Source organism: Deinococcus ficus (assembly GCF_003444775.1).
Classification (GTDB): domain Bacteria; phylum Deinococcota; class Deinococci; order Deinococcales; family Deinococcaceae; genus Deinococcus; species Deinococcus ficus.
On the sequence record NZ_CP021081.1, the window covers coordinates 2,660,153 to 2,717,167 of the forward strand.

The following is a 57,015-nucleotide window of genomic DNA, read 5'->3' on the forward strand; positions in this document are numbered from 1 at the left end:
CCTTCGTGCACCGCCACGCCGTGCTGCACGACCAGAACGCCCAGGACCCCCTGAACGAGGAGTACATGAGCCTCGCGCACCTGCGCGACGGCCAGGGCCGCGTGGAGGTCATCGACTCCACCCTGTCCGAGGAGGCCGTGATGGCCTTCGAGTACGGGTACTCCACCAGCGACCCCAAGAGCCTGGTGCTGTGGGAAGCGCAGTTCGGGGACTTCGCCAACGGCGCGCAGGCGGTCGTGGACCAGTTCCTGGCCGCCGGGGAGAGCAAGTGGCAGCGCCTCTCGGGCCTCACGCTGCTGCTCCCGCACGGCTACGAGGGCGCCGGCCCGGAACACTCCAGCGCCCGCCTGGAGCGGTACCTGCAGCTGTGCGCGCAGAAGAACATGCAGGTCGTGGTGCCCAGCAGCGCCGCGCAGATGTTCCACCTGCTGCGCCGCCAGATGCTGCGCCCCTACCGCAAGCCCCTGATCGTCATGACGCCCAAGAGCCTGCTGCGCAACAAGCTCGCCATGAGCCCGCTGGAGGAACTCAGCGCCGGGCGCTTCTACGAGGTCATCGGTGACCAGGACGTGCAGCAGGCCCGCCGGGTCGTGATCAGCAGCGGCAAACTCCACTGGGACCTCACCGAGGCCCGCAACGCCGACAGGGAAGGCTACGCCGGCACCGCCCTGATCCGCCTGGAGCAGCTCTACCCCTTCCCCACCCAGGCGCTGAAGGCCGAACTGATGAAGCACCCGGGCGCGCAGATCGTGTGGGCCCAGGAAGAACCCGAGAACCAGGGCGCGTGGCTGATGATCCGCGAGGACCTCGAGCGCGCCCTGCAGCCCGGGCAGACGCTTACGCACGCCAGCCGCGCCCGCAGCGCCAGCACCGCCGCCGGGTACACCAGCGTGCACCTGATCGAGCAGGCCGCCGTGATCGCCGCCGCGCTCGGCGAGAAGATCAGCCGCACGGTGATCGCCGAGCAGGCCGAGGTGACCGCCGGAGCCCAGCAGGAAGGCTGAACGACCAGCACAAAAAGGGGACCGGGGGACTGCCCCGGTCCCCGCTTCCTTGACGGCCTACTCCTCGTCGGCCTGACGGATGATCACACCCTCCGGCGGGCGGATCAGCAGGCGGTCGATGCGGGGGCCGTCCATGTCCAGCACCTCCAGGTGCCAGCCGCCCGCCTCCAGCTGCGCACCGACGGTCGGGAAGTCCCCCACCACGCGCAGCACGTACCCGGCGACCGTGCTGAAGTCCTCGTGGTCCAGCACCGGCAGCGGCAGCACCGGGCGCAGGTCGTGCATCGCCATGCCGCCGTCCACCAAGTAGGAGCCGTCGTCGCGGCGGACCAGGGCGCCAGCGTCTTCCGGGTCCACCTCCACGCCCGCCAGCGCGGAGAGCAGTTCGGTCAGGCTGAGCACGCCGGTGAAGTCCCCGTACTCGTCCACGACGACCGCCAGCCGGGTGTGCCCCTCGCGTTCCATGCGGTTCAGGACGTCCTCGGCCCAGGCGGTTTCCGGCACGAACAGCGCCGGGCGCATCAGGTCCGCGAGGTGCGCGCCGGTGCGCAGCGCGGTCAGCAGGTCGTGCACGCTGAGTTCCCCGATCACCGGGCCCTGGCCCAGGTCGTCCCGGACGGCGTAGGCGTCGTCCCCGCACTCCAGGGCCAGGTCGGTGGCCTCGGCGGGCGTGAGGCCCAGGTGCAGGGTGACGGCGTCCACGCGCGGGGTCATCAGGTCCCGCACGCGGCGGTCGTTGAAGCGCAGCACGCTGTCGATGCGTTCCTGCTCGCCTTCTTCCAGGCTGCCGCTCTGCGCGGCCTGCTTCACGATGGCCTTGACGTCCTCCTCGGTGATCACCTCGGGCGCCTCGCCTTTCACGCCGATCAGGGCCAGCAGCGCCCGGGAAGTCAGGTCCAGCAGCCACACCAGCGGCCGGGTCAGGCGGCTCACCACCGCGAAGAACGGCGCCACCCGCGTGGCGAGGCCCTCCGGGTCGCGCAGCGCGATGTTTTTCGGCGCCAGTTCACCCAGCACCAGCGACAGGAACGTCACCAGCAGCACCACGGCCACGTTCGCGGCGGTGGAGGACGCCTCCCCGAACAGCGGGCGCATCACGGGCTCCAGGTAGCGGGTCAGGCTGCCGCCGGCGAACACCGCGCTGATCGTGCCGATCAGGGTGATGCCGATCTGCACGGTCGCCAGGAACGGCCCGGGCCGCTCGCTGAGGCGCACCGCGGCCGCCGCACCCCCGTCCCCGCGCGCGGCGGCCGCTTCCAGCCGCGAGCGCCGCGCGGACACCACGCCCAGTTCCGACGCGGAGAAAAAGCCGTTGATGATCAGCAGCACGACCAGGATGCCGAATTCCAGCCAGGGGTTGCCCACGTCCCGCAGTGTACGGGCCGCGGGGGCGCGCGCCCCGCCGGATGAAAAAAAGATCGGGATGCGCCCGGGCGGGCGCGTCACGCAGGCAGTCACAAGGCCCGCAGCACGGAAGGGGCCGGGCCGTCAAGGTAGACTGTCTCAGTTATGGCGGAAATCAAGGTCCCTGTGTTCAGCGAATCGGTCAGCGAAGGCACCCTGCTGTCCTGGCACAAGAAAGTCGGCGACAGCGTCAAGCGCGGCGAGGTGCTCGCGGAGATCGAGACGGACAAGGTGGTGCTGGAAGTCACCGCCCTGCAAGACGGCGTGCTGCAGAGCATTGCCAAGCAGGAAGGCGACACTGTCCTGTCCGAGGAACTGCTCGGCGTGGTCGGCGACGCCGGCAGCGCCCCCACCCCGGCCGCGCCGGCGCCCACCGCCGAGGCCAGCGCGCCCACCCCGGCCCCCGAGGCGAGCACGCCGGCCCAGGCGCCCGCCGCCGAGCGCCGCGAGGAACTCTCCCCCGCCGTGCGCAAGATCGTGGCCGAAAAGGGCCTGAACCCGGCCGACCTGCCTGCCAGCGGCCCCCGCGGCAACATCACCAAGGCCGACGCCCTGAACGCCCAGGCGCCCGCCCCGGCCAGCGCACCCGCGGTCCAGGCCGTCACCCCGGCCGCCAGCATCCCCAGCGGCCCCCGCACGGAGCAGCGCGTTCCCATGACCCGCATCCGCGCGCGCATCGCCGAACGCCTCAAGGAAGTCCAGAACACCGCCGCGCTGCTCACCACCTTCAACGAGGTGAACATGCAGCCCGCCATGGACCTGCGCAAGAAGTACCAGGACCAGTTCGTGGCGAAACACGGCGTGAAACTCGGCTTCATGAGCCTGTTCGTGCGCGCCGCCACCGAGGCCCTCAAGGCCTTCCCGGTCGTGAACGCCAGCGTGGACGGCAAGGACATCATCTACCACGGCTTCTACGACATCGGCATCGCGGTCGCCAGTGACCGCGGCCTGGTCGTGCCGATCCTGCGCGACACCGACACCATGAGCCTCGCCGGCATCGAGAAGGAGATCGCCGGGTACGCCCAGAAGGCCAAGGGCGGCAAGCTCACCCTGGAGGACATGAGCGGCGGGACGTTCAGCATCACCAACGGCGGCACCTTCGGGTCCATGATGAGCACCCCCATCATCAACGCGCCCCAGAGCGCCATCCTGGGCATGCACAACATCATCGAACGGCCCATCGCGCAGAACGGGCAGGTCGTGATCGCGCCCATGATGTACATCGCCCTGAGCTACGACCACCGCATCATCGACGGCAAGGAAGCCGTGCAGTTCCTGGTCATGATCAAGAACCTGCTCGAAGACCCCGCCCGCATGCTGCTGGAACTCTAAGCAGACCCTTCCCCACGGATGACGGCCCCGGTGCCGTCATCTTTTTTGTTGCTCCGGTCAAATGAGGCAGCCGTCACGTTTGACGGCCTGTATCGTCTCGTCCGGAGGCTGTACCCCGATGAAAACACTGCTGCCTGTCACGCTCCTCACCCTGTTCAGCGCCGCCCAGGCGCAGCAGGACGCCCTCTACTCCGACTACGCCCGAGCCGCCGTGAAGATGCAGTCGCCCGCCCAGAGCCTGGAAAGCCTGCGCCTGATCACCGACAATATGGCCGGCACTACCGACCCCGCCCGCAGCGCCGCCAAGGGCCTGATCTGCGCCACGTACGTGAAGGCCTTCCTGGCCGCGCACCCTGACTACAGCCCGAAACGGGTGGACATCGGGGAGTTCTACGGCACCCTGGCCGAGTTCCAGAAGACCTGCGAGGACACCTCGCGTGCGGCCCTGGCCCGGCTCCCGAAAGGCGAGGCGGCGCAGCGGATCATGGCGGACATCAGCGTCAGCGGCCTGATGACCGAATACGGCGACCAGGACGGCAGCAACGAGGACAAGATCGCCGAGATCGACGACAGCATCTACAGCGGTGGCGCCGCCGAGTCGTTCATCGTCCGGCTCGCGCAGTTCCAGCTGCTGCTGGACGGCTCCCCCGAGTACCGCAAGGCCCGCATCGACGTCGGCTCCCGCAAGCTCGGCACCGGGGAATGGATCCTGAACGAAACCCGCGCCATGGCGCAGGAGACCGTTGAGGTCTTTGCCAAGGTCGCCGCGAACAAGCGGCAGCAGGCCAACGCCGCGAATCAGGGGCGCGCGGACGAGATCGTCATGCGCTTCACCGAGATCTACGAGGGCATGCTGAAGAACTACGCGGCGGCCGAGGCCGACTTCAAGAACGGTGACTATCAGGACGCCTGGGACAACTACCAGGCGGTGAGCTCCGGGCTGTCCATCCTGGTGTTCAAGCAGGACGATTACCTGGGCCTGGGCATCAACAACCGCCCGATCCAGGTGGCCGGCAAGACCATGACCTTCGAGGCGGCTGTGCGCGCCGCCTACGCACTTACGGACGCCGCCCGCAAGAAGATGCCGCTGGCCGTGAGCGCCAAGGCCAACCAGCGCGACGCCATCCGCGCCGCCTGGGCCAAGGCCACCGCCGCCACCCTGAAAGGTGACCGCCTGAAGGTGTACAAGCTGGTGGGCGTGCCCAACAACTTCACGCCCAACTACACGCTGGGCGGCACTCTGGCGTCCGTGCAGGCAGACGTGAACCTGCTCGCCAAGGCCTCCGCCTGGCATTACCGGATGTACTTCAACAACAATTCCGGCCGGTACGAGTGCCTGATCACGCACACCTTCAACGGGAACAAGCGGACCGCCACGCGCATCACCGCGGAGCCCGCGTACACCGGCTTTATCCTGGACTGCCAGCAGCGCTACAGCATCAAGTAACGCCCGGCCCCCACAGCGCCGCCCCAGATGCACCGGGGCGGCGCTTCTGTTGGGCGCTGCTACGCCGTGAGGAACGGGGCCGGGCGTCCGGGGTGGCCTAGCATGCGGTGATGTCCAGCGCCACGCCCACCCCCGGCCGGTCCTCGCCTCCGCGGCTGTCGCGGCTGGTCACGGGGGGCGGGCACCGGGTGTACACGCTGAACGTGCAGGCGTTCGTGGGGCTGCGCGTGAACGTGTTCGTGCTGCTCACGGGGCCGGCGGAGCGGCCGGATTACTGCGCGTTGATCGACTGCGGCAGTCCGCAGCCGGTGAGCACCGCCAGCCTGAACGCCCTGCACCTGCTGCGGGCGCAGTACGGGGAGCAGTGCGGGTGGGAGACGCTGGACCGGATCGTGGTGACGCACGCGCACCCGGATCACGCGGGTGGGCTGCCGCATGTGAGGTCGCTGTCACGCGCGCCGGTCGCTGCGCACGAGTGGGGGGTGCCCATCCTGGAGGACCCGCACGCCTTCCGGGAGGAGACGCGCGGTCCGCTGCGGGCGTACGCGGCGTGGCTGGGCGTGCCGGAGGGCAGCGAGTACGCGGCGCGGCTGGAGAACCGCGCGAACAACCTGATGCTGCCGTCCGGCGTGCCGGTGCGGACCACGCTGCGGCACGGGGACCTGCTGGACGGTCTGTTACAGGTGTGGCACACGCCGGGGCACGCGGGCAGTCAGGTGTGCCTGCAGTTTGACGACGTGCTGCTCAGCGCCGATCACCTGCTGCCGCGCAACTCGCCGCCGCTGCTGCCGGCGTGGCTGCACCGCGGCGGGGGTCTGCACACGTACCTGAAGTCCCTGAACGTGATCGAGGGCCTGAGCGGCGTGCGGGTCGCGCTGGGCGGGCATGATGAGCCGATGCCGGCCTGGCGGGCGCGGATCGCGGAACTGCGCGCCCGCTATGAGACCAAGCTGGAGAACGTCCTGGCCGCGGCGGACGAGCCGAGCAGCGTGTACGACCTGACGCACCGGGTCGCGCGGGTCAATCCCCGGCAGGCGCTGCTGCTGCTGGACCAGACGGCCGCGCTGTGCGAGGAACTCGTGCGCCGCGGCGCGCTGCGGGAAATGCCCGGGGCGGGCGGCGAGGCGACCTTCCAGCGGGTGTGACCGGGCGCGCGGCCCTGTCAGCCTGCGGAAAGACGGCCGGCCGTACGCTGCGGGCATGAGTGCCATCACCACACGTCAGCTGGAGGGCCGGTTCGGGGGCGTGACCGACGGCCTGGACCTGCGCGCCACCTGGGACGGGGAGCGGCTGAGCGCCCGGATCGGCGGGTACACCAGCGGGCAGGACCTGACCCTCGCCATCGGGCATGGGCAGTTGGAGGGCCGCCTGGGGTCCTTCACCGCCGGGCAGGACGTGCGGGTGCGCCTCACCGCGACGCAGTTGGACGTGCGCGTGGGCGGCTTCACGGATGGGGTGGACACCCGCCTGACGTACGGCGAGCAGGGCGGCGAGGGCCGGTACGGGTCGTTCACGGACGGGGACGACCTGCAGTTCCGGCATTACGCCGGCGAGGTCCGCGGTCGCTGCGGGTCGTTCACGCGGGGCGTGGACTTCCGGCTGGAGCTGGGCGACGTGCCCCTGCCGCTGGCCCTGGTGCTGGTCACCTGCGCCTTCCATCTGGAACGCGCCCGTCTGCACCGCCGCTGAAGGGTCTGCCCCCGCGGTCCGGGCGGGACGCGGGGGCGCAGCGGGGAAGGGAGGCGGGTTACACGTCCTCGCTGCCGGTGTCCATGCGGACCACGCGCGGGCGGAACTCGGCGACGATGTCGATCAGGTCGTCCTGCCGGGCCATGACGTCCTGAATGCGCTTGTACGCCTGCGGGGCCTCGTCGATGCCGCCGCCGATCAGGGTGATGCCCTTGTCCTTCAGGTAGGCCTGCACGTCTTTTTTCGCCAGGGTGTTCGCGGCGGCCTTGCGGCCGAGCTGCCGGCCGGCGCCGTGGCTGGCGCTGTCGAGCGCCTGGGCGTTCCCGCGGCCGCGGACCACGTACCCGGGGTCGGCCATGCTGCCGGGGATCAGGCCCAGGCGGCCGGCCTCGGCAGGCGTGGCGCCCTTGCGGTGCACGATGAGTTCCTCGCCGTTCACGCGCTGTTTCCAGGCGAGGTTGTGGCTGTTGCTGACCTGCGCGCCGGGCGTGACGTTCAGCGCGCGGGCGAGGCGGCGGTGGATCAGGTCGTGGTTCGCCAGGGCGTAACGCCCGGCGAGGTTCATGGCCTGCCAGTACGCCTGGCCCTCGTGGGAGTCCAGGGGCAGCCACGCGAGCTTCTGCGCGGCGCGGTCCAGGGTCGGCCAGCGTTTCTGCGCCAGGGCCGTGAAGTGCCCGGCCACCTGCGCGCCGAAGCCGCGTGAGCCGCTGTGCGACAGCACGGCCAGGTACGTGCCGGCCTCCAGGTCCAGGTCCGGCTGGTGCAGGGTCAGGGTGCCGAACTCCACGAAGTGGTTCCCGCTGCCGGACGTGCCGATCTGCTCGGTGGCCTTGGGGTGCAGGTGTTTGAGGAGAGGCTGCTCCTTCCAGGTGTCCTCGTGCAGGACGGCGTGATCCAGCCGGTCGCGTTTCTCGAAGGCGACGCCCGCGCCGAAGCGGGTGTGCTTCATCAGCAGGGCCCTGGCCTCGTCGGTTCCCAGTTCGTCGGGGTGTACGGGCAGCACCGAGAGCATCATACTGCACCCGATGTCCACGCCCACGCCGTAGGGAATCACGGCGTTCTCGGTGGCGAGCACCCCGCCGATGGGCAGGCCGTACCCGACGTGCGCGTCGGGCATGAGGGCCCCGGCGCGGGAGACGGGCAGGCGCATGGCGACGTCCATCTGCGCGTGCGCGCCCGGGTCGATCAGGTCCTCGCCCCACACGCGGTACGGCAGGGCCGAGGGGCGCAGGTCGGCGGCCTGCTGGGCGCGTTTCACGCCCTGCTGCGTGGAGAGTTCGGCGGCCAGGTCGGCGTACACGCCGCCGCGCAGGTAGGCGGCCGGGTCGGCCTGCACCGCCTGGAGTTCCTGGAGGATCTCGGCGCTGCTCACGCCGGCGTCCTCGCGGGTGTGGGCGGCTTCCAGGGCGAGTTTGATGGCTTTTTTCTCGAAGCCGAGTTTGCTGATGTGTTTTCCGTTCATGGGGGTCCAGGGAAGGTGTGGAGGGGGAGCCCGGCCCGGGGCGGGTCCACGGGCCCGCCGGGGCGCTCACCGGGCCAGGGGCCGGCCGGGGGCGTCGGTGTGGTCGTCTGAACTGGAATCTCGCATGTGCACCTCCGGGTGACTACGGGGGGAAGTTTCACGCAGGACTCAGCGGGCGGGAATCGGCCATCTGGACGGGCCGGAGGTAAGTGCACTGGCCGTCCGGCCCGGGCGTCCAGGTATGGGGGCCGGGGCGGCGCCCCGACAGCACCGGGAGGACCGGCATTGACACGCTGCTGAAACACCGCCCGTACGGTTCACGGCGAGATGAGACGAATGAACGCCGCCGACCTGCCTGCCGCCCCCGCGCCGCGCCCCTGCCGGGCGGGCCGGCGGGCCGCCCTGCTCACCGCCGCCGCGCTGCTGGGCGGCCCTGCGGGCGCCGTGAGTATCGACGGGCGCCTGGGGAACCCGGGCACGGTCACGCAGGCGCTGGGGGGCAGCGACCTCCTGGTGCTCCTGGCGAGCTTCTCGGACGGCCGCATCGTGGGCACCAGCCCGCTGACGGGCGGGCTGTTCAGCCTGTCCATCCCGAACGATTTCGCGCCGCGCCTGAGCCCCATGAACCTGTGCGCGGGCGTGAAGGCCACACCCAGCGAGCCGCGCACGTACACCGCCGAAACGCTCCTGGTATATCAGGCGCGGCGGAACGTGGTGGCGACCATGACGCAGGCGGACAGCGCCACTGACCCCACCCGCCGCACCCAGTGGGTCTACAGTGACCGCGCCGCCCGCATTCAGGGCCGCTGCACCGGCCTGAACACCCGCTACAGCCTGACGCTGCGCCAGGGCTGGAACCCGGTCATGACGGTCAGCCACAGCGGGGATTTCCAGGTCACGAACGCCACGCCCGGCCTGCCGTACTGGGTGCAGGAGACCTTCACCAGCAACGCCCGCACGGTGTTCGGCACGCTGTTCGACGGCCGCTAGGCCCGTTCGTTCCGGCGGGCGTGCAGCGCCGCGCGGGCTTCCTCCGCCTCGATCCAGGCAATCGTCTCGTGCGTGCGTTCCAGGGTGTCCTCGCCGCCCTTCCCGGCCAGCAGGACCGTGTCGCCCGGCCGCGCGGAGTGGATGGCGTGCCGCAGCGCGTCGCGGCGGTCCGGCAGACTCACGAAGTTCGAGCGGCCCGCCTCCCGCGCCCCGCGCTCCATCTCCCGCAGGATGTCCTCCAGCGGCGTGTCGCGGTGGTCCTCCTCGGTGAACACCGCGTGGTCCGCGAGGCGGGTGGCGACCTCGCCCAGCGGGGCGCGTTTGCCCGGGTCGCGCGGCCCGCCGGCCGAGCCCAGCACCACCCACAGCTGCCCGGCCGTGGTGGCCCGCAGGGTGCCCAGCGCCTTTTCCAGGCTGGGAGGCGTGTGCGCGAAGTCCACGATCACCCGAACGCCGCTGTGCGGCGCCTCCTCGGGGACCAGTTCCATGCGTCCCGGCACGCCCCGGAAAGACGCCAGGCCCGCGGCGAGCTGCTCCGGCGTGGCGCCCAGCTCAGCGGCGGCGGCCATGGCGGCCAGCGCGTTCGCCACGTTGAAACGCCCGATCATCGGCAGGGCCGCGTCAAACTCCCCCAGCGGTGAGCGGACGTGGAAGTGCAGGCCGGTGCTGCGTTCCTCGATGTCCCCGGCCTGCCAGTCGGCAGCGCGGCCCTCGATGCTGTAGGTGGCCTCGCGGGGCGCCACGCCACGCAGCTGCCCGGTCCAGGGGTCGTCGGCGTTCAGCACCGCGAAGGGCGCGCGCTCCACCAGTTTCTTCTTGTCCGCGAAGTAGTTCTCCACGGTGCCGTGGAAGTCCAGGTGCTCGCTGGTCAGGTGCGTCCACACCGCCACGTCCCACTCCACCGCCCGGACGCGGTGCAGCGCCAGGGCGTGACTGCTGGCTTCCAGCACCACCGCCTGCCCGCCCGCCCGCACCAGTTCCCGCAGCGTGTCCTGCACCTGCGGCGCTTCCGGGGTGGTGAAGTGCGCCGGAAAGTGCCGCAACTCGCCGTCCGGCAGTTCGTAGCCCACGGTGGACAGCAGACCGGTGGGCAGCCCGGCGGCGCGCAGCAGGTGCCGGGTGATCCAGCTGGTGGTGGTCTTGCCGTCCGTGCCGGTCACGCCCACCACCTTCAGGGCGCGGCTGGGGTGGCCGTGCAGGGCGGCGGCGGCGTCCGCCAGGGCCGCGCGGGCGTCCGGGACCGTCAGGTACGGCAGCGCGCAGGTCTCGCCGGCCGGGAGGCCCTCGCCGATCACGGCCACCGCGCCCGCCGCCTGCGCCTGAGGAATGAAGCGGTGCCCGTCGACTTTCGCGCCGCGGATCGCCACGAACGCGTCCCCGGGCTGCACCCAGGCGGCGTTGTGGGTCACGCCGGTCACCTCCGCGGCGGAGGGTGGGGGGGCGGCATTCAGGGCGGCGGCCAGGTCGGGCAACTGCATGGGCAGCAGCGTATCCCGCCTGGGTCCGGCCGGCGTGAGGGGGCCCGCCCGGCCTCAGCGCAGCAGGGGCAGGCCGAAGCCGTGGGCCTGCACGCGGTCACACACCCAGCGGAAGGCCTGCGGATCGGCCACGAAGTCCAGCAGGTCGCCGTTCACGCGGATGACGGGGCTGTCGTCGTAACTGCTGACCCACTGGTCGTACAGGCGGTTCAGGCCGCCCAGGTACGCCTCGGGGATGTCCTGTTCGTACGCGCGGCCGCGCAGGGCGATGCGGTGCTTCAGGGTGGGCAGCGACGCATCGATGTGAATGAGGAGGTCCGGAACGCGCAGGGCCGGCAGCACGCCCTGGTACAGGCCCCAGTAGGTGTCCCAGTCGCGCCGTTCCATGTTGCCCTGCTGGTAGAGGTTGCGCGCGAAGATGTTGGCGTCCTCGAACACGGTGCGGTCCTGAATGACGTAGCGGGCGCCGGTGACGGTGTGCAGGTGCTGCTCCAGCCGCCGGGACAGGAAGTAGATCTGGCTGTGGAAGCTGTAGCGGCGCATGTCGGCGTAGAAGTCTTCCAGGTAGGGGTTGTCGGCGTACGGCTCGTACACGGGCCGCAGTCCGTAGCGTTCGCTGAGCATGCGGGTCAGGGTGCTTTTGCCGCTGCCGATGTTGCCGGAAATGGCGAGGTACATGGGATTACCTGCTTGTGCTGCGCGGCCGGCCGGGCCGGGAGGGGGGCGGGGTCAGTCGGCGGCCTGGGTGGCGTGCAGGGCGGCGCGGACCTGTTCCAGGATGGCGCTCTCGTCTTCCGGGCTGGCCACGAAGTCGTACTGCCCGGCCTCGATGGTCAGGAGCGGCCCGGGGTAGGTGCGGAAATACTCGTCGTAGCGGGCGGTCAGGTCGGCGAGGTAGTCGGCCTTCATGTCGTGCTCGAAGGGCCGGCCGCGTTTGGCGACGCGGCGCAGCAGTTCGTCGGTGTCGGTGCGCAGGTACACCACGAGGTCCGGGGTGGGCAGCCGCGGGGAGAGGTGCGCGTACAGGTCCTGGTACAGGCTGAACTCGGCGTCCTTGAGGTTCATGGCCGCGAAGATGAAGTCCTTGTCGAACAGGTAGTCGCTGACGACGTTCCCGGTAAACAGCCCCGGCTGCGCCAGCGCCGAGAGCTGCTTGAAACGGGAGAGCAGGAAGAACACCTGCACCTGGAAGGCGTACGCGTCCGGGTTCTCGTAGAAGTGGGCCAGAAAGGGGTTTTCCTCGACGATTTCCAGGTTCAGTTCCGCGCTGTAGCGGTCGGCGAGGCGCCCAGCGAGACTCGTTTTGCCGACACCGATAGGACCTTCCACGACCACATACATGACTGCCCCCGAGTGTACCCTCCCCCCGCTGCCGGCGGATGGGGAGACCCGGGACGCCCGCTGGGGGGGTTCCCGGGCCGGGGGCAGGGCCTTACTGCAGGGTGCGCTTGAGCAGGGTGACCTTCACGGTCACAGCCTTCTTGTTCCGCCAGAGTTTCAGGGTGACGGTCTGCCCGGGGCGTTTGGCGGCCACGAGGCGGATCACGTCGAAGGAGTTGCGCACGCCCTGGCCGTCCACGGCGACGATCACGTCCCCGAGCGCCTGGAACTGCCCGCGGCTGTTGCGCAGGCTGCCGCGCAGGCCGGCGCGGGCGGCGGCGCTGCCGGCGGGCACCTCGTCCACCAGGGCGCCGCTGCTGCTGGTCAGGCCGGCGAGGCTGCGCAGGGCGGGGTCCAGGCTGTCCAGGTCCACCAGGGTGGCGCCCAGGCTGCCGCGCTGCGGCACGCCGATCTTCTCCAGGTCGTCCAGGCTCTGCTTGACGAGGTCGCCGGGAATGGCGATGCCGATCACGCCGGGCACGAAGCCGTTCGGGGCGGCGTTCGCGTCGGCGACGCCCACGACCAGCCCGCGGGAGTCGAGGAGGGGTCCGCCGCTGTTGCCCTGCTGGATGCTGGCGGTGGTGAGGAAGTAGCTGCTGATCTCCTGCCCGAGGCCGTCGTCGCGGGGCACGTCGCGGCCGCTGGTCGCGGCGCTGTACACGCCGGACGCGATGAAGTTCTGGAATTTCAGCGGCGTGCCGATGGTGATGAGTTTCTGCCCGGGAATCAGGCGGGCGCTCTGCCCGAAGGTCAGGGTGCGGGGGGCGCTGACGCCGGTGACGCGCAGGATGGCGATGTCGATGCCGGGGTCCACGCCCTCGAGTTTGGCGTTCACGCGCCGGCCGTCGTAGAGGGTTACGCTCAGGGATTCCTGGTCGCGGACGACGTGGTAGTTCGTGACGATCAGGTTCTTCTTGTAGAAAAAGCCCGTACCGGTCTCGACCGGGTCGTCCCCCTGCTGCAGCACTTCCTTGCGCAGCCGGGCGTCCACGCGCACGACCGCCTGCATGGCGGTGCGGGTGACTTCCACGGTGTTCACCTCGTCGTTGGTGACGAGGGGGCTGGCGGCGGTGACGCGGCCGGTGACGTACGCGCCGCCCACGGCGGCCGTGACCAGCAGCGCGGCCCCGAGGGCGCGGCGGAGCGGCCCGCCGCGGCCGGTGCGGGCGCTGCCCTGGGGGCCGGCGGAGGTCACTCGCTGCCCTTGCTGCCGGTGTCCTTGGGGCGGCTGTCGGTGACGTAGAAGCCGCTGCCCTTGAAGGCGATGCCGGGCCGGGCGAGGATCTTCTTGATGGCCACGCCGGTTTCCGGGTGGTGGGTGTGAGGGTCGTCGCGCATGCTCTGGGTGAGTTCGTAGATTTCGCCGGTGATCAGGTTCTTGTACAGGTACTTGGGCATAGGGAGAACTCCAGGGCCCCGGGCGGTGACCCGGGTGGGTCGTGCCGGGGGCGTGGTCGTGGCCGCGGGGCCGGGCCGGTGGAGTGGGCCAGGAGCGCGGCTTTCTTGCGGGTCATGGTATCGCAGGCGTTTCGTGAGGAAGGTGGGGAAGGTCTATGTGCGGTGGGTGCCGGCGTGCCCGCCCCACACCCGGTGCGTCCAGCATATCGGGCCGCTTTGGGGTTGGTCTAGACAGTAGATTGGCGGCATGGCTCACGACCTTTCCGACGCCGGGTTCGGTACCCGTGCCGTGCACGCCGGCCACGCCCTGGACCCCCAGACCGGCGCGCACGCCGTCCCCATCTACGCCACGTCCACCTTCGGGTACTTCAACGCCGAGCGCGGCGCCCGGCTGTTCGGCCTGGAAGAGTCCGGGTACTTCTACTCCCGCCTGAGCAACCCCACCGTGCACGCCTTCGAGCAGAAGGTCGCGGCGCTGGAAGGCGCGGGCGCGGCCGTGGCGTTCGGGAGCGGCATGGGCGCGGCCAGCGCCATCTGCCTGAGCTTCCTGAAGGCCGGGGACGAGGTGGCGTTCGTCGGGCCGCTGTACGGCGGCACCGAGGGCCTGCTGCGGGAAGTCATGAGCGGCTTCGGCGTGACCACCGTGGAGGCCGCCGACCTCGACGAACTGCGGCGCGTGGTGAACGAAAAAACGCGGCTGGTGTGGCTGGAAACGCCCACCAACCCCACCCTGCGGATCGTGGACCTGCAGGCCGCCGCCGGGATCGCGCACGCGGCAGGCGCGCTGGTGGTCGTGGACAACACCTTCAGCACGCCGTACCTGACCCGCCCGCTGGACCTGGGCGCGGACCTCGTGATGCACTCCGCCACCAAATACCTCAGCGGGCACGGGGACGTGGTCGCCGGCGTGGTCGCGTGCAGCGAGGAGCACAGCGCGCCGCTGCGCCTGCACGGCCTGCGGCACGGCGGCGCGGTGCTGGGGCCCTTCGAGGCGTACCTGCTGATCCGCGGCATGAAAACCCTGCCGCTGCGCATGGACGCCCACTGCAAAGGCGCCCACGCCCTGGCGCTGGCGGTGCAGGACCACCCGGCCGTACAGGCCATCTACTACCCGGGTCTGCCCGGGCACGCCGGGCACGACGTGGCCGCCCGGCAGATGAACGGGAAGTTCGGTGGGCTGGTCAGCCTGGACCTGGGCAGCCGCGAGGCGGCCTTCGCGTTCCTGAACGCCCTGACGCTGTTCACGCAGGCGGTCAGCCTGGGCGACGTGGAGAGCCTGTCCAGCCACCCCGCCAGCACCACCCACCAGCTGCTCGGCGAGGAAACGCTGGCCCGCCAGGGCATCACCCCGGGCCTGGTGCGCCTGTCGGTGGGCGTGGAGGACGCCGAGGACCTGATCGCGGACGTGAGGCAGGCCCTGGACGCCGCGCGCGCCTGAGCGGCCCCCTGACCTGGCCCGGAGGACCGCGGTTCTCCGGGCCTCTTCACGCCGGGTTCACCTGATGAGGCAGTCACTCACCTGAGCATGGAAGCTGCTATGCTCCGCCGTGAACCTCTGGTGTCAGGTTCACACAAACAGGGCAGCGCAAGGTCTGCCCGCGACCACCCACCGGAGGGCGCGGACAGAAGACGAGGTGGAAGTGAGCGAGATTCTGCGGATGCTTCCAGGCCCGGCACGGGCCTACCCGACCTGCCACGGCAGGTGAAGCGCGGCGATAACCCCCACGGCGACGTGGGCATAAGGCCGCGCAGTGACCGTCAAATCCATTCAGGCACCGCGTTCCACACGGCGATATGCTGTGCGGACCAGACGTTCACGCCGCCCGCCCGGACAGCCCGTCCGGGGCGCGCCTACACGTCGCAGGAGTCACTATGTGCGGAATTGTTGGGTACATCGGTCCGAAACAGGCGCAGGAGGTCCTCATCTCCGGCCTGAGCAAGCTCGAATACCGCGGGTACGACAGCGCCGGCGTCGCCATCGGCGACGGCGCCTGCATCACCGTGAAGAAAAAAGCCGGGAAGCTCGCCAACCTCAGCGGCGAACTCGCAGCGCAGCCGCTCGCCGGCACCATGGGCATCGGGCACACCCGCTGGGCCACCCACGGCCTGCCGAACGACACCAACAGCCACCCCCACGCCACCGAGGACGGCCAGATCGTCATCGTCCACAACGGCATCATCGAGAACTACCTCAGCCTCAAAGAAGGCCTGATGGGCCGCGGCCACACCTTCAAAAGCGAAACCGACAGCGAGGTCCTCGCCCACCTGATCGAGGAAGCCTACCAGGGCGACCTGGAAGGCGCCGTGCGCACGGCCCTCTCGCAGGTGCGCGGCGCGTACGGCATCGTCGTCACGCACGTCAACCACCGCGAGATCGTCGCCGCCCGCACCGTCAGCCCCCTCGTGATGGGCGTCGGCGAGGGCGAGATGTTCCTCGCCAGCGACGTGCCCGCCCTGCTCGCCTACACCCGCAAGATGGTCTTCCTGCACGACGGCGACATGGTCGTACTGAACGACGACGGCTACCGCGTCACCGACCTCGCCGGCACCGCACTCCAGCGCCCCGTCGAAACCATCGAATGGGACGCCGAAGCCGCCGAGAAGGGCGGGTTCGACACGTACATGCTCAAGGAAGTCTACGAGCAGCCCCAGGCCCTCACGAACACCCTGATAGGCCGCCTGCACGACGAAACCGGCGAGGTCAATCTCGACATCAACCTCGACCCCGCCAGCTTCAAACGCATCAGCATCATCGCCTGCGGCACTGCCTTCTACGCCGGGCTCGTCGGCGAGTACCTGATCGAACAGCTCGCCCGCATCCCCGTGGAATGCGACGTCGCCAGCGAGTACCGCTACCGCGACCCCCTCGTCAGCGAGAACACCCTCGCCATCGTCGTCTCCCAGTCCGGCGAGACCATCGACACCCTCGAAGCGCTGCGCGAAGCGAAAAAAGGCGGCGCGAAAACCCTCGGCGTGATCAACGCCAAGGGCAGCAGCATGACCCGCGAACTCGACGACACCCTCTACATCCACGCCGGCCCCGAAATCGGCGTGGCCAGCACCAAGGCGTACACGTCCATGGTCAGCGCCTTCCTGCTGCTCGCCCTGTGGCTCGGCCGCGCCCGCGGCACCATCAGCGGCGAGGAAGGCGCCGAACTGCTGCACGCCACCCGCGAACTGCCCCGCCTCGTCGAGGAAGCCCTGGCGGAAGCGCGCGTCGAGCAGATCAAACGCGTCGCCGAGAAATACCACCAGGCCCGCGACTACCTGTTCCTGGGCCGCGGCGTGAACAGCCCCACCGCCTACGAAGGCGCCCTGAAACTCAAGGAAATCAGCTACATCCACGCCGAAGCGTACGCGGCCGGCGAGATGAAACACGGCCCCATCGCCCTGATCGACAGCAACCTGCCCGTCGTGGTCGTCGCCACCGAAAGCCGCCTGCTGGAAAAAACCATCAGCAACGTCCAGGAAGTCCGCGCCCGCGGCGGCAAGGTCATCCTGATCCTCTCCGACGGCGACACCGAAAACGCCCAGCACGCCGACGACGTCATCTACGTCCCCCGCGCCCACGAGATGGTCTCCCCCGTCGTGAACGCCGTCGCCATGCAGCTCCTCGCCTACTTCACCGCCACCGCCCTCGGCAAGGACGTGGACAAACCCCGCAACCTCGCCAAGAGCGTCACCGTCGAATAACAGCAGGAATCAGCGAAACCGCCCGAGTCAGAGAACTCGGGCGGTTTCGGCTTGATGAACTTCCTTCGGTGGGTCCTCAGCGGCCCCGGGCAACGAGCGTGAGGTCCTTCGAGTTCACGAAGGCGCGCAGCAAGCTGTCCTCGATCCGCCCCGTGTTGACGTTGCCGTCCGTGGTCGTGGCCGTCACCCTCACCTTCAGGAGCTTCCCGCCGATGGGTTGGGAATCCCACAGCACCTCCACGGTGTGCCCGGTCGCGGCATTCACGGAACGCCAGTGCGCGCGCATATGCATGGGGGCGTCTTTCTCGCCAATCCGGGTCATGCTGTCCGCCCCGTCAGGAAAGCTGAACCGTTCGTAGCCGGCGGGGAGTCCCGTGTCGAAGCTCTGAAAGATCATCAGCACGGAAATCAGGGAGAACCCCCGGATCCCCGTCATCTGTTCAGGGGCCAGTGTGGAATTTGACAGCGCCGCGTTTGGCGAGATCTCAACGATCACTTCGTTCGGGGCGGGTTTGGGGCCGGTGTAGGTGGGGGCGCAGGCGCTGAGGAGCAGGGCGGTGCTCAGGAGGGCTTTCTTCACGCGGCAAGCGTACGCCCCCCGGCGGTGACCGGGGGGCGCAGTTGACCTGGGGGCCTCAGCCTTAGAGGCTGATCAGGAAGGGGTCTTCCAGGCTTTCGCAGATGAAGCGCAGGAAGCGGGCGGCGTCGGCGCCGTCAATGAGGCGGTGGTCGTAGGTGAGGGAGAGGGGGAGCATGTTGCGCGGCTCGAACTCGCCCTTGTCCTTGTTCCAGACGGGTTCCATGCCGCCGCGGGAGACGCCGAGGATGGCGACTTCGGGGCTGTTGACGATGGGGGTGAAGGCGTGTCCGCCGATGCCGCCGAGGTTTGAAATGGTGAAGGTGGCGCCCTGCATCTCGTCGGGTTTGAGTTTGCGGTCGCGGGCGCGGGCGGCGAGGTCGCTGAGGTCCACGACCATCTCGGTGATGCTCTTGCGGTCGGCGTTTTTCACGACGGGCACGAGCAGGCCGACGGGGGTGTCCACGGCCACGCCGATGTTCACGTAGTCCTTGAAGATGACCTGTTCGTTGGCGAGGTCGAGGCTGGCGCCGAACTTGGGGTACTTGCGCAGGGCGTTCGCGGCGACCTTCATGAGGATGTGGGTCATGGTGAGTTTCCCGCCGGCCTTCTCGACGCGGGCGCTAAAGCGCCTCCGGGTTTCTTCCATGAGGGTGATGTCGGCCTTGTCGAAGTGGGTGACCATGGGGATGGTCGTCCAGGCCTGCGTCATGCTGCGCACGGTGGCGCGGCGGATGCCGCTCATGTCCTCGCGGGTGGTGGCGCCCCACTTGTTGAAGTCGGGGAGCGGCGCGGCGACCGGGGCCGGCGCGGCCGGGGCCGCGGGTGCGGGGGTGGCTGCGGCCTGCGGGGCGGGTGCGCTGGCGGCGGGGGTGGCCGGGGCGTTGGCGGCGCCGCGGACGTCGTCCTCGGTGATGCGGCCGACCGGGCCGGTGCCGTGGACGGTTGCGATGTCCACGCCAAGTTCCCGCGCGAGCCGGCGGACGCTGGGGGCGGCGTGCACGACGGGGCGCCCGTCGAAGGTCTGCGCGGCCTGAGGCGCCTGGGCGGGCGTGCTGGCGGGCGCGGCGGTCGGGGTGGGGGCGGCGGGTGCCGCGGGTGCCTGAGCGGCCGGGCTGGCCGGGGCTGGCGTGGCGGCCTGAGCCAGGGCCGCGCTGGCGCCGCCGCTGAGGGTGAGGATGGCGCTGCCGACCTTGAGGGTATCGCCGATCTTCACGTCCACGCTCTGGACCGTTCCGGCGGCGTTCGAGGGGACTTCCACGACAGCCTTGTCGGTTTCGAGTTCGATGACCGGCTGGCCCTCGGTGACGCTGTCGCCGGGGTTCACGAGAATGGTCACGACGGTGCCCTTCTCGATGTTGTCGCCCACGTCGGGCAGGGTGACCTGGGTGGTGCCGCCGGTCTGGGGGGCGCTGGGGGCCGCGGCCGGCGCCTGGGCCGGCGGGGTGGTCTGGGCCTGTTCCTTCTGGCTTTCGATCTGCGCGGCGGCCACGCGCTGGGCGGTCGCCTCGTCGCCTGCGACGGTGGCACTGTCGGGTTCGGCGGCGTTGTCCGGGAGGCTGGGGGCGCTGCTGCCCGCCCCTTCGGCGCCGGTCAGGGTGGCGATCACGCCGCCCACCGGGATGGTGTCGCCGATCTTCACGTTCACGCTCTGGACCGTACCGGCAGCGTTCGAGGGGACCTCGACGACGGCCTTGTCGGTTTCGAGTTCGATGATCGGCTGGCCCTCGGTGACGCTGTCGCCGGGGTTCACGAGAATGGTCACGACGGTGCCTTTCTCGATGTTGTCGCCCACGTCGGGCAGTTTCAGTTCGGTTGCCATGTGCGGCTCCTTTGGAAGGTCAGCGGTGGGGTCCATGGGCGGGGGTTGAGGTGACTGTACGACGCCCTGGTGGGGCGCAGCTTTCCCTTTTGCTCATGGCCCCGGGCGCGGGGCGCGGCTCAGCGCAGGACGGGCGCGTCGCGTTCCGGGTCGATGCCGAGGTCGGTGATGGCCTGGGCGACCACGTCGCCCTGGACCTGTCCGTCGCGTTGCAGGGCATACAGGGTGGCGAGGACCACGTGCCGGGCGTCCACCTCGAAGAAGTCGCGGAGTTCCTCGCGGGCCTCGGAGCGGCCGAAGCCGTCGGTGCCGAGGGTCCAGAGCTTGCGGTCCAGGTGGCCGTTCAGGCCGTCGGCGCCGAGCTTGATGTAGTCGCTGACCGAGACGAGGACGCCGGGGGCGTTCTCGCGAGAGAGCTGCTGGGCCACGTAGCTGACCTGGGGTTCCTGGGTGGGGTGCAGCATGTTGTGGCGTTGCACGGCCAGGGCGTCCTGGTGGAGTTCCTTGTAGCTGGTGACGCTCCACAGGTCGGCGGCCACGCCGTACTTCTCGAGCATCTTCACGGCGTCCTGCGCGGCGCCCATGGCGGGGCCGCTGGCGAGCAGCTGCGCGCGCAGGGCGGGGGCCTTCTCGCTGCCTTGCAGGGCGCTGCGCTGGAACAGGTACAGGCCTTTCATGATGCCGTCGCGGATGTCCTCGTGGGTGCGGCCGTCGTCGGGCATGGGGGGCTGCACCTCGTTCTCGTTGTCGATGGTGACGTAGTAGAACTCGTCCAGGCCCTCGATGTACATGCGGCGGATGCCCTGCTCGAAGATCACGGCCAGTTCGTACGCGAAGGCCGGGTCGTACACCTTGAGGTTCGGCACGACGTAGGCCTGCAGCAGGCTGTTGCCGTCCTGGTGCTGGAGGCCCTCGCCGGCCAGGGTGGTGCGGCCGGCGGTGGCGCCCAGCAGGAAGCCCTTGGCTTTCTGGTCGGCGGCGGCCCACACGAGGTCCCCGATGCGCTGCATGCCGAACATGGAGTAGAAGACGTAGAAGGGAATGGTGGGCACGCCGTGGTGGGCGTAGCTGGTGCCGGCAGCGATCCAGCTGGACATGGCGCCGGCCTCGGTGATGCCTTCTTCGAGCATCTGGCCGTCTTTGGCTTCCTTGTAGGCCATGAGGCTGCCGAAGTCCACGGGGCGGTAGTTCTGGCCGCGGGGGCTGTAGATGCCGATGCGGGGCACCAGGGCGTCCATGCCGAAGGTGCGGGCCTCGTCGGGGACGATGGGCACGATCAGCCTGCCGATTTCCTTGTCGCGCAGCAGCTTGCTCAGGATGCTGACGGCGGCCATGGTGGTGCTCACCTGGCGCTCGCCGCTGCCCCTGCTGAATTCCTCGTAGAACTCGCCGGTGGGGATGGTGGGGTGCGGGTAGTCCACCTTCCGGGCGGGAATCAGGCCGCCCAGCGCCGCGCGGCGTTCCAGGGCGTACTTCACCTCGGGGCTGTCAGGGCCGGGGTGGTAGTAGTCGATGTGCGCGACCTGCTCGTCGGTGAGGGGAAGTTCGAGCATGTCGCGCAGGTCGGTCAGGGCCTGCACTTCCAGTTTCTTGACCTGGTGGGCGACGTTGCGGGCCTGCGCGGTCTCGCCCAGGCCGTAGCCCTTGACGGTGCGCGGGATGATGATGGTAGGGCTGCCCTTGTGCGCCACGGCGCTGGCGTACGCGGCGTACACCTTCTGCACGTCGTGCCCGCCGCGGTTGAGGAGTTCGAGGTCCTCGTCGGTCCAGCCTTCGATCAGGGCCTGCAGTTCCGGGGTGTTGAAGAAGTGCTCGCGCAGTTCCTTGCCGCCGAAGGCCGCGTACCGCTGGGATTCGCCGTCCACGAGCAGTTCGAAGCGTTTGACGATGGCGCCGCTGTAGTCCTTGTGGAGCAGTTCGTCCCACTTGCTGTCCCAGATGACCTTGATGACGTTCCAGCCCGCGCCGCGGAACAGCGCCTCGAACTCCTGGATGACCTTGCTGTTGGCGCGCACCGGGCCGTCCAGGCGCTGCAGGTTGGCGTTCAGCACGAAGATCAGGTTGTCCAGGTTCTCGTACGCCGCGAAGCGGATGGCGCCCACGCTTTCGGGTTCGTCCATCTCGCCGTCCCCGAGGAACGCCCAGACCTTGGCGTCACCGGCGGGCTTGAGCTGGCGGTTTTCCAGGTACTTGATGAAGCGCGCCTGGTAGATCGCCTGGATGGGCCCCAGGCCCATGCTGACGGTGGGGAATTCCCAGTAGTCGGGCATCAGCCAGGGGTGGGGGTAGCTGCTCAGGCCCGGGCCGTCCTTGCTGAGTTCGCGGCGGAAGCGGTTGAGGCGGCCCTCGTCGAAGCGGCCTTCCAGGAAGCTGCGGGCGTACATGCCGGGGCTGGAGTGGCCCTGGTAGAAGATCAGGTCGCGGTCCTGGCCGGCGCCGTGCCCGCGGAAGAAGTGGTTGAAGCCCACTTCCAGCAGTTCGGCGGCGCTGGCGTAGGTGCTGAGGTGCCCGCCGATGCCGTCGCTGTGCTTGTTGGCCTTGACGACCATCGCCACGGCGTTCCAGCGGTTGATGTTGCGGATGCGGCGTTCGAGTTCCAGGTCGCCGGGGTATTCGGGCTGGTCCTCGGCGGGGATGGTGTTGATGTAGGGGGTGTTCTGCTTGAACTCGATGGGCACGCCGTAGAAGTAGGCGTAGTTGTCGAGGTCCTGCAGCAGGTGGGCGGCGCGCCGGTTGCCGCCGTCGGCCATCACGAAGGCCAGGGAGTCCAGCCATTCCTGCGTCTCGATGCGGTTGAGTTCCTCCCGCTGCTGGGGCGGCAGGCCGGCGCGGGGCGGCGCTTTCGGGGCAGAATTGGTCATGGCGCCAGTCTAGGCGAGCCCATTGACCTTCACCAACAGGAGATCATGAAGGGATTGACCAGCCGAAGTGGTCAGTGGGGGGACGGCGTGCCACACTGCACCCATGGACGCCGTCACGCTGCGCCACTCGGCCGGGGGCCGGCACCCTTCGGTCACGATGACCGCCGGGCCCATCCTGCGGTACTGCCCCGCCTGCCACCACACCCCGCCCGAACCGTACCCCTACCACGGCAGCCGCTACGGGCAGGTGGGCGCCTTCACGTGCGGGCACTGCGGCGCGCAGGTGAGCCTCACCGACGGCGACTGCCACCCCCCGGTGGTGTACCACGCCCGGCCCACGCCGGCCGCGCCGACCGTGACGGAAACCATCCGGTTCGAGGCCCTGTACCGCATCACCGAAGCCGACTTCAGGCAGGTCGAACGCTGGACCGGCCTGATGCTGCTGGGCGACACGACCGAGACCATCGGGGACTTCCCGGCGCGGGTGGAGCGCGTGGCCGCCGAGGTGGCCCGGCGGGCGCTGCCGCCCCGGCCCGCCACCCCCAGCCTGCCCTTCGTGACCTGGGTGCCGCAGCCGTTCCGGGCGTGGCTGGACCTGTACGCCACGCTGGAAGGCGCCGGCCAGAGCCCGCAGGGGCCGGGGTAGGCTCAGGCATGGAGCTCAGACACCTGCGGCACTTCGTGGCCCTGGCGGAAGAGGAGCACTTCGGGCGGGCGGCCGAGCGGGTGTTCGTGGTGCAGCAGGCCCTCTCGAACAGCATCCGCAACCTGGAGGACGAGGTGGGCGTGCCGCTGGTGCTGCGCACCACCCGCCGCGTGCAGCTCACGCCCGCCGGGCAGGAATTCCTGATCGGCGCGCGGGAGACGCTGGCCCGCGCCGCGCAGACCGTGGACCGCGCCCGCCGCGCCGCGCGGGGCGAGGTGGGCCGGCTCACGGTGGGGTTCGTGAGCGGCCTGGCGTTCGGCGGCCTGCCGGAGATCGTGCGGCGCTTCCGGGAGCTGTACCCGAACGTGAGCGTGGACCTGCGGGAACTCACCGCGCAGGAACAGGAGGCGGCCCTGCGGGGCGGATTGATCGACATCGGGCTGATGCTGCTGCCGGTGCGGGACCCCGGCCTGGACTCGCGGGCGCTGTGGCGCCAGCCGCTGGTGGCGGCCCTGCCGGCCGGGCACCCGCTGGCCCGCAAGCGCCGGCTGCACATCCGGGACCTGCGGCAGGAGCCGTTCGTGTTCTTCCCGAGGCACCTGCGGGCCACGTACTTCGATCAGGTGATGCGCTGGACCGCGCAGGCCGGCTACACCCCGAACGTGGTGCAGGAGGCCATCGAGGTGCCCACCCTGCTGTCCCTGGTGGCGGCGGGCGTGGGGGTGTTCCTGCCGATTCAGTTCTTCTCGCGGCTGGCGCTGCCGGGCGTGGTGTACCGCCCGGTGGAGGACGCGCCGCTGGTGGAGATCGTGGCGGTGTGGCAGCGCGAGGCGGGCGGGCGCACGCCGGTCGTGCGGGCCTTCCTGAGCGTGGCGCGCGAGGCGCTGGACGCGCAGGAGGGCGCCCCGGCGGACGCCGGGCCGGACGGCTCGGAGGGGGCGCCGGTGCCGTCCCGGTTCCGCTGAGGCGCCCTTACCCGCCGACGTGCACGATGGGCCGCCGGTCCCGGACCGGTTCGGCGCGGCGCAGGATCTCGCGGGTGAGGGGCGGCACGTCGCCGCGCCCGCCGACCAGGAACTTCCCGAGCAGCTGCACGGGGTTTTCCTCGGTCCAGCGCATGTACACCTGCGGGGGGGCGCCGGCGCCGCGCAGGTGCAGCAGCAGCGCGGCGATGGTGTTCGGCACGGCGCTCCCGCGGGCCTTGAGGATGTGGTACGGCCCGACGGTCCGGCCGGTCACCTCGACCACGTCCGTGAACTCGCTGGCGTCGTCGATCTCGATTTCCAGGAACAGGAAGGGTTCGTCCTCCGGGAGATGCACCATCTGGCGCACGCGGGTTTCCTGCTTGCTGTACTCCTCCAGCGTGGTGCGGCCGGGGTGGTGCGACACGAACCGCAGCGGCCGGTACGGAATGGCGGCCAGGACCGCGCGGGCGCTGTCGTCGAGTTCCACGCGGCTCACGCGCAGCTCGAAGGACCGCAGCACGCGGGAACTGATGCCCACCGTGAGCACCATGGCGATGAACAGCAGGGACAGGTACAGGCCCTTGGGGTCGCTGAGGATCGTGACGGCGCTGGTGTACACGAAGATCGCGCTGATCGCCCCGAACACCCAGGTTTCCGCGCGGCGCCGCCGGCGCCAGGACACCAGGGCCACGGCCACGGCCGCGCTGGTCATCATGGCGAGCACCCCGGTGGCGTACGCGGCGGCCTGGGCGTCCACGTTCGCCTTGAAGCCCACCGTGACGATCACGGCGATCAGGGTGTACAGCAGCACCAGCGGCCGGTGCGCGCGCGTCCACTCGGGCGCCATGCCGTAGCGCGGCAGGAAACGCGGCACGATGTTCAGCAGGCCCGCCATGGCGCTGGCCCCCGCGAACCAAAGGATCAGGATGGTGCTCACGTCGTACGCCGTGCCGAAGGCCTCGCCCAGGTCGCGGTGCGCCACGAAGGCCAGCGCGCGCCCGTTCGCCTGCCCGGACGGCGTGTCCACCGTGACCTGCGTGGTCGGGCCCTGCGGCGTGACGCGCACCGCGAGCTGCACCGGGCCGCCCACCGTCTCGGCCGGGAAGGTGTACGCCCCGGTCCGGCCCGGCGGGAGCGTCAGGGCGTAGATGTCACGGGGTCTGCTCTGGCTGTCCAGGGGAACGTTCACGACCGCGCGGCCCGCCTGGAGGTCGCTGGTGTTCACGTCGCGGGTGACGGTCGTCTCGGCCCAGAACTCGTGCCGGGGGATCAGCAGGGTGGTGACCAGCGAGGACGCGACCAGCAGCAGGCTCATGATCAGCGCGGCGGTGGTGAGCAGCTTCTGGGCGTTGCGGATGCGGCCGCGCGGGTTGGCCTCGGTGTCGCCGGGCGCTCCCTTCACGAGCGGCATGACCAGCACGCCCGTCTCGAAGCCCGACAGCCCCAGCGCGAGTTTCGGGAAGACCAGCAGCGACGCGCCGATCAGGCTCATCGGCGAGGTGAAGCCCTCGTAAAGGGCCGCGCGCCAGCCGGTCAGCAGCTCCGGCTGCGCGGCGATCAGCGTGAAGCCCTTGACGACCACCACGAGACTCAGGGTGAGGTACGCGCCGACCAGCACCACCGCGATCCCGATGGCCTCCTTGAAGCCCTTCAGGAACACCGCGGCCAGCAGCGCCAGCAGCAGCAGCGTCACGCCCACCTGCCGGCCCTCCAGCACGTCCCGCAGGAGCGGGTTCTCGACCAGGTGCGCCGCGGCGTCCGCGCCGGACAGCGTGATGGTGATGATGAACCCTGTCGCCACGAACCCGATCAGGATCAGGACCAGCAGCTTGCTCGGCCAGTAGGTCAGCAGCCGCTCCAGCATGCTGATCGACCCGTCCCCGTGCGGGCTTTCCACCGCCACCCGCCGGTACATCGGCAGCGCGCCCAGCAGCGTGACCAGCACCAGCACCAGCGTCGCCAGGGGCGCCACCGCGCCCGCGGCCAGCGCCGCGATGCCCGGCTGGTACCCCAGCGTGGAAAAGTAGTCCACGCCGGTCAGGCACATCACCTTCCACCAGGGTTCGGTGTGCGCGTGCGCGGCCGGGCCGGGCGGCTCGCCCTCGAAAGGCCCGGCCGGTTCGGCAGGCGTGCCCGTGTGCATCAGCCAGCGCGTGAAGGAGGTGACCAGGGGGTGCGGGGAGGGCGCGGACTCGGGGGTGCCGGAAGGCATGATCCGCGAAGTATGCGCCTGCGGCGCCCGGGGCGGGCCAAGTGTCCGGGCCGCTGTCTGGGCGACCCGGCCGCCCCGCGCCGTCCCACTGTGCCTGTCAGCGCAGCGGCGGCAGGAACGCCTCCCGCGCCCCGGCCGAGCGCAGCATGTCCGGCGGGTAGTGCGCGTCCAGCACCCGGGCGTCCCGCAGGTCGGCGTTGCGGGTCAGGAAGGTGTCCCAGTCCGCGCCTGCCCCGTCCGGCCGCGCGAGGCGGTCGAGGACCAGCAGGAACCACGCCACGGTCAGGGTCTCGTGGTACTTGTCGAGCTTCCCCTCTTTCTCCGCCAGGGCCCGCAGCCCGGCGCGGAAATCGGCCAGGGCGCTCAGGGCCGGACCGGCGCGCAGCATCTGCCACGCCACGAACAGGTGCGCCTCGTGCCCGAAGCGGCCGTACCGGGTCAGGGCCGCGCCGAACGCCCGCCGGAAGGCGCGGCCCTGAGCGCCGTCCACGGCGTCGTGGGGAACAGGGGTGGTCATGGCGTCAGCCTACCCCCGCCCGGCCCCCGGGACAAAAAAGGAGAATTGTCCCGCCAGGACGCGTGCATTTGTCCTGGGGGCGCAGGATTACGCTGCGCGTATGCCTCACCCGACTCCCGGCGGACACCCCAACGGCACCGGCACGCACCCCGCCCACGGGCTGAGTGGTCCCGGGCGCCCCCCCATGGACTTCGACCGGGCGCCCTTCCTGGTGATCTGGGAAACCACCCAGGCGTGCGACCTGGCCTGCCGGCACTGCCGGGCCAGCGCGCAGCCGTGCCGGCACCCGGACGAGCTGAGCACCGAGGAAGCCAAGAGCATGCTCGAACGCATCCGCGAGTTCGGGCCGGTGATCTTCGTGTTCTCCGGCGGGGACGCCTTCAAACGGCTGGACATCGTGGAACTCACGCGGTACGGCGCGGGCCTGGGGCTGCGCATGGCGATCACCCCGGCCACCACGCCCCTGGCGACCCGGGAGATGCTCCAGGCGCTCAAGGACGCCGGCATGTCGCGCCTCGCGGTCAGCCTGGACGGCTCGAACCCCGGCATTCACGACGAATTCCGGCGCGTGCAGGGGTCCTTCGACCACGGGCTGCGGATCCTGCGGGAAGCGCAGGAGGTCGGGCTGACCACGCAGGTGAACACGGTCGTGCGGAAGAACAACCTGGAGGACATGGACGCCATGTGCCAGCTCATGACCGAGCTGGGCATCGTGTTCTGGGAGGTGTTCTTCCTGGTGCCGATGGGCCGCGCCCGGCCCGAGGACGTGGCCAGCGCGCAGGGCTTCGAGGAGGTGTTCCACCGGCTGTACGACCTGTCGAAAACCGCGACCTTCGACATCAAGGCGACCGCCGCGCCGCAGTACGCGCGGGTGGTGACGCAGCGCAAGGCGCAGGAGGCCGCTGACGCCGGCGAGCGGCCCGACGCGGACGTGCTCACGCAGGGCGCGCACCACAGCCTGAAAGACGGCATCGGCCGGGCGCGGAACGTGAACGACGGTGACGGGTTCATGTTCATCTCGCACCTGGGCGACATCTACCCCAGCGGGTTCCTGCCGGTGAGGACCGGGAATATCCGCACCGACGACCTGGTCGAGGTGTACCGCCACCACGAGGTGTTCACCGCCCTGCGCGACCGCGGGAACCTGAAAGGCAAGTGCAGCGTGTGCAACTACCGGCCGCGCTGCGGGGGCAGCCGGGCGCGGGCGTACGCGGTCACTGGCGACTACCTGGAAGCCGAGCCGTACTGCGCGTACGTGCCGCCCCGCTGGGCGCAACTGGTCGAGCAGGGCCGCGTGCCGGACGACGCGGCGTACTTTGCGCAGCGCCAGCGGGCCGTGACCGAACTGCCGCTGCTGTAACCGGGCGGGCACCCGGGGCGTCTTCCTGAAGGTGGGAGGGCGCCTTTTTGGTTGGGCCCCGGGCAGACCGTTCCGTCTGGCAGTATTCACTCTTGGAATTAGTTGACTAAAGTGAATTGTTGGAGTAGGGTGGCGCGGTGTCTGAGCACCCCCCCTACACCCGCATCCTGGTCGCCACGGGCGGCGCCCCGCACTCGCAGGTCGCCGTGCAGCGCGCCACGCGACTCGCGCGGCACTTCGGCACGCCGCTGCACGTGATCACCGTGGTCCCCCAGGGCGCCACGCCCCTCATGAACGCCGCCCTGGCGGTGCCCGGCGCGGAAACGCTGGAACTCCAGGCCAAGACCGACGAATACGCCGCCCGTGAAGCCCACCTGCGCCGCACCGCCGAGGACGCCCGCGCGCAGGGCCTAGAAGTGACCGAGCACCTCGTCCCCGCCCTGAAGGCCGCCGACGCGATCCTGGCGGTCGCGGCGGAGGTGCAGGCGGACCTGATCGTGCTGGGCCGCAAGCACCGCAGCGCGTGGAGTGCGGCGCTGGCCGGCAGCGTGTCGGACATGGTGAGTCACGCGGCGGTGGCCGACGTGCTGGTGGTCCGCTGATGCCGGCGGCCAGCGAGGCCCTGATCACGGACGAGGCCATCGTGCGCTTCCTGAGCGGCCTGTGGGGCCTGAACCGCCGCATGAAGCAGGACATCGAACCCCGCCTGGAAGGGCACGGGCTGGACCTGCGGCGCCTGTTCATCCTGACGGCCGTGCGCAAGGGCGCCAGCTACCCGAAGGAACTCTCGGAGCGGCTGCACATTCCGTCCACGCTGCTCAGCCGGTACCTGGACGGCCTGACCGGTCAGGGGTACCTGGAGCGGCACATCGACACGCAGGACTCGCGCCGCACCCGCCTGAGCCTCACGCCCGCCGGCGTGAGCACCCTGGACGCCGCGGTGGCCGACATCAAGGCGTACACCAGCCTGAGATTGCAGGACCTGGACCCGCAGACCCTCACGGCGCTCCTGAGTGCGATGGACACCCTCGGGAACGCCGGCCTGACCCTGGAGAAAAAAGCATGACCGCCACCCCCCCCACCCCGGCCAGTTTCACCGCGCCGGAAAAGAAGATCACCTTGATCGGCCTGATGGTCGTGTTCCTGCTCGCGGCGCTCTCGCAGAACATCGTGGGCACCGCCATGCCCCGCATCGTGGAGGAACTCAACGGCTTTTCCCTGTACGCCTGGGTGACCACCTCCTACCTGCTGGCGAGCACCGTCATGGTGCCCATCTACGGCAAGCTCTCGGACCTGTACGGGCGCAAGCCCATCCTGGTGTTCGGGGTGATCGTGTTCCTGATCGGCTCGGCGCTGTGCGGCCTGGCCGGTGAGCCCTGGCTGGGCAATTTCCTGGGCGGCGGCATGAACCAGCTGATCGCCGCGCGGGCCGTGGCGGGCTTCGGCGCGGCGGCCCTGATCACCATCGCCTTCACGATCCTGGGTGACATGTTCGAACCGGCCGAGCGTGCCCGCTTCGGGGGCCTGTTCGGCGCGATGTTCGGCCTGAGCACCGTGATCGGCCCGGTCATCGGCGGCTTCCTGACCGACAACCTGTCCTGGCGCTGGACCTTCTACGCGAACCTGCCGCTGGGCCTGCTCGCGCTGTTCATGATCATCGCCAAGATGCCCAGCCTGTCGCACCGGCAGGGCGGCAGGGTGGACGTCCTGGGCACGCTGTTCATCCTGACCACCACCATTCCGCTGCTGCTGGCGCTCACCTGGGGCGGCGTGACGTACCCCTGGGCGGGCGGCGTGATCCTGGGCCTGCTGGCCGCCAGTCTCGCCAGCCTCGTGGCGTTCCTGGTCGTGGAACGCCGCACGAAGGACGCCATCATTCCGCTGAACCTCTTCCGGGTGCCGATCTACAGCGTGGGCAACCTCGCGGGCTTCATCCTGAACATCGCCTTTTTCGGCGTGATCATGTTCCTGCCGCTGTACATGCAGCTGGTGCTGGGCGTGTCCCCCACCAAGAGCGGCACCAGCATGCTGCCCCTGATGGGCGGCCTGATCCTGACCAGCATCGTGGCCGGGAACGTCGTGGCCCGCACCGGGAAGTACAAGCCCTGGATGCTCGCCGGCGGCGTGATCCTGATTGTTGGTCTGTGGTCCCTGACCGGCATCACGGCGCACACCACCCTGCCGGACCTGTACTGGCGCATGTTCCTGGTCGGCCTGGGCCTGGGGCCCACGCAGAGCCTCTTTACCATCGCCATCCAGAGCGGCGTGCCGCAGGCGCAGCTGGCGACCGCCACCAGCAGCAGCCAGTTCTTCCGGCAGATCGGCGGGACCATCGGGGCGGCCGTCTTCGGCACGCTGCTGATGAACAACCTCGCCACCGAGATGCCCCGCCACCTCCCGCAGGTGCCCGGCGCCCAGATGAACGCCAAGAGCATTGACATGAAGGCCCTGCGGACCGCCGGCACCGGCAGCGACACCACCGGCCAGAAGATCCAGGCCGCGCTGGACGAGCAGTACGCCCAGATCGAACAGGCCCTGAACGGCGACGCCGCCGCGCAGGCCGCCATCCGGGCGAACGCGCAGCTGCCCGCCGAGCTCAAGGCCCTCGCCACCGGCGGCCTGAAAGCCCAGGTGCACCGCACCCTGACCGCTCAGGCCGACGCGGTCCGCCGCGCCCTGAGCACTGGCGAAGCCGGGCGCAACACCCTGCTCGCCAGCGCCGAAACGCCGGACGCCCTGAAAACCCGCCTGCGGGCCATTCCCGCGCAGGCCCTCGCCACGCCGCAGAGTTCGGCCGCCGTGGCCGGGCAGTTCGCGCAGGGCCTCCTCGCGCAGGAAGCCGCCGCGTACGACCAGGCGAAAACCCAGGCGCTGGCCGGGCTGAAAACGAAGTTCGACGAGCAGGCCACGACCCTGGCCGCGCAGGTCAGCAGCGGCATGAAAGAAGGCTTCACCGCCAGCGTCGTGAGGATGTACCGGGACGCCATCTGGTTCGCGGTGGCCGGATTGATCGTCATGCTGTTCGTGCCGGTGATCGCCATCCGCACCGGGCAGAAGAGCGCCCCCACCGCCGCGCCGGTCCCGGCCGACGGCCCCGAGCCGGTCACGCCCGCCCGCAGCTGACGCCATCCATGCTGAAGTGCCCCGGTCCGCGCCGGGGCACTTTTTCTCGTTCCGGTGCGCGGCCCTACGGCATCTGGCGCATGGCACTCCGGCAGGGCACGCGGCATGCTGCGGCGGTGAAGCGCGTTCTGGTGGTCGGCAGTCCCGGGTCCGGGAAAAGCACGTTCTCGAAGCGGCTCGCCGCGCGCACCGGGCTGCCCCTCACGCACCTGGACGACCTGTACTGGAACCGCGGCTGGACCCAGGTGGACCGCGCGGTCTGGACCCGGCGCCTGGAAGGGGCGCTGGCGGGCGAATCGTGGCTGCTGGACGGGAACTTCAGCAGCAGCCTGCTGAAGCGCGCGTACCGGGCGGACACCGTGTACTTCCTGATGTTCCCCCGCGCGCGGTGCCTGTGGCAGGCCTTCTGGCGGGAGCGGCTGGGCCGTTACCCGCACGGCGGGCACCCGCCCAAGTGGCCGTCCCGGGCGCTGATGCTGGACATCTGGGGCTTCCCGCCGCAGGGCGAGTGGCAGCTCGCGCAGCTGCGGACGGTACCGGGCCTGACCATTCACGTGCTGCGCTCCGACGCGGACGTGCAGGCGGCACTGGACGCCGCACAGCCTGCTCAGCCCAGCCGCTTCCAGTAGAACAGCGTGCCGGTCAGGCCCCCGTGGGGTTTCAGCGCGAAGTCGGGCACCAGTCCGGTCAGGGTGTACCCGAGCTTCTCGTAGAAGGGTCCGGCGCCCTCCTCGGAGGCGGTGTCGAGCACGAGCAGGGTCTTGCCGCGCCGGGCAGCCTCGGTTTCGGCGGCGCGCACCAGCGCGGACGCGACGCCCTGCCCGCGCGCGCGGGGGTGGGTCATCATCTTCGCGAGTTCCGCGCGGTGCGGCTGGTTGGGCGGGAAGGCGAGCAGCAGGGTCAGCGTGCCGACCAGCCTCCCGTCCTGGAAGGCGCCGTACACGACCCGCTCGTCCCGCCCGGCGGCCTGGAGCGACGCGGTCCAGAAGGCGCGGGCGTCCTCCGGCGGGAGGGGGTGCATGAAGCCCACCGACCCGCCGGCCGCGACGGTCGCGGTGAGCAGGTCGGCCAGGGCCGTCACGGTGTCCGGCGTGAGGGTCAGGGGGCGCAGCTCGGGCATGCCTCACGTTCCGGGACGGGCCCGGGGAAGTCAATCCGCCCGTGCAGGCAGGCTCAGGTGACCAGGGCCAGCCAGGTGTTCGGGCCGACGATACCGTCCGCGGTGAGGCCGCGGGACGACTGGAAGTTCCGCACGGCGGTCTCGGTGCCGGGGCCGAAGGCGCCGTCCACGGTCAGGCCTGCGCCACGGGTGTTCAGCTGGCTCTGCACGGCCTTCACGGCCTCGCCCGTGTCGCCGCGCCGGACGGTCAGGACGAGCCGCTCCCAGACGGCCGAGCCGACCACGCCGTCCGGCGTGAGGGTCACGCTCGTCTCGAAGGCACTCACGGCGCTGGCGGTGCCGCTGCCGTACGCGCCGTCGGCGCTGGGCGTCTGGCCGCGGGCCCGCAGGAGGTACTGCGCGGTCTTCACGCGTTCACCGGTCATGCCGCTGCGGGTGGTGGGCCACACGCGCACGGTCACGCCCAGCCGCGCGGCGACGTCCCGGCGCAGCTGCGGGAGTTTGGCGTACAGCACGTCGCCCGGGCAACTCGTGTTCACGAAGTCTCGGTGCCCGTACAGTTCGGTGGCGGGAATACCGTACTGCTGGCACAGCCACGCGCACAGGCCCACCAGGGCGCTGTACTGCGCGCCGGGCGGCGCGCTGCTCATGTACTGGCCCTCGTTCTCGATGCCCACGGACACGTCGTTGAAGCCCTCGCACTGGGCGCCGCGGACGTGCAGGGTGCCGCTCTGCGCGGCTTCCAGGCTGCGGTGGCGGCCTTCCAGGACGTACCCGCCGCGGCTGATGGTGAACTGCTGCCCGGAGTCGATCCAGCCGTTCGCGAAGTGCCACTGCTGGATGTCGCGGGCCAGCGCGAACGCGCGCGCCTGAGAAAGGTCCGTGGTGTTGGCGGAGTCGGTGTGGTGCACGATGATCCGGGTGGGCCGGGTGGCGAGCACCGTGACGGCTTCCTTCGCGGCCTGCGCCTGCCAGGTGGCGGTGCCGGCGATGGCGGGCATGCCGACCGCGAGGCCCTGCATGGGCGCGGCGCCGGGCGTGTTGGCGGGGTCGGGGGGCGTCAGGGTCTGGGCGTTCAGGCCGCAGCTGGCGAGCAGCAGCGTGCCGCCCAGGCCCAGTCCGGCGCGCAGGAGCTGCCGGCGGTTCAGGGGGGTGTTCATGCGGGTCTCCGTATGGGCGGGAAACCGGAGGGCCCGCGTGGCGGCCTCCGGTCCCGGCCGGGGGGTCAGTTCCAGGCGCAGTGGACGTGGTTCTTGTGCCCGCCGGTGGGGTCGTTGTACGCGTCGAAGGTCTGGGAGGGGTCGGACCCGGCGGCGATGCAGGCGTTTCGGGCGCGGGTGTGGGCGCTGCTGGGCGAGGAGAGGCTCACGCCGTTCCAGATGCCGATGTCGATGGCGAGCCCCGCGTAGTGGTCGGACGTGGCCGAGTGCACCCCGCCCGCGATGGACGTGACGTAAAAGGAGTTCCCGGCCGCGGCGAGGTTCAGGGTGCCCTGCAGCATGGAGCGTTTGAGGTACACGGTCAGGCCGCAGTTGGCGTTGCTGGCGCAGCCGCGCTTCGCGGGCAGGCCATTGCTGGTGTCCAGGACATTCTGGCGGGGGCTGCCGCCGCTGGTGCTGCTGCTGGTGCCCAGCGTGATGCGGCCGCTGGCGAGAATCTGCTTGGCGAGGCTGGCGGTGGTGCTGCTGCCGCCGCTGGCCCCGGTGACCAGGGCGTGCCAGGTGTTCAGGCCGACGATGCCGTCCGCGCTCAGGCCGCGGGACGACTGGAAGTTCCGTACGGCGGTGGCCGTGGCCGGCCCGAACGCCCCGTCCACCGTGACGCCTGCCCCGTAGGCGTTTCTCAGCTGGTCCTGCACGGCGCGCACGGCGTTGTTGTTGTCACCCTCGCGGGTGGTCACGATCAGTTTCTCCCAGGTGTTGCCGCCCACGATGCCGTCCACGGTGAGCCCCCGCGCCGCCTGGAAGCTGCGCACGGCGCTGTCGGTGCCGGGCCCGAAGGCGCCGTCCACGGTCAGGGTGTACCCGGCGTGCCGCAGCAGGTACTGCAGGGTGACGACGTCGCGGCCCGAGTCGCCCTGGCGGAGGTTGGTCCAGGCCAGCACGGACTGCGCGGCCAGCGGGGTGTCGGCGCGGGTGGGCGTGGCGGCGGTGGGTTCCGGCGCGGCGCAGGACGTGAGGGCCAGCGCGGCGCTGATCAGCAGGCAGAGGGCACGCATACTTCTCCTTTCGGATCACGCGCAGGGGCGCGGCGGTCCGGGCCGAGGGGTTTCAGTTCAAGCCAGACCGCCACCCGCCTCTGCTGGGGGTGCCGGGTGGGCGTGGCCTGCGGAGGCGTTTCAGTAGTACAGGATGTCCCAGTGGTTGGCCCAGTACTCGTCGGCGTAGATGTTCCCGGCGGCGCTCTGGTAGCGGGGGGCGCCGTCGCCGCGGTTGCTGATCCGGGTGAACCGGGTCGTGATGTAGGTGCCGATGCAGCTGGTCTTGCTGATATCGAGCTTGTAGCCGTTCCAGTGGCTGTACGTGCCGCTGGCGTGCCCGGTTTCGGTGCCGCCGGTGATGGTCAGGGCGCAGCCGGAGGCGTTTTTCAGGGTGATGATGCCGTCGATGGTGCCGCTGTTGACCTGTTCCAGCGAGGTGCAGGTGCTGATGTTCCGGTTGGTGCAGTTGCCGCTGGAGACCACGGCGATGCCCGCGGCGGTGACACGGCTGCGGGCGGTGGCGTCGGAGAGCTTCACGCCGCTCAGGGCGCTCAGCACCGCGCCGTCCGGCAGGGTGTCCTGCGCGTCCTGAACGGAGGCGGGGCGGGCCTGCGAAGGGTCGGCGTCTGCACTGGGCAGCGGGGCAACGGAGCAGGACGTGATGAAAAGGGCGGCACCGAGCAACAACCAGCGTCTACGCATAAGGCCTCCTGGGCTTGCGTGGGATGACGTGCGACATGAGTGTTTTGAGCGGTTCCGGAAGCGTAACGGTCGCGCAGCTGAAGAACCTGAGAGCGGCGCGGCGCAAATGCCACGCCTGGGGACGAGGCGGATCACAAATGGTAATCAAGTGGTCTGGCTACGGGCCAAGTGGTCTGCACCCCGCCGGGGAAACGACGTCAGGCACACCTTCCACAGATGAGAAGGCAGGAGGAGGGAACACCGCTGGTCAGCCACGCCTGAGGCTGAAGGGTTGCTGAGCCATCCAGCCTACCTTTCTCTTACGTTGGGGGCGTAAACTGATGGGATGCTGCGGGTGAAATCAGACTTCCAACCGAGTGGGGACCAGCCGACCGCCATCCGCTCCCTGGTGGACGGCCTGGACGCCGGCCTGCGCTTCCAGACGCTGCTGGGCGCCACCGGCACCGGCAAGACGTACAGCATGGCCAAGGTCATCGAGGAGACCCAGCGCCCGGCGCTGATCATGGCGCCGAACAAGATCCTCACCGCGCAGCTCGCCAGCGAGTTCCGCGAGTTCTTCCCGGACGCCGCGGTGGAGTTCTTCATCAGCTACTACGACTACTACCAGCCCGAAGCGTACGTGCCCGGCAAGGACCTGTTCATCGAGAAGGACGCCAGCATCAACCAGGAGATCGAGCGCCTGCGCCACAGCACCACCCGCAGCCTGCTCACCCGGCGCGACACCATCGTGGTCGCGTCGGTCAGCTGCATCTACGGCCTGGGCGACCCGGCCGAGTACACCGCCCTGAACCTCATCCTGAAAAAGGGCGCGCAGGTCAGCCGAGACGAGATCCTGGGCCGGCTGGTGAACATGCAGTACGAACGCAACGACATCGAGCTCATGCCGGGCCGCTTCCGCGCCAAGGGCGAGATGATCGAGGTGTGGCCCGCGTACGACGAGCAGCCCCTGCGCATCGAACTGTGGGGCGACGACGTGGAGCGCCTCAGCGTGGTGCACCCGCTCACCGGGGACCGCCTGGGCGACCTGGACGCCACCGTGGTGTATCCCGCCAAGCACTACGTGAGCAGCGCCGGGAACATCGAGCGGGCCCTGGTGACCATTCAGCAGGAACTCGACGAGCGGCTGGAGTACTTCCGCAGCACCGGCAAGCTGCTCGAAGCGCAGCGCCTCAAGGAACGCACGCTGTACGACCTGGAGATGCTCAAGGTCCTGGGGTACTGCTCCGGCATCGAGAACTACTCCCGCCACATCGACGGCCGCGCGCCCGGCGCCACGCCGTACACCATGCTGGACTACTTCCCGGACGACTTCGTGACCTTCATCGACGAGTCGCACGTGACCGTCCCGCAGATCGGCGGGATGGCGAACGGCGACCGCGCCCGCAAGCAGACCCTGGTGGACTACGGCTTCCGCCTGCCGTCCGCCATGGACAACCGCCCCCTGAACTTCGACGAGTTCATGAGCAAGACCGGGCAGACGGTGTTCGTGTCGGCCACGCCCGGGCCCTTCGAACGCGAGCACAGCGACGGCATCGCCGACCAGATCATCCGCCCCACCGGCCTGGTGGACCCGGAAGTGACGGTGCGGCCCATCACCGGACAGGTGGAGGACCTGCTGGGCCGCATCCGCGAGCGCGCCGCCATCGGGGAGCGCACGCTGGTCACCACCCTCACCAAACGCATGAGCGAGGACCTCACCGAGTACCTGCTGGAGAAAGGCGTCCGGGCGCGGTACATGCACAGCGACATCGACAGCGTGGAACGTCAGGTGATCATCCGCGACCTGCGCCTGGGGCATTACGACGTGCTGGTGGGCATCAACCTGCTGCGCGAGGGCCTGGACCTGCCGGAGGTGTCGCTGGTCGCCATCCTGGACGCCGACAAACCCGGCTTCCTGCGCAGCGAACGCGCCCTGATCCAGACCATCGGCCGCGCGGCGCGCAACGTGAACGGCGAGGTGATCCTGTACGGCGACACGATCACGCCCGCCATGAACTACGCCATGGAAGAAACCCGGCGCCGGCGCGAGAAGCAGCAGGCCTTCAACGAGGCGCACGGCATCACGCCCACCACCGTCATCAAGAGCGTGCGCAACGTCATCCGCGGCGAGGAAACCCCGGAGGAGATCAGCAGCGAGACGGTCGGCGAGAACCGCGACACCCTCACCGCGCAGCTCACCGACCTGGAACTCGACATGTGGCAGGCCAGCGAGGACCTGGACTTCGAGCGGGCCGCGAGCCTGCGCGACCAGATCCGCGCCATCGAGGCGAAACTGCAGGGCAAGGAGTTCAAGCAGGCCACCGTGCCCGGCCAGAAGGTCCGGCGCAAGGGCCGCAGGTAGATGGAAACCCTTAAAGTGCGTCTGAAAACCGTCAGGGTGGGCCTTTGGCCAGACGGCGGACCATCAACCGAATCATGACCTCGTACACCAGGTTCTCGGCGGTCTCGACCAGTGCCTCGTCATCTTTGGCCATCCGCCTGGACTTGCCCAACCACGCAAACGTCCGCTCCACCACCCAGCGGCGTTTCAGCACCACGAACCCTTTCGGCACCTCCACGACCCGTGGAGGTGCGTCTTTTGGCGCCCAGGTGCCCTGCCAGCCGGACCAGGGATGTTTGACGATTTCCATCGTCCAGCCTAGGTGCGTCTTGATGTCCTCAGCGAGCTTTCCGGTGTAGCCCGCATCCGCCCACAGATGCCCCATGCGAGGAAACACATTGAGCAGATCGCGCAGGAGCAGGACCGCACCGGTGCGGTCCTGGATGTCCGCTTCATGCACCTTGATGGCCATCACTAGCCCCAGCGTGTCGACGAGCAGGTGACGCTTGCGGCCACTGACTTTCTTGCCTCCGTCATATCCGCGGGGTCCACCAGCCTCGGTCGTTTTCACCGATTGGCTGTCGATGATCGCGGCGCTGGGCGTCGCCTCCCGGCCTTCCCGGAGTCGAACCCACTCCCGCAGGGTCGTGTGCACAGCCTCCCACACGCCCTGCAGCCGCCAGACACGGTGGTAGTGATAAATCGTCTGCCAGGGGGGAAAGTCATGGGGCATTGCTCGCCAGGCAATGCCGCCGCGCAACAGATAGAAAATGCCGTCCAGGATCTCCCGCAGCGACCACTTCCGGGGGCGGCCGACAGGGGCCTCGGGAGGGAGAAGCGGACGAAGGACGTTCCACTCGGCATCCGTGAGATCGTTTGGGTACGCAGGCCGGGTCATGTGCGCACCACCTCCGCCTCATCGTGCGCTCTCGTTCACGCAGAAAAAATACGCACCAGCACGGTTTTCAGACGCACTTTACTTACAGTTACGTGTTAGTCAGCCTGACGACGGCGGCCCTGGGCCTGCTTATGAACGAGCATCAGGCCATCATATTTCATGTGGACACGGCCCGGAAGGTCGTCTCCCTTACCGGTCTGATCCAGGGGGACAGCGAAGAGGCGAGGGACGCCATGCAAGACATTGCGGATGAATTGTATGCTTTGATCTCCCCTGCCGCGAACGTTCAGCTAAAGATCATGGTTGATCACCCGGAACCAATCGAACTTCGCCGGGGGGACCGCGTCTTTCTCGCCAAACAGAACGTCGACCTCCTGTTCACGGAAGACTGGCAGAAAGACACCGTGTTTATGGACCGGCTGAACGCGCTGGAAAGAGAAATTCTGGAAGCGTCGTTCGTCTGGGATTTCGAGCGTGCAGCGATCCTGCGAGACCAATTCCGCGCCCTTGAAGCAGACCGGAGATTACAGGCCAACCCGTGAACGCCAGGCTCTAGATTCCCAGACAACAGTTTCTGGCAGGCGCTCCGGTTCCCAGTCCGCTTCAGCTCTTGCGTTTCAGGGTGCAGGTGCCGGCCGCCACGCCGTAGCTGCGCAGGATCCGCACGATCTCGGCGGCATTCTTCGGTTCGGGCGCGTCGTCCGGAATCTGCTCCATCTGCGCGTCGATGTCGTCCATGCGGCCGCTCAGCAGGGCGCCCCGCGCTTCTTTCCCGTCGAACATCGCCACGCACAGCTGCACGGGCGCGCCGGTCGTGAGCGAGGGCAGGATGTCCGCCGCGAACAGCGTGCCCTCGTCCGGGCTGTACGTGAAGGGGCCGTTCGGCGCGTCGAAGTTCCAGTCCGTTCCGCTCCGCTCCGGCGCCTTGCGGGTCAGCGCGAACTTCACCTGCACCGGCTGCCCGGCGGCGGTCGTGCCGGTCATCACCCAGGTCTGCCCCGGCTGCACCAGGGCCGTGCCGGGCAGGGTGGCGGGCGCCGGGCGGGCGCCGCCCCCACCGGCCAGGGCCACGGACGTCAGGGCGATCAGGGAAGACGCAAGAAGCAGGGGGCGCATGGGGGCGACTGTACCGCCCCCCATGCGCCCCCGCTGCCTCACCTGCGCAGGGTTACAGGTCCGCTTCCTCGATGGGGTCGTTGGGCATGTCGGGTTCCACGGCGCCCACGCCGACGCGGCGGCGTTTTCTGAGCATGGCCGGTTCCTTGTCCAGGTTGAACGTGAAGTGCCGGGGGCGCCGCTCGCGCAGCCACGTTTCCAGCGCCACCAGCCGCGGCCGGAAGCGGATGAACTCGCGCAGCTGCTTGATGGGCACGAACCGGGCCTCCTGCACGTCCCGGTCCGGGTCCTTGGGGGAGAGGCTGCCGCCGACCTCGCGGGCGGTGTAGAAGAACTGCAGGTGGTGCCCCCAGGTCTGCGCCTGGAATTCCACGATGAACGCCAGGTCGCGCAGTTCCACGACCAGTCCGGTTTCCTCGTACGTTTCGCGGCGGGCGCCGTCCTGCACGAGTTCCCCGGTTTCCAGGCCGCCCTTGGGCAGGGACCAGCGGCCGCGTTCACGGACCAGCAGGATCTCGTCGCCGCGCATCACAATGCAGCCCACCCCGATGCGCGGCGCGGCCAGCGGGCGTTTCTGCCCGCGTTTGCTGGGCGCGGCGATGGTGGGGACGTTCGTGGCGTTGGTGACCTGCCCGGGCTGGGGCGGCAGGTTGGGGTTGCGGGTGTTGCGGCGCCGGCGGCGGCGGCGCTGGTTGTTGCCCTGCGTGCCGGCCGCGTCCTTGCTGGCCTGCGGGGCGGGCGCGGGGGCCGGGGCGACGGCCGCGCTGCCGCCGCGCCCGCCTTTGGCCGCGCGGGCCTGGGGAGGTTTGACCTGATCGTCCGCCATGCTCAGACCCCTTCCGGCGCGAGGTCGTTGAAGCGGACGTGGGCGCTGTGGAACTGCAGTTTCACGGTCCCGACCGGTCCGTTGCGCTGCTTGCCGACGATGATCTCGGCGATGCCCTGCTGGTCGGTTTCCTTGTTGTAGTACTCGTCGCGGTAGATGAACATCACGATGTCCGCGTCCTGCTCGATGGCGCCCGATTCACGCAGGTCGGACAGCATGGGCCGGTGGTTGGGCCGCTGCTCCACGGCGCGGGACAGCTGCGAGAGCACGATGATCGGCACCTCCATCTCGCGCGCCAGGCCCTTGAGGCCGCGGGAGATGGTGCTGATCTCCTGCTGGCGGTTGTCGGACCCGCCGCTACTTTTCCCGCCGGACATCAGCTGCAGGTAGTCGATGACGACCAGGCCCAGCTGCCCGTGCTGCGCGGCGATGCGGCGGAGCTTGCTGCGCAGGTTGTTCAGCGTCAGGTCGGCCTCGTCGTCGATCACCATGGGCGCTTCCGCGAGGCGCCCGGCGGCGTGCGCGAGGCGTTCGAAGTCGCGTTCGTTCAGCTGACCGCTGCGGATGCGGTTCATGTCCACGCGGGCCTCGCTGCACAGCATGCGCAGCGCGAGCTGCACGCTGGGCATTTCCAGGCTGAACACCGCGACGGTCTTCTCGCCGCGCAGCGCCACGTTCTGCGCGATGGACAGCGCGAACGCCGTCTTGCCCATGCTGGGGCGCGCCGCGAGCACGTTCAGGCTGCCCTTCTGCAACCCGGAAATCTGCTCGTCCAGGTCGCGGAACCCGCTGCTCACGCCGTCCGGGATGCCCTTATTGGCGTGCAGCAGGGTGATGTACTCGAAGGTGTCGTGCACGACCTCGCCCATGTCGGAAAAGCTCTCGCCTTTCTTCTTCTGCTCGGCGACCTCGAAGATCATCTTCTCCGCGCGGTCCAGCAGGTCCTCCAGCGGCAGCTGCGCCTCGTATGCGAGCTGCATAGCCTTGCCGCTGGCGCTGATCAGCTGGCGCAGGGTGTGTTTTTCCTGCACGATCCGGGCGTAGTGCTCGGCGTACGCGGCGGTGGGCACGCCCTCGGACAGGCCGATCAGGTACGTCAGGCCGCCCACCTCGTCCAGCTGGCCCTTCACGCGCAGGTCCTCGCTGAGGGTGACCAGGTCCACGGGCTCGCCGCGGTCCATCAGGGCGCGCATGCTGGTGAAGATCTTGCGGTGGCCTTCCCGGTAGAACATGTCCGGGGTGACCGTGTCGCCCAGTTGCGAGAGGGTGTCGTTGTCCAGCAGAACGCTGCCCAGCACGCTGATTTCGGCGTCGTTGCTGTGCGGCGGGACTCGCGGCGTCAGTTCCAAAAGGGGCCTCTCTTTCGCACCAGCCCGGCGCCAGGGCCCAGGGCGGGCCAGGTCACGTGGGCTGGTCGGCTGTGAAATGCGGGGGCGCGGGAGTCGCGCATTCGCCCGGGTGTGAACACGCCCGGGCTGAACTGCCCGCCAGCATACCACCCCCGGCCCGCCGGTTCCGGCCGGTGCCCCCCGGGGGCCCCCATCGCCGGGTCAGGCGTCAGACCAGCAGGTCCGCGAAGTCCTCTTCGTCCTCGTCCTCGGTGTCGGGCGTGAGGGGCAGCGTGAGGGTGAACACGCTGCCGGCGCCGCGTTCGGAGGTCACGCCGATCTGCCCGCCGTGTTCTTCCACGGCCATCTTGCAGAACGCCAGACCCATGCCGGTGTCGAAGCGGCCGTGCAGGGTCAGGCGGCTTTGCTCGAACGCGGCGAACAGGTTGGGGATGTCCTCGGCGGGGATGCCCTCGCCGTTGTCCTGCACGCTGATCTCCACGCCGCTGGGATGAGCGCGGACGGCCACGGCGATCTGGCCGCCGGCGGAGGTGTGTTTCAGGGCGTTGCTGATCAGGTTCGCCATGATGCGCCGCAGGATTTCCGGGTCGGCGCTGACGGGGCTGAGGCTGGGGGTGACGTCCACGATCAGGTGCCGGTCGCGCAGGCCGCTGCCCACGTCGCTCTGGGCCAGGGTGATGATCTCCTCGAACATGGGGCTGAAGATCAGTTCGCGCCGGAGGTGCATCTTGCCGGCCTGGATCTTGCGGACGTCCAGCATGTTGCTGGCGAGGTGCAGCAGGTGCTGGGACTCGTCCCGGGCGACCTTGATGAGGTCCTGCGTGTCCTTGGGGATGCGGCGGTCCTCCAGGACGATGTCGAGGAGGCCCATCACGGCCGCGATGGGGTTTTTCAGGTCGTGCACGAGCATGTGCACCAGCTGGTCCCGGACGCGTTCCTCGTGCTCCCAGGTGTCCATGCGGCGCTGCAGGGTGCCGAGGCGTTCATGGGCGGCCCGCTGCTGCTGCACGCGGGCGAGCATGATCTCGATCTGCAGGGCCAGGCCCTCGGGGGGGGTGGCGTCGCTGACCAGGGCGTCGGCGCCCGCGGCGAGCAGTTCGCCCAGGCCGTGCGTGCCGACCGCGAGCCAGCGGGTGGCGGCCAGTTCGTCACGCTGGCGCAGCAGCGGGAGGATGTCGTGCAGGGGCACGCCGGGCGTGTCGCTGTACAGCAGCACCACGTCGGGAATGGTGGCGTGCGCCTCGCGCAGCAGGCTCTCGCCGTCGGTGACGTGAATGACGCGCGCGTGCGGCAGCGCGGCCGCGAGCGTCCGGCAGCGCGCGGCGTGGGCGGTGACGGCCATCACGTGCGGCGGGGTGGCGGTGCGGGGGTCGGGGCTCGTCATGCCGGGTGCTTCAGTGTACCCATTAACCGGCGGCCGGGGACGTGCAGGACCGCACGTTGCCCCGGCCGCCCGGATGCTCAGCCCTTGACGCTGCCGGCGAGCAGGCCGCGCACGAAGTAGCGGCCCAGCAGGACGTACACGAGCAGGGTCGGCAGGGCCGCGAGGATCGCGCCGGCCATCGGCAGGTTCCAGCTGACGGCCTGTCCGCCCGCGAGTTGCGACAGGGCGTACGTGACCGGCTGGCTGCTGGTGTTGGTGAGGGTGGCGGCGAACAGGAACTCGTTCCAGACCTGCGTGAATTCCCAGATGATCACGACCACGAAACCCGGGATGCTGATCGGGAAGATCACGCGGCGGTAGATGTCCCAGAAGCCGGCCCCGTCGATGGTGGCGGCTTCCACCAGGGCGTCGGGGACGTCGCTGTAGAAGTTGCGGAAGATCAGGGTGGTGATGGGCAGGCCGTACACGACGTGCGCAAGCACCAAGCCCCAGATGCTGCCGTACAGGCCCAGGCCCTTGATGAACTGGAACAGCGGGATCAAGACCGCCTGGTACGGGATGAACATGCCGAACAGCATCAGCGCGAAGAGGGTGTTCGCGCCCCGGAACTTCCATTTCGCCAGGGCGTACCCGTTCAGGCTGCCCAGCAGCGCGGCGAGCAGCGTGGACACGACCGCCAGGAACAGGCTGTTGCCCATGTTCCCGCCGATCTTCGCCCAGGCGTCCGAGAAGCTGGCCCAGTTCAGCCGCGCGGGCCAGTGCCAGGCGGTGCCCAGGTTGATCGCGTCCGGGCTTTTCAGCGCGGTGGCGAGCAGCAGGTACACCGGCACCAGGAAGAACAGCGCGGCCACGACCAGCAGCAGGTACGTGAGGAGGGAGCCGGCCCGCAGGCGCCGGGCGGGGGGGCGGCTGGGGGCGGCCACGGTGAGGGGTGGGGCGGGGGGAACGGTGGTCACGCGCTGGCCTCCTCGGTGCGGAAGGTGCTGGCCAGGTACGGCACGATCACGAACGCCACCAGGATCAGCAGCAGCGTGCCGATGGCCGCGCCCAGCGCGAAGCTGTTCTGCCGGAAGCTGGTGAGGTACATGTTCAGGGCGGGCACGCTGGTAAAGGTGTTGTCCGGGCCGGCCATGGCGTACACCAGGTCGAAGATCTTGAGGCTGATGTGCCCCAGGATGATCATGGCCGAGAGGGTGATGGGGGCGAGCAGCGGGAAGATCACGCGGCGGTACATCTGGCCCTCGCTGGCGCCGTCCACGCGGGCGGCCTCGCGGATGTCGTCCGGCACGCCGCGCAGCCCGGCGAGGTACAGGGCCATGGTGTAGCCGCTCATCTGCCACACCGCGGCGATGATGATCCCGACCAGCGCGAGGTTGAAGCCGTGCGGTTCAGGCGCGGCGACGAGTTTCAGGTTCGGGCCGATCAAGAGGGCCCAGCCGAGCAGCAGCGCGGCGCAGCCGGCCGCGACCAGGGCGCGGGTGCGGTTGGCCTCGCGCAGGGCGCGGTACGCCATCCAGGCGAGGATCAGCCCGACCAGCGTGGCGGTGATCAGCGGGAGCCTGTTCCAGTCGAACTTCCAGATGGCATCGGTGCTGCTCAGCCATCCGAAGGTGCCGGGCGGGGCGCCGACCAGGGTGGGGATCTGGTTCACGCCGCCCTGGGGTTGCAGCATCCAGCGCCAGATGGTGCCGGTCACGATGAACGACAGGCTCATGGGGAACAGGAAGATGGTGCGCCACAGCCCCTCGCCTTTCGGGTTGCGGTCCAGGATCAGCGCCAGCGCGAGCCCCAGGCCCAGGCAGCCCAGGATGAAGAACAGCGTGAAGAACACCGTGCTGACCAGTTCCTGCCGGAAGCGGCCCTGCAGGAACCCCGTGAACAGTTCCTGGTAGTTCGCGAAGCCCACGAAGTGGATCACGGGGTTCACGGCCATGGCCTGCGCGGGGTCGTTGCCCCAGTCGGTCAGGCTCACGTACACCGTCCGGGCGATAAAACCGTACACGAACACGCCCAGCAGCAGCACGCTGGGCAGCAGCACCGCCACGCTCCACAGGCGGTCTCTGGACAGGCCTTTCATGGCAGGCCACCTCCTTTCAGGGGTCGGGGCGCGGGCGGGCCGGGTGGCCCCGCCCCGCGCCCCGGGGGAGCGGTTACTTGATGCCGGCCTTCGCGGCCAGCTGGGCGGCGGCGGCGGTGGCGGCCTTGGCGTCGCGGCTGGCGACGAACTGGTCGATCACGGCCCCGAAGGCGCTGGTGAAGCTCTCGGGGGCCACGGCGCCGTGCACCAGGCTGCCCACGATGCGGCTCTGCTTCCAGTCGGCGGCGGCGCTCTTGCTGTAGGTGTTGTACTTGCTCAGGTCGCTGTCCAGGCGGGCGGCGATGCTGCCTTTCAGGGGGTTGAAGGCGTCCTGTCCGGCCTTGCTGCCCAGGACCTTGAGCCAGTTCATGGCCTCGGCGCGGTTCTTGGCGCCCTTGGGCAGGCCGAAGGAGTCGGCGAGCATCACGAAGGTCTTGCTCGTGCCGGGCGCGACCGCCCAGCCGAAGCCGGTGTTGGGCGCGAGTTTCTTGGTGGTCGTGAAGTACCCGGCCGCCCAGTCGCCCATGATGTTAAAGGCGCTGGTGCCGTCCGCGATGCGGTCGCTGGCCTGCTGCCAGGACAGGCCCGAGGCGTCCTTGTTCGCGCAGTCCATGACCTTGCCGAAGGTGGTGAAGCCGGCCACGACCTTGGGATCGGTGAACTTGAGCTTGCCGTTCCACAGCTGTTCCCAGCCCGCGGCGCCCAGCGTGCCGATCATGACGTTCTCCCACAGGTGCTGCTGCGTCCAGTTCTCCCCGACGACCAGCGGTGCGGCCACACCCTTGGCCTTGAGTTTGGTGCAGGTGGTCAGAAATTCCGGCCAGGTTTTCGGCGCGGTCACGCCCCAGCTCTTGAGTTTCGCGGGGTTGTACCACATGACGTTGCTGCGGTGCACGTTCACGGGCACGCTCCAGATGCCGCCCTTGGAGCTGATCAGCGTGATGAGGTCTTTCGGGAAGGCCTTGGACCAGCCCTCGCTCTTGAACAGCGGGGTCAGGTCCTCCATGCGGCCTGCCACCACCCACGTGCCGATCAGTTCCTGTCCGGCGTGCACCTGGAAGCTGTCGGGCGGGGTGCCGCCCAGCATGCGGGTTTTCAGCACGGCCTTGGCGTTCGTGCCGGCGCCGCCGGACACGGTGGCGTTGTCCACGGCCACGCCCGGGTACTTCGCCTGGAAGACCTTGATCAGGGCCTGCAGGGCGGGGCCTTCGTCACCGGACCACCAGGAGAAGATCTCCAGTTTTCCGGCGGCCAGGGCGGAACTGGCGGTGGCGAGGGCAGCGGCGAGCATCAGGGCTTTTTTCATGGGGGTCCTCCGGCAGGAGAAAGAAGGTCTTCGGGAAAGGGGGGCCGCCTGGGCGGCGCGGGCAGTGGAGCGGGCGGCGCGCGGCTGCCGGGGCTCAGGACCAGGCGGGAGATGGCGTACAGGTGCGGCAGGCCCTGCGGGGTGTACAGCCGGTCGAGCATCATGGCGCCCGCGCCGAGCACGCCGGCGCTCTCGCCCAGCGTGCTCAGGTCGATGCGGGTGCGGTCGGCGTTGATCTGCATGGTCCGCGAGAGCGCGCTGTCCCGCACGGCGTGCAGGAACACGTCGCCGGCGTCGGCGAGGCGCCCGCCGATTACCACGACCGCCGGGTTGAACAGGTTCAGCGCCGTGCTGATCGCCACGCCCAGGTGGTGCCCGGCGCCCTGCCAGATGCCGCGGGCCAGGGGATCGGTCGCGGCGTGCTGCACCAGGGCGGGCAGCGTGACCGGGGCGGGCAGCGTGGTCGCCTGCCCGCCGGCCCGCAGGTCCTCGGCGCGGGCCACGAGGACCTGCGCGGCCGCGTAGCTTTCCAGGCTGCCGGGGTTGCCGCTGCGGCCCACCGGGCCCTGCTCGTTGATGCTGATGTGCCCGATCTCCCCGGCCCCGCCGCGCACGCCGCGGTGCAGCCGCCCGCCCAGCAGCACGCCTGCGCCGATGCCGGTGGCGGCCTTCACGTAGATCAGGTCCGGCACGCCGCGGTGCGGGCCGAAGCGCGCCTCGGCCTGGGCGCCCAGGTTCGCGTCGTTGTCCACCAGGACCGCCACGCCCAGCCGGGCTTCCAGCGCCTGCTGGATGGGTTCGCCGTCCCAGCCGCGCATGTTCGGCGGCCGGACCACCCGGCCGGTCTCCTGGTCCACCGGGCCGGGCACGCCCACGCCGGCCAGGGCCACGTGCGCCTGGGGCACGCCGGCGTCGGCGAGCACCTCGCGGGCCAGCGTGCCGATCAGGTCGTAGGTGGGGGCCGGGCCGCTGAGGATGTCGTGCGGGACGCTGCGGGTCGCCAGGGTGCGGCAGCGCAGGTCCAGGGCGTCCACCCGCACGTGTGTGGCGCCCAGGTCCACGGCCAGCAGCGTGGCGGCGCGGGCGTTCAGGCTGAGCAGCGTGGCGCGCCGCCCGGCCCGGCCGCTGCCGCGCGTGTCGCCCTCCTGGACCAGGCCCACGCCGAGCAGTTCGGTGACGATGCTGCTGATCGCGCTGCGCGAGAGCCCCAGTTCCCGGGAGATGTCCACCCGCGCGCGGTCCCCTTCCCACAGCTGGCGCAGCAGCAGCAGCGTGTGCCGCGCGCGGATGGCCGCGAGGTCCAGCGTGACCGGCAGGGTGGACTGGGGGGACATGGGCAGGGGCTCTCCGGATTCGGGGAAAGAGGCGGGCGGGTGCCACCGCGCGGGCCGCACAGGACGGGCAGACCGGGCGGTCTGCGGCGGGGTGGGTTGTCGATGCGCGCATCTTGCGCCCCCGGAATTTTGTTTGTCAAACGAACGAATTAATCAGATTCAGATACGCGAAACGGGCCAGGGGTGCCCCCGGCCCGTCCTGAACTGCGCGCGGCTCAGCCCTCGGAGTCCTCGACCTTCTCCTCCGGCCCGCTGCCCTCCGGACGCAGCAGCGGGAACAGCAGCACGTCACGGATGCTGTCACTGTCGGTCAGCAGCATCGCCAGCCGGTCGATGCCGATCCCCAGGCCCCCGGCCGGCGGCATGCCGTACTCCAGGGCCAGCAGGAAGTCCTCGTCCTGCGGGTGGGCCTCGTCGTCCCCGGCGGCCTGCCGGGCACTCTGCGCCTCGAACCGCGCCCGCTGGTCGAAGGCGTCGTTCAGTTCACTGAAGGCGTTCGCCAGCTCGAAGCCCTGGCAGAACACCTCGAAGCGTTCCGTGACCGCCTCCGTGCGCGTGCGGTGCTTCTTCGCCAGCGGGCTGATCACCGCCGGGTGGTCCATCACGAACGTCGGGTTGGTCAGCAGCGGCTCCACGTGCTCCCCGAACAGCTTGTCCAGCAGCTTGTACGCCGGCACGCCGTGCCACTGCGGGTACCGCTCGTCGCAGAAGGCCTTCAGCCGGTCCAGATCCAGCGGATCGAAGTCCAGGCCCGGCACGTGCTCCCGAAGGCCCCCCAGGTAATCCACCCGCGCGAAGGGCGGCGTGAAGTCCAGCGCGCAGCCCTGGTACTCGAAGGTGTACGAGCCGTGCACCTCCATGGCCAGGCCGCTCAGCAGCTCCTCGACCAGCCGGGCGATGTCGGCATAGTCCACGTACGCCCAGTACAGCTCCAGCATCGTGAACTCCGGGTTGTGCGTCCGGTCGATGCCCTCGTTGCGGTACACCCGTCCGATCTCGTACACCTTCTCGAAGCCGCCCACCAGCAGCCGCTTCAGGTACAGCTCCAGGCTGATCCGCAGCTTGAAGTCGTGGTTCAGCGCGTTGTGGTGCGTCATGAAGGGCTTGGCCTCGGCGCCGCCGGCCGTGACCTGCAGCGTCGGGCCCTCCACCTCCATGAAGCCCCGGGCGTCCAGCTCGTTGCGGATGAAACGCAGGATGCGGCTGCGCGCCTGGAACTTCTCGCGGGCGCCCTCCGTGACCATCAGGTCCAGGTAGCGGCGCCGGGCGCGCAGTTCCTCGTCCTGCAGGCCGTGAAACTTGCTGGGGAGCGGGTGCAGGCTCTTGACCAGCGGCTGCCAGGAGGTCACGTGCAGGGTCAGCTGCCCGGTCTTCGTCACGAACGGGAAGCCCCGCACGCCGATGATGTCGCCCAGGTCGATCTTCTTCGTGGTGTCGAACGCTTCCGTGTCCGCCCGGCTGAAAAACAGCTGCATCTTCCCGAACTCGTCGGTCAGGTCCGCGAAGGCCGCCTTGCCCATGTGCCGCATCAGCGTCACGCGGCCCGCCAGGGCGTACGTCTCCTCCGGCCAGGACAGGCCTGGTTCCAGCTTGCCCTCCGCGCCGGCCGGGTGCCCGGCCAGGATGTCGCGCGCGTGATGCGTGCGGGCGTACGTGTACGGGTGGGCTTCGAACCCGGCCGCGACCTGCGCGTCCAGGTTGTTCAGTCGGCTCACGGTCTGCTCGTGCAGACCCTCGGGGCGCGGGGCGGTGGGGGCGTCATCCGGCATGCCCGCCAGTATACGGACGCCGGGGAACGGGGCGGGGCCGGCAGGCGGCACCTTCCTGCCCGCCCCCCGGCCCCGCCCGGCACCCCTCGCGGGGTCAGCCCTCGATGCTCTTGACCTTGTACTTGACCTGCTTGCCGTTGTCGAGGTTGACCACGAAGGCCTCGCCCTTCTTGCGGCCCATCAGTTCCTTGCCCACCGGGCTGTCCTCGCTGATGCGCGGCAGGCTGCCGCCCAGCACCGCCGCTTCCGGCGCGGAGACGACCTGCACCTTCATCTCGTTTTTCGCCGTCTCGTTGGACAGCACCACGATGGTGCCCAGTTCCACGCGCCCGCCGTTGCCGCCCTCGTGGTCCTCCAGGATGGTGGCGCGGGCCAGGGTGTCCTCCAGCTCGTCAATGCGGGCCTCGATCGCCATCTTCTCCCGCTTGGCGTCCTCCAGTCCGGTGTCTTCCGTGTCGGCGCTGGTTTCCATCTGCTCCTGCAGGATGCGGGTCGCTTCCGCCAGGCGCTGCTGCTCCTGCTCCAGGGTCTTCTGAAGGCGCTCGAAGCCTTCGCGCGTGAGTTTCACCTGTCTGATGGGCTGGGTCACTCTGTGTGCCTCCGTTCAGGCCGGGCGTGCTGGCCTGGAAAGTCGCGGGAAAAGGGCCGTGCCGGGATTCGAAGCTGGAATCAGCGCGCATTCTGCCACACGCACCCCCCCGCAGCAATGCAGCCCGCCCCGCCCCCGCCTACGCGGGCTGCGCCGGGCGGGTCCAGGCGCGGGTCAGCAGCGCCAGCCCCAGCAGCGCCGCCGCCCCCCCCAGGAACGCCACGGGCACCGCGCCCGCCCCGAAGCGCGCCACCAGCTGCCCCACCAGCCACGGCGCCGCCGCGCCCCCCACCGACCCCGCCACCAGCAGCGGAGGCACCCACCGCACCGGCAGGCTCGCCGTCATCCACGCCAGGGTCGTCCCGAACACCGGCGCCAGCGCCAGCCCCGCCCCCAGGCACGCCAGGGCGGCCAGCGGCTTCACGAACAGCAGCGCCGTGAACCCCAGCGCCAGCCCCGCACTCCCCAGCACCAGCGTCCCCGGCTGCCAGCGGCCCCCCACCACGCCCGCCAGCAGCCGCCCGGCGGTCATCGCCAGCCAGTACCCGCTCACGATCAGCGCCGCGCCGCCCACGCCCAGCGCCTCCAGGTACCGCGCCGCCCACGCGCCGTACCCGACCTCCAGGAACACGTACATGAACAGCAGCGCGGCAAACAGCGCGAACAGCCCCACCGACGGCCGCTGCGCCTCCACCTCCGGCCGCGCCTGAATGGCCGGCACGTTCCACACCCGGATCACCACCAGCGCCGCCGCCCCCAGCACCGCCACCGCCAGGAACGGCAGGGCCGCCACCGGAAGCGCCGCCGTGCGCCCCAGGCCCGCCACCAGCAGCGGCGCCAGCATGCTGCCCAGCCCGAAGCACGCGTTCACCAGGTTCGCATGCCGCGTACCCAGACTCCCATACGCCGAGTTCAGGCCCGCACTCACGTTCCCCAGCCCGAACCCCCCCAGCAGCGCACACGCCACCGCCAGCGGCCACGACGGCGCCAGCGCCACACCCGTCACCCCCAGCGCCAGCAGGACCAGCCCCGCCACCACGATCCGGCGCAGCGACACCCACGCCAGCAGCACCCCCACCAGCGGCGGCGCCGACGCCGACCCCAGAAAGTGAGCGCTGGCAATCACACCCACCCCTGCCGTGTCCACCCCGAACCGCTCCTGAAACAACGGAAACGCCGGCCCGTACATCGCCTGAATCACGCCCAGCGTCAGGAACGAAGCCAGCCCCGCCGCCAGCACAGGCAGACGGGGCGCAGGATCGGAAGGACTCACCGGGAGAGCTTACACGAGGCGCATCAGGGCGCCCCGGGACCACGCAGCTTACTTGACGATGGCGACCAGCGACACGAGCAGAATGCCCGTCTTGCCCCCCGGATCGAACCGGTACCCGATGCTGGGACCCACCATGGTCGGGAGGGAATCCGTGCGGAAGAACAGGTCCCCGTAGACGTACGTGTAATCGTTCGTCCAGTCGCGCACGGCGCGGCCGCGCACGGCTCCCAGGCCAAAGACGGGGGACGGCCAGCCGCCCGGCAGTCGGTAGGTGACGCTGGCCGTGGACTGCTCATACCGGCTGACTCCGAACTCCGGGATGATCACCTCGCCGGTCACGAACCGCTCGAAGTGCGAGGCGTCCAGCACCAGGCCCGGCAGCGGCGAGACGTTCACGGCGGCGTAGAAGTCCGCGCTGAGCTGACCCAGCCACGGCACGGGGAACAGGTAGTACCGGCCGGTGGCGGCCACATAGGTGTTGAATTTTCCGAAGGTCTGCCCGTACCCCACCGTGGCCTCGGTGCGGGTGTAGGGCGCGGCGAGGTCTCCCTTGAAGGCCAGTCCGGCCGTGTTCAGCACGCGCACCCGGTCGTTCCACAGCGTGAAGGCGTACCCGCCGGAGAAGTCGGAGAGGCCGCCGTCCCGGAGGATCCCGCTGAACTGCATGCCCTTGTAGGGATCGTGGGTGACCTGAAGGGTGGGCACGTTGTAGAACTTTCCGACGGCGAAGGTGGTGTCGTTCGTGCGCAGGCTGACGGCCGCGTCCAGGTAGGTGGGGGCCTTGACCAGCGTCAGGCGGATGTCCAGCGGGGTGGGCAGCGGGAAGTAGCGCACGCCGTAGCCGTCGGTGTTCGAGACGACCGCCTGCAGGGACCCGAAGCGGCTGAAGTAGTCCGGGGGCAGCTGAAACCCGCCTGTGGTCTGGGCGGCGGCGGTGCTGAGGCTGAGAGCGGCGCCCGCGAGCAGGGCCCGGGCGGCATGAAGAAGGCGGGTCATGACCCGCCCATTGTGCCGCACGACGTTGACACAAAGATCACTGGCGCGAATCTTCAGCGTCTGACGTTGACGATGGTGACGCCGTGGCCGCCCTGGTTGGCTTCGGCGTCGTGGAAGGATTCGACGTTCTTGTCGGTTTTGAGGTAGTCGCGCAGGGTGCGGCGCAGGACGCCCATGCCCTTGCCGTGCACGACGCGCAGGGGGCTTTCTTTCATGGCGCGGGCTTCGAGGATGGCGGTGCGGAGTTCTTCCACGGCTTCCTCAACGCCCAGGCCGCGGAGTTGCAGTTCGCTGCTGAAGGTGTTGGGGGTGGTGCCGGCGAAGCTGAAGCCGCTGCGGAGTTTGGGCTGGCCGGGGGCGGGTTTGGGTTCCTGTTTGAGGCGGACGTCGCGGCGTTTCACGCCGACTTTCATGACGCCGAGCTGCACGACGAGGTCGTCGCCGCGCAGTTCGAGGACCTGGCCGCTGGCGTTGTAGGCGGGGACGTCCACGTTGCTGCCGACGCGGATGGGGTCGCCACGGTCCTCGCGGGCCGGGGGGGCGGGGCGGGCTTTCTGCGCGGCGGTGCGCAGTTCGCGGAGTTCCTGCATGACGCGGGGGCGGGCGGTGTCTTCCTGGGCGCGGGCGCGCAGGGTGCGGACGCGTTCGATGGCGTCGGCGTAGAGCGCCTCGGCTTTCTGGGCGGCCTCGGCGAGCATCTCGGTGCGGCGCGTTTCGAGGGTCTCGCGTTCCTGGCGGACGCGGGCGAGTTCGGCCTCGGCACCCTGGCGGGCCTGGGTGGCCGTCTCGAGTTCGCGGGCGAGGTCGCGGCGTTCGCGTTCCAGCCCCTCGAGCATGCGTTCCATGATCCCGGCCTCGGGGCCGAGCAGGTCCTCGCCGCGGGCGAGGACGCCGGCGGGCAGGCCCATGCGGCCGGCGATGGCCAGGGCGTAGCTGCGGCCGGGCTGGCCGACCTGGAGGTGGTAGGTGGGGCTGAGGGTGTCGAGCTGGAAGCCCATGCTGGCGTTTTTCAGGCCGGGGGTTTCCAGCGCGAAGAGTTTCAGGGGGGAGAGGTGGCTGGTGATGATGCCGCGGGCGTCCTGCGTGAGCAGCGTTTCGATGATCGCCTGGGAGAGCGCGGCGCCCTCGTCGGGGTCGGTGCCGCTGCCGAGCTCGTCCACGAGGACAAGGGTGTCGGGGCTGGCGTGGCGCAGGACGTAGCGCAGGTGCTTGAGGTGGGAGGCGAAGGTGCTGAGGCTCGCCTCGATGCTCTGCTCGTCGCCGATGTCCACGAGGACGTCCTGGACGACGGGCAGCTGGGCGCTGGCGGCGGCGACGTACAGCCCGCACTGGTGCATCAGGACGGCCAGCCCGAGGGTCTTGAGGGTGGCGGTCTTGCCGCCCATGTTGGGGCCGGTGATCAGGAGCAGTTTGGTGTCGCCCAGCGCGATGTCGTTGGGGACGGGGTTCTCGATAAGGGGGTGGCGGGCCTCGCGCAGGTCGTACTGGCCGCTGGGGGCCTGTTCGGGGCGGTTGAGGCGCCAGTCGCGGGCGAGGCGGGCCTTGGCGGCGATCAGGTCCAGTTCCCCGACGGTGATCAGGGTCATGGGCACGTCGGCGTCGGCGGCAAACGCTCCGGACAGGTCGGTGAGAATGCGGCGGACCTCGGCTTCCTCGTCGAGGATCAGGCGGGTGAGTTCGTTGTTCAGCTGCGTGACGGCGGCCGGTTCCACGAAGTACGTCTGCCCGGTCGCGGAGGCGTCCACGATGATGCCCTGCACAGTACCGACGCGGCTGGCCTGGACGGGCAGCACGTAGCGGTCGCGGCGGATGGTGACGATGTGCTCCTGCAGGACGTCCGCCCATTTTTCCAGGGTGCTGGCGAGCTTCTCGCGGATGCGGCCGCGCAGCGGCTCGATGCGTTTGCGCAGGTCCCGCAGGCGGGGGCTGGCGTCGTCACGGACCTGCCCTTCGCGGTCCAGGGCGGACAGCACGCGGCGCACGAGCTCGGAGTGGTCGCCGAGGCCCAGGGCAACCTCGCGCAGCGGGCCGCGGGAGTTCGCGCCGATGGCGCGTTTGACGGTCATGGCGCCGTCCAGGGAGTACGCGGCCTGCAGCAGTTCCTGACCGCTGAGCACGCGGCCTTCCTGGGCGCGGGCGTGCAGTTCGCGGATGTCGTGAATGCCGCCCAGGCTGAGGCTCACGCCGAACAGGGCGTCTTCGACCTCGTCCAGTTCCCGCGCGATGCGGCCGGGGTCGTCGCTGGGCTGAAGCGCCCGGGCGCGCTCGGTGCCCAGCGACGTCGCGCTCCGTTCCGCGAGGGCGTCACGGACACGGGGGAAATCCAGGGCATTCAGGGCGCGGGCATCGAACGGCATCTCGGGTACGCAGCATAACAACGTGCCCGGGAGAAAACGTGCGCTGAGTGGCTTACCGGCCTGTGTCCGGCGCGGCGGCATCCGGCCCGGGTGCGACTGGCTGAACATGACGAGACTTCCCATGTGGATTCTGTGTCGCCTGGGCACGAAAGCGGGGGGCCGGCCAGCAGTCCGGCTGGCGCGGGAAACGCCGGCACAGCACGAGGAGGCCGTCATGCCCATGACGGCAGCGACGGCCCTCACGTTTCCCGCGATGGTGCGGCACGCCGGGGCCACCAGCTCTCCGATCCACCGGCCCCGTGCGGCCCGGACCGCGCGCCGTTCTGCGTCCCGGTGCATGGCCTTGACCCGCGCTGCATACCGCGCTATATTTTTCTCTATCAGCGCCCAGGTGGCGCGTTTTTTATTGCCTGTCAGGCACCTTGGCCTGCTTCCGGCCGGGCATGACGGCGGGGCGCTGCTCTTATACTCCCGCCATGCATTCCCCCCCTTTCTCCGCGCTGGCAGCTGTGTACGACGCGATCATGGCGGACGTGGAGTACGACCACTGGGCGGATTTCGTGCTGTCGTACGCGCGGGACGGCGGGCTCACGCCGGGAGCGGCGCTGGACCTGGCGTGCGGCACGGGCGGGTTCACGCGTGAACTTGTCGCGGCCGGGCTGGACGTGACCGGCCTGGATTTCAGCGAGGAGATGCTGCGCGAGGCGCGGGTCCGGACGCCGGGCGTGACGTTCGTGCGCGGCGACCTGCGGACCTTCACGCTGGAGCGGGCCTTTGATCTGGTCACGTGCGTGTTCGACAGCCTGAACAACCTGCTCACCCCGGAGGACCTGGGGGCGGCGCTCGCGCGGGCGCACGCGCACCTGCGCCCCGGGGGCCTGTTCGCGTTCGACGTGAACACGCGCGTGGGCGTGCGGGAACTGTGGGAGGGGGACGCCATCGAGGGCCTGGCGCCGCTGCAGGGCGGCGGGGAGGTGCACTACCACTGGTCGCATCACTTCGACCCGGACGCCGAGGTGGGCGTGGTGCAGGCCTTCTGCCGGGTGGGGGACCAGGAGTTCGTGGAGACGCACCGCGAGCGCGGCTACGACCCGGCTGAACTGCGGCCCCTGCTGGAGGGCGCGGGGTTCACGCGTTTCGAGATCGTGGAGTACCCGGATTACGCAGACCCGGCGCCGGACGTGCCGCGCGTGTGGGTGTTCGCGTGGCGGGAGGCGGGTCAGTGACCGGGGCGGGCCCGGCGCTGCCGGTGCTGGGCGCGGGCGGCTGGGGTACGGCCCTGGCGGTGAGTGCCGCGCGGGGCGGGCAGGCGGTGAGGTTGTGGGCGCGGCGGCCGGAGTTCGCGGCGCGGCTCTCCCGCGAGCGGGTGAACGCCGAGTACCTGCCGGGCGTGGCCCTGCCGGATGACGTGGAGGTCACGGCGGATCTGGGCGCGGCGGTGGCCGGGGCGGAGTTCGCGCTGGTGGTCGTGCCGAGCGTGGGCGTGCCGGACCTGCTGGCGGACCTGCCGCGGGACCTGGGCGTGGTGCTGTGCGCCAAGGGCCTCGCGCCGGACGGTGAGCGCCTGACGGACCTGGCCCACGAGCTGGGCTTCACGCGGGTGGCGGTCCTGAGCGGCCCGAACCACGCCGAGGAGGTCGGGCGGGGCCTGCCGGCCGCGACGGTGGTGGCCAGCACGGACGAGGCGCTGGCGCTGGGCGTGCAGCGCGCCCTGATCACGCCCACACTGCGGGTGTACACGAGCGCGGACGTGGTGGGCGTGGAGCTGGGCGGCGTGCTGAAGAACGTGATCGCGCTGGCGGCCGGGATGGTGGACGGCCTGGGCCTGGGCGACAACGCCAAGGCCGCCCTGACCACCCGGGGCCTGAGGGAGATGGTGCGGTACGTGGTGTCGCAGGGCGGCGCGGACGACACGGTGTACGGCCTGAGCGGCCTGGGGGACCTGATCGCCACGGCCACCAGCCGGCACAGCCGCAACCGCGCGGCGGGCGAGGCGATCGCGCGCGGGGAGCACCCGGGGCAGGGTGGGAAGGTGGTGG

The 57,015-nt window shown here is 69.9% G+C and carries 49 protein-coding genes (2 of these 49 only partly in view); 19 read left to right on the plus strand and 30 right to left on the minus strand.

Features of this window, described 5'->3' with window-relative positions; genetic code table 11:
• Positions 1-1,004, plus strand: partial view of a 2-oxoglutarate dehydrogenase E1 component gene (locus DFI_RS13035; protein WP_027464124.1) — the 3' end only. 1,840 nt of this gene lie to the left of the window's left edge; 1,004 of the gene's 2,844 nt are visible here — the last part of the coding sequence; its start codon lies beyond the left edge, outside the window; it ends in the stop codon at positions 1,002-1,004.
• 57 nt (positions 1,005-1,061) lie between these two features.
• Here DFI_RS13035 and DFI_RS13040 read toward each other — a convergent pair whose 3' ends face one another.
• Positions 1,062-2,369 carry a hemolysin family protein gene (locus DFI_RS13040; protein ID WP_027464123.1) on the minus strand — a complete coding sequence of 436 codons (1,308 nt, stop codon included), beginning with the start codon at positions 2,367-2,369 and terminating at the stop codon, positions 1,062-1,064.
• A 144-nt stretch (positions 2,370-2,513) separates the two neighbouring features.
• On the opposite strand from DFI_RS13040, the gene odhB reads away from it, so the two are divergent.
• The 4 genes from odhB to DFI_RS13060 all read left to right on the plus strand — a co-directional run bounded on the left by odhB (position 2,514) and on the right by DFI_RS13060 (position 6,876).
• Complete coding sequence (odhB, locus tag DFI_RS13045; RefSeq protein WP_027464122.1) at positions 2,514-3,740, plus strand: 2-oxoglutarate dehydrogenase complex dihydrolipoyllysine-residue succinyltransferase; 1,227 nt, start codon at positions 2,514-2,516, stop codon at positions 3,738-3,740.
• 118 nt (positions 3,741-3,858) lie between these two features.
• Positions 3,859-5,187 carry a hypothetical protein gene (locus DFI_RS13050; RefSeq protein ID WP_027464121.1) on the plus strand — a complete coding sequence of 443 codons (1,329 nt, stop codon included), beginning with the start codon at positions 3,859-3,861 and terminating at the stop codon, positions 5,185-5,187.
• A gap of 110 nt (positions 5,188-5,297) precedes the next feature.
• Positions 5,298-6,332: an MBL fold metallo-hydrolase gene (locus DFI_RS13055; RefSeq protein WP_027464120.1), complete on the plus strand. Its 1,035-nt coding sequence runs from the start codon at positions 5,298-5,300 to the stop codon at positions 6,330-6,332.
• 55 nt (positions 6,333-6,387) lie between these two features.
• Positions 6,388-6,876 (plus strand): hypothetical protein, encoded by a 489-nt coding sequence (locus tag DFI_RS13060; RefSeq protein WP_027464119.1) that lies wholly within the window; start codon positions 6,388-6,390, stop codon positions 6,874-6,876.
• Between the two features lie 58 nt (positions 6,877-6,934).
• On the opposite strand, the gene DFI_RS13065 is transcribed toward DFI_RS13060, so the two are convergent.
• Positions 6,935-8,338, minus strand: a complete 1,404-nt coding sequence (locus DFI_RS13065; RefSeq protein WP_027464118.1) for an RtcB family protein — start codon at positions 8,336-8,338, stop codon at positions 6,935-6,937.
• Between the two features lie 336 nt (positions 8,339-8,674).
• Between DFI_RS13065 and DFI_RS13070 the strand changes: the two genes are divergently transcribed.
• Positions 8,675-9,328 (plus strand): hypothetical protein, encoded by a 654-nt coding sequence (locus DFI_RS13070; protein WP_244940277.1) that lies wholly within the window; start codon positions 8,675-8,677, stop codon positions 9,326-9,328.
• On the opposite strand, the gene DFI_RS13075 is transcribed toward DFI_RS13070, so the two are convergent.
• From DFI_RS13075 to DFI_RS13095, 5 genes are all read right to left on the minus strand, one after another.
• The gene (locus DFI_RS13075) at positions 9,325-10,806 is read right to left on the minus strand and encodes a UDP-N-acetylmuramoyl-L-alanyl-D-glutamate--2,6-diaminopimelate ligase (RefSeq protein ID WP_027464116.1); all 1,482 of its coding nucleotides are present in this window, start codon (positions 10,804-10,806) and stop codon (positions 9,325-9,327) included. The two genes, DFI_RS13070 and DFI_RS13075, sit on opposite strands and share 4 nt — an antisense overlap.
• 54 nt (positions 10,807-10,860) lie before the next feature.
• On the minus strand, positions 10,861-11,484 hold the full coding sequence (locus DFI_RS13080; protein WP_027464115.1) for a deoxynucleoside kinase: 624 nt from the start codon (positions 11,482-11,484) through the stop codon (positions 10,861-10,863).
• Between the two features lie 51 nt (positions 11,485-11,535).
• Complete coding sequence (locus DFI_RS13085) at positions 11,536-12,147, minus strand: deoxynucleoside kinase (protein WP_022800869.1); 612 nt, start codon at positions 12,145-12,147, stop codon at positions 11,536-11,538.
• A gap of 91 nt (positions 12,148-12,238) precedes the next feature.
• Positions 12,239-13,381 (minus strand): S1C family serine protease, encoded by a 1,143-nt coding sequence (locus tag DFI_RS13090; protein WP_022800868.1) that lies wholly within the window; start codon positions 13,379-13,381, stop codon positions 12,239-12,241.
• The gene (locus DFI_RS13095) at positions 13,378-13,584 is read right to left on the minus strand and encodes an FmdB family zinc ribbon protein (RefSeq protein ID WP_027464113.1); all 207 of its coding nucleotides are present in this window, start codon (positions 13,582-13,584) and stop codon (positions 13,378-13,380) included. Before DFI_RS13095 ends, DFI_RS13090 begins: the two co-directional genes overlap by 4 nt.
• 247 nt (positions 13,585-13,831) lie before the next feature.
• On the opposite strand from DFI_RS13095, the gene DFI_RS13100 reads away from it, so the two are divergent.
• A complete protein-coding gene (locus DFI_RS13100) occupies positions 13,832-15,022 on the plus strand; it encodes a trans-sulfuration enzyme family protein (RefSeq protein WP_027464112.1) in 1,191 nt (396 codons plus the stop codon).
• A gap of 434 nt (positions 15,023-15,456) precedes the next feature.
• Positions 15,457-17,277: a glutamine--fructose-6-phosphate transaminase (isomerizing) gene (gene glmS, locus DFI_RS13105; RefSeq protein WP_022800865.1), complete on the plus strand. Its 1,821-nt coding sequence runs from the start codon at positions 15,457-15,459 to the stop codon at positions 17,275-17,277.
• 76 nt (positions 17,278-17,353) lie between these two features.
• Here the strand turns inward: glmS and DFI_RS13110 are convergent, their stop codons facing one another.
• The 3 genes from DFI_RS13110 to aceE form a co-directional block, all read right to left on the minus strand.
• Entirely contained in the window at positions 17,354-17,857 is a 504-nt protein-coding gene (locus DFI_RS13110) for a hypothetical protein (protein WP_027464111.1), read from the minus strand.
• Between the two features lie 61 nt (positions 17,858-17,918).
• On the minus strand, positions 17,919-19,676 hold the full coding sequence (gene aceF, locus DFI_RS13115; protein WP_027464110.1) for a dihydrolipoyllysine-residue acetyltransferase: 1,758 nt from the start codon (positions 19,674-19,676) through the stop codon (positions 17,919-17,921).
• 119 nt (positions 19,677-19,795) lie between these two features.
• Positions 19,796-22,537 (minus strand): pyruvate dehydrogenase (acetyl-transferring), homodimeric type, encoded by a 2,742-nt coding sequence (gene aceE / locus DFI_RS13120; RefSeq protein WP_027464109.1) that lies wholly within the window; start codon positions 22,535-22,537, stop codon positions 19,796-19,798.
• 103 nt (positions 22,538-22,640) lie between these two features.
• Between aceE and DFI_RS13125 the strand changes: the two genes are divergently transcribed.
• Positions 22,641-23,183, plus strand: a complete 543-nt coding sequence (locus tag DFI_RS13125) for a hypothetical protein (RefSeq protein WP_027464108.1) — start codon at positions 22,641-22,643, stop codon at positions 23,181-23,183.
• 8 nt (positions 23,184-23,191) lie between these two features.
• Positions 23,192-24,148 carry a LysR family transcriptional regulator gene (locus DFI_RS13130; protein WP_051308262.1) on the plus strand — a complete coding sequence of 319 codons (957 nt, stop codon included), beginning with the start codon at positions 23,192-23,194 and terminating at the stop codon, positions 24,146-24,148.
• A 7-nt stretch (positions 24,149-24,155) separates the two neighbouring features.
• Here the strand turns inward: DFI_RS13130 and DFI_RS13135 are convergent, their stop codons facing one another.
• Both DFI_RS13135 and DFI_RS13140 read right to left on the minus strand, forming a co-directional pair.
• The gene (locus DFI_RS13135; protein ID WP_027464107.1) at positions 24,156-26,360 is read right to left on the minus strand and encodes an APC family permease; all 2,205 of its coding nucleotides are present in this window, start codon (positions 26,358-26,360) and stop codon (positions 24,156-24,158) included.
• A 97-nt stretch (positions 26,361-26,457) separates the two neighbouring features.
• Positions 26,458-26,877, minus strand: coding sequence for a hypothetical protein (locus DFI_RS13140; protein ID WP_027464106.1), 420 nt, complete (start codon positions 26,875-26,877; stop codon positions 26,458-26,460).
• 100 nt (positions 26,878-26,977) lie between these two features.
• On the opposite strand from DFI_RS13140, the gene DFI_RS13145 reads away from it, so the two are divergent.
• The 5 genes from DFI_RS13145 (at position 26,978) to DFI_RS13165 (ending at position 31,989) form a co-directional block, all read left to right on the plus strand.
• Positions 26,978-28,237 carry a TIGR04053 family radical SAM/SPASM domain-containing protein gene (locus tag DFI_RS13145; RefSeq protein WP_081426007.1) on the plus strand — a complete coding sequence of 420 codons (1,260 nt, stop codon included), beginning with the start codon at positions 26,978-26,980 and terminating at the stop codon, positions 28,235-28,237.
• A 137-nt stretch (positions 28,238-28,374) separates the two neighbouring features.
• Complete coding sequence (locus DFI_RS13150) at positions 28,375-28,839, plus strand: universal stress protein (RefSeq protein WP_027464105.1); 465 nt, start codon at positions 28,375-28,377, stop codon at positions 28,837-28,839.
• Positions 28,839-29,303, plus strand: a complete 465-nt coding sequence (locus DFI_RS13155; protein ID WP_043779502.1) for a MarR family winged helix-turn-helix transcriptional regulator — start codon at positions 28,839-28,841, stop codon at positions 29,301-29,303. Before DFI_RS13150 ends, DFI_RS13155 begins: the two co-directional genes overlap by 1 nt.
• On the plus strand, positions 29,300-31,360 hold the full coding sequence (locus DFI_RS13160) for an MDR family MFS transporter (RefSeq protein WP_027464103.1): 2,061 nt from the start codon (positions 29,300-29,302) through the stop codon (positions 31,358-31,360). Before DFI_RS13155 ends, DFI_RS13160 begins: the two co-directional genes overlap by 4 nt.
• Positions 31,361-31,476: 116 nt before the next feature.
• Positions 31,477-31,989, plus strand: coding sequence for a P-loop NTPase family protein (locus DFI_RS13165; protein ID WP_027464102.1), 513 nt, complete (start codon positions 31,477-31,479; stop codon positions 31,987-31,989).
• On the opposite strand, the gene DFI_RS13170 is transcribed toward DFI_RS13165, so the two are convergent.
• From DFI_RS13170 to DFI_RS13185, 4 genes are all read right to left on the minus strand, one after another.
• The gene (locus DFI_RS13170) at positions 31,968-32,480 is read right to left on the minus strand and encodes a GNAT family N-acetyltransferase (protein WP_027464101.1); all 513 of its coding nucleotides are present in this window, start codon (positions 32,478-32,480) and stop codon (positions 31,968-31,970) included. The two genes, DFI_RS13165 and DFI_RS13170, sit on opposite strands and share 22 nt — an antisense overlap.
• Positions 32,481-32,533: 53 nt before the next feature.
• A complete protein-coding gene (locus DFI_RS13175) occupies positions 32,534-33,640 on the minus strand; it encodes a peptidoglycan recognition protein family protein (protein WP_027464100.1) in 1,107 nt (368 codons plus the stop codon).
• A gap of 65 nt (positions 33,641-33,705) precedes the next feature.
• On the minus strand, positions 33,706-34,698 hold the full coding sequence (locus tag DFI_RS13180) for a peptidoglycan-binding domain-containing protein (RefSeq protein ID WP_081426006.1): 993 nt from the start codon (positions 34,696-34,698) through the stop codon (positions 33,706-33,708).
• Between the two features lie 120 nt (positions 34,699-34,818).
• Positions 34,819-35,382 carry a hypothetical protein gene (locus DFI_RS13185; protein WP_027464098.1) on the minus strand — a complete coding sequence of 188 codons (564 nt, stop codon included), beginning with the start codon at positions 35,380-35,382 and terminating at the stop codon, positions 34,819-34,821.
• Positions 35,383-35,707: 325 nt separating this feature from the next.
• Between DFI_RS13185 and uvrB the strand changes: the two genes are divergently transcribed.
• A complete protein-coding gene (uvrB, locus tag DFI_RS13190; RefSeq protein ID WP_027464097.1) occupies positions 35,708-37,723 on the plus strand; it encodes an excinuclease ABC subunit UvrB in 2,016 nt (671 codons plus the stop codon).
• Between the two features lie 31 nt (positions 37,724-37,754).
• Here uvrB and DFI_RS13195 read toward each other — a convergent pair whose 3' ends face one another.
• A complete protein-coding gene (locus DFI_RS13195; protein WP_118375840.1) occupies positions 37,755-38,600 on the minus strand; it encodes an IS5 family transposase in 846 nt (281 codons plus the stop codon).
• A 92-nt stretch (positions 38,601-38,692) separates the two neighbouring features.
• Between DFI_RS13195 and DFI_RS13200 the strand changes: the two genes are divergently transcribed.
• Positions 38,693-39,142, plus strand: a complete 450-nt coding sequence (locus DFI_RS13200; protein WP_027464206.1) for a hypothetical protein — start codon at positions 38,693-38,695, stop codon at positions 39,140-39,142.
• A 61-nt stretch (positions 39,143-39,203) separates the two neighbouring features.
• On the opposite strand, the gene DFI_RS13205 is transcribed toward DFI_RS13200, so the two are convergent.
• The 13 genes from DFI_RS13205 to DFI_RS13265 all read right to left on the minus strand — a co-directional run bounded on the left by DFI_RS13205 (position 39,204) and on the right by DFI_RS13265 (position 54,976).
• Positions 39,204-39,716: a hypothetical protein gene (locus DFI_RS13205; protein ID WP_027464205.1), complete on the minus strand. Its 513-nt coding sequence runs from the start codon at positions 39,714-39,716 to the stop codon at positions 39,204-39,206.
• Positions 39,717-39,768: 52 nt separating this feature from the next.
• On the minus strand, positions 39,769-40,542 hold the full coding sequence (locus tag DFI_RS13210; RefSeq protein WP_022800846.1) for an NUDIX domain-containing protein: 774 nt from the start codon (positions 40,540-40,542) through the stop codon (positions 39,769-39,771).
• 2 nt (positions 40,543-40,544) lie between these two features.
• Positions 40,545-41,891, minus strand: coding sequence for a replicative DNA helicase (gene dnaB, locus DFI_RS13215; protein WP_022800845.1), 1,347 nt, complete (start codon positions 41,889-41,891; stop codon positions 40,545-40,547).
• A 208-nt stretch (positions 41,892-42,099) separates the two neighbouring features.
• The gene (locus DFI_RS13220) at positions 42,100-43,275 is read right to left on the minus strand and encodes an ATP-binding protein (protein ID WP_027464204.1); all 1,176 of its coding nucleotides are present in this window, start codon (positions 43,273-43,275) and stop codon (positions 42,100-42,102) included.
• Between the two features lie 77 nt (positions 43,276-43,352).
• Positions 43,353-44,231 (minus strand): carbohydrate ABC transporter permease, encoded by an 879-nt coding sequence (locus tag DFI_RS13225; protein ID WP_370568068.1) that lies wholly within the window; start codon positions 44,229-44,231, stop codon positions 43,353-43,355.
• On the minus strand, positions 44,228-45,352 hold the full coding sequence (locus tag DFI_RS13230) for a carbohydrate ABC transporter permease (protein WP_022800839.1): 1,125 nt from the start codon (positions 45,350-45,352) through the stop codon (positions 44,228-44,230). The genes DFI_RS13225 and DFI_RS13230 overlap by 4 nt, the downstream gene beginning before the upstream one ends.
• 73 nt (positions 45,353-45,425) lie before the next feature.
• Positions 45,426-46,658: an ABC transporter substrate-binding protein gene (locus tag DFI_RS13235; protein ID WP_027464202.1), complete on the minus strand. Its 1,233-nt coding sequence runs from the start codon at positions 46,656-46,658 to the stop codon at positions 45,426-45,428.
• A complete protein-coding gene (locus DFI_RS13240; RefSeq protein WP_022800837.1) occupies positions 46,655-47,992 on the minus strand; it encodes an ROK family transcriptional regulator in 1,338 nt (445 codons plus the stop codon). Before DFI_RS13240 ends, DFI_RS13235 begins: the two co-directional genes overlap by 4 nt.
• 215 nt (positions 47,993-48,207) lie before the next feature.
• The gene (gene lysS, locus DFI_RS13245; RefSeq protein ID WP_027464201.1) at positions 48,208-49,761 is read right to left on the minus strand and encodes a lysine--tRNA ligase; all 1,554 of its coding nucleotides are present in this window, start codon (positions 49,759-49,761) and stop codon (positions 48,208-48,210) included.
• A gap of 94 nt (positions 49,762-49,855) precedes the next feature.
• A complete protein-coding gene (locus tag DFI_RS13250) occupies positions 49,856-50,350 on the minus strand; it encodes a GreA/GreB family elongation factor (RefSeq protein ID WP_022800835.1) in 495 nt (164 codons plus the stop codon).
• 139 nt (positions 50,351-50,489) lie between these two features.
• On the minus strand, positions 50,490-51,623 hold the full coding sequence (locus DFI_RS13255) for an MFS transporter (RefSeq protein WP_027464200.1): 1,134 nt from the start codon (positions 51,621-51,623) through the stop codon (positions 50,490-50,492).
• Between the two features lie 48 nt (positions 51,624-51,671).
• Positions 51,672-52,619, minus strand: a complete 948-nt coding sequence (locus DFI_RS13260) for a hypothetical protein (protein WP_244940278.1) — start codon at positions 52,617-52,619, stop codon at positions 51,672-51,674.
• 53 nt (positions 52,620-52,672) lie between these two features.
• On the minus strand, positions 52,673-54,976 hold the full coding sequence (locus tag DFI_RS13265; RefSeq protein WP_027464199.1) for an endonuclease MutS2: 2,304 nt from the start codon (positions 54,974-54,976) through the stop codon (positions 52,673-52,675).
• Between the two features lie 476 nt (positions 54,977-55,452).
• Between DFI_RS13265 and DFI_RS13270 the strand changes: the two genes are divergently transcribed.
• Entirely contained in the window at positions 55,453-56,202 is a 750-nt protein-coding gene (locus tag DFI_RS13270) for a class I SAM-dependent DNA methyltransferase (RefSeq protein ID WP_027464198.1), read from the plus strand.
• A protein-coding gene (locus DFI_RS13275; protein ID WP_027464197.1) for an NAD(P)H-dependent glycerol-3-phosphate dehydrogenase crosses the window boundary here: on the plus strand, positions 56,199-57,015 show its 5' portion. Its footprint extends 155 nt past the window's final position; 817 of the gene's 972 nt are visible here — the first part of the coding sequence; its start codon is at positions 56,199-56,201; its stop codon lies off the right edge, out of view. Before DFI_RS13270 ends, DFI_RS13275 begins: the two co-directional genes overlap by 4 nt.

Excerpts from the sequence above, each read along its gene's own strand:
- DFI_RS13145 (WP_081426007.1), top strand. The coding sequence starts at position 26,978 with ATGCCTCACCCGACTCCCGGCGGACACCCCAACGGCACCGGCACGCAC.
- DFI_RS13160 (WP_027464103.1), top strand. The coding sequence starts at position 29,300 with ATGACCGCCACCCCCCCCACCCCGGCCAGTTTCACCGCGCCGGAAAAG.
- DFI_RS13205 (WP_027464205.1), bottom strand. The coding sequence starts at position 39,716 with ATGCGCCCCCTGCTTCTTGCGTCTTCCCTGATCGCCCTGACGTCCGTG.
- DFI_RS13240 (WP_022800837.1), bottom strand. The coding sequence starts at position 47,992 with ATGTCCCCCCAGTCCACCCTGCCGGTCACGCTGGACCTCGCGGCCATC.
- DFI_RS13055 (WP_027464120.1), top strand. The coding sequence starts at position 5,298 with ATGTCCAGCGCCACGCCCACCCCCGGCCGGTCCTCGCCTCCGCGGCTG.
- DFI_RS13170 (WP_027464101.1), bottom strand. The coding sequence starts at position 32,480 with ATGCCCGAGCTGCGCCCCCTGACCCTCACGCCGGACACCGTGACGGCC.
- DFI_RS13130 (WP_051308262.1), top strand. The coding sequence starts at position 23,192 with ATGGAGCTCAGACACCTGCGGCACTTCGTGGCCCTGGCGGAAGAGGAG.
- DFI_RS13065 (WP_027464118.1), bottom strand. The coding sequence starts at position 8,338 with ATGAACGGAAAACACATCAGCAAACTCGGCTTCGAGAAAAAAGCCATC.
- DFI_RS13100 (WP_027464112.1), top strand. The coding sequence starts at position 13,832 with ATGGCTCACGACCTTTCCGACGCCGGGTTCGGTACCCGTGCCGTGCAC.
- DFI_RS13050 (WP_027464121.1), top strand. The coding sequence starts at position 3,859 with ATGAAAACACTGCTGCCTGTCACGCTCCTCACCCTGTTCAGCGCCGCC.
- DFI_RS13095 (WP_027464113.1), bottom strand. The coding sequence starts at position 13,584 with ATGCCCAAGTACCTGTACAAGAACCTGATCACCGGCGAAATCTACGAA.
- DFI_RS13260 (WP_244940278.1), bottom strand. The coding sequence starts at position 52,619 with ATGACCCGCCTTCTTCATGCCGCCCGGGCCCTGCTCGCGGGCGCCGCT.
- glmS (WP_022800865.1), top strand. The coding sequence starts at position 15,457 with ATGTGCGGAATTGTTGGGTACATCGGTCCGAAACAGGCGCAGGAGGTC.
- DFI_RS13230 (WP_022800839.1), bottom strand. The coding sequence starts at position 45,352 with ATGAAAGGCCTGTCCAGAGACCGCCTGTGGAGCGTGGCGGTGCTGCTG.
- aceF (WP_027464110.1), bottom strand. The coding sequence starts at position 19,676 with ATGGCAACCGAACTGAAACTGCCCGACGTGGGCGACAACATCGAGAAA.
- DFI_RS13210 (WP_022800846.1), bottom strand. The coding sequence starts at position 40,542 with ATGGCGGACGATCAGGTCAAACCTCCCCAGGCCCGCGCGGCCAAAGGC.
- DFI_RS13235 (WP_027464202.1), bottom strand. The coding sequence starts at position 46,658 with ATGAAAAAAGCCCTGATGCTCGCCGCTGCCCTCGCCACCGCCAGTTCC.
- DFI_RS13180 (WP_081426006.1), bottom strand. The coding sequence starts at position 34,698 with ATGCGTGCCCTCTGCCTGCTGATCAGCGCCGCGCTGGCCCTCACGTCC.
- DFI_RS13060 (WP_027464119.1), top strand. The coding sequence starts at position 6,388 with ATGAGTGCCATCACCACACGTCAGCTGGAGGGCCGGTTCGGGGGCGTG.
- DFI_RS13080 (WP_027464115.1), bottom strand. The coding sequence starts at position 11,484 with ATGTACCTCGCCATTTCCGGCAACATCGGCAGCGGCAAAAGCACCCTG.
- lysS (WP_027464201.1), bottom strand. The coding sequence starts at position 49,761 with ATGCCGGATGACGCCCCCACCGCCCCGCGCCCCGAGGGTCTGCACGAG.
- DFI_RS13125 (WP_027464108.1), top strand. The coding sequence starts at position 22,641 with ATGGACGCCGTCACGCTGCGCCACTCGGCCGGGGGCCGGCACCCTTCG.
- DFI_RS13175 (WP_027464100.1), bottom strand. The coding sequence starts at position 33,640 with ATGAACACCCCCCTGAACCGCCGGCAGCTCCTGCGCGCCGGACTGGGC.
- DFI_RS13195 (WP_118375840.1), bottom strand. The coding sequence starts at position 38,600 with ATGACCCGGCCTGCGTACCCAAACGATCTCACGGATGCCGAGTGGAAC.
- DFI_RS13140 (WP_027464106.1), bottom strand. The coding sequence starts at position 26,877 with ATGACCACCCCTGTTCCCCACGACGCCGTGGACGGCGCTCAGGGCCGC.
- DFI_RS13220 (WP_027464204.1), bottom strand. The coding sequence starts at position 43,275 with ATGACGAGCCCCGACCCCCGCACCGCCACCCCGCCGCACGTGATGGCC.
- DFI_RS13070 (WP_244940277.1), top strand. The coding sequence starts at position 8,675 with ATGAACGCCGCCGACCTGCCTGCCGCCCCCGCGCCGCGCCCCTGCCGG.
- uvrB (WP_027464097.1), top strand. The coding sequence starts at position 35,708 with ATGCTGCGGGTGAAATCAGACTTCCAACCGAGTGGGGACCAGCCGACC.
- DFI_RS13075 (WP_027464116.1), bottom strand. The coding sequence starts at position 10,806 with ATGCAGTTGCCCGACCTGGCCGCCGCCCTGAATGCCGCCCCCCCACCC.
- DFI_RS13155 (WP_043779502.1), top strand. The coding sequence starts at position 28,839 with ATGCCGGCGGCCAGCGAGGCCCTGATCACGGACGAGGCCATCGTGCGC.
- DFI_RS13135 (WP_027464107.1), bottom strand. The coding sequence starts at position 26,360 with ATGCCTTCCGGCACCCCCGAGTCCGCGCCCTCCCCGCACCCCCTGGTC.
- DFI_RS13270 (WP_027464198.1), top strand. The coding sequence starts at position 55,453 with ATGCATTCCCCCCCTTTCTCCGCGCTGGCAGCTGTGTACGACGCGATC.
- odhB (WP_027464122.1), top strand. The coding sequence starts at position 2,514 with ATGGCGGAAATCAAGGTCCCTGTGTTCAGCGAATCGGTCAGCGAAGGC.
- DFI_RS13185 (WP_027464098.1), bottom strand. The coding sequence starts at position 35,382 with ATGCGTAGACGCTGGTTGTTGCTCGGTGCCGCCCTTTTCATCACGTCC.
- aceE (WP_027464109.1), bottom strand. The coding sequence starts at position 22,537 with ATGACCAATTCTGCCCCGAAAGCGCCGCCCCGCGCCGGCCTGCCGCCC.
- DFI_RS13085 (WP_022800869.1), bottom strand. The coding sequence starts at position 12,147 with ATGTATGTGGTCGTGGAAGGTCCTATCGGTGTCGGCAAAACGAGTCTC.
- DFI_RS13265 (WP_027464199.1), bottom strand. The coding sequence starts at position 54,976 with ATGCCGTTCGATGCCCGCGCCCTGAATGCCCTGGATTTCCCCCGTGTC.